We start from the raw sequence: 47,041 nt of genomic DNA on the forward strand, positions 1-47,041 counted from the left end.
GGTGTAGCCCGGTCGTGGGCTCGTCGAGTATATACAGGCTGTCGCCGCGCTGCGCGCGTTGTAGCTCTGTGGCGAGCTTGATGCGCTGTGCTTCGCCGCCGGAAAGCTCCGTGGCCGACTGGCCCAGGCGCAGGTAGCCCAGGCCCACCGCGCGGATCACGTCCAGCGCGCGATGAATGGCCGGCTCCTCGTCGAAAAAGGTCCAGGCTTCATCCACCGTCATCTGGAGCACTTCCGCTATATTTTTGTCGCGATACTTCACTTCCAGCGTCCGGGCATTGTAGCGGGCGCCGTGGCATACGGAGCACGGCGCATATACACTCGGCAGGAACAGCAATTCGACCATGACAAATCCTTCGCCCTCGCAGTTTTCGCACCGGCCTTTTGCGATATTGAACGAAAACCTGCCGGCGTCGTACTTGCGCGCGCGTGCCGTCTTTGTGGCCGCGAAGAGTTTGCGCACGTGGTCGAACAGCCCGGTATAGGTCGCCAGGTTCGAACGCGGCGTACGGCCGATCGGCTTTTGATCCACCACCACCAGGCGCCGGATCTGTTCCATGCCGCCGACGATCTCGCCTCCCAGCGTCTCCACCACGGCGTTCTCCAGCAACTCGCCGCCTTCTTCTTCCTCCTCCTCCGACAGCGCCTGTCCCAGGTTTTCCGAGACCAGCTCTACCAGCACCTGGCTTACCAGGCTTGACTTGCCGGAGCCCGAGATTCCGGTCACGCTGGTAAACACCCCCAGTGGAAATCTGACATGGACGTCCCGGAGATTATTGCGTGTAACACTCGTGAGTGTAAGCCATCCGGCGGGCTTTCGGACATCCTTTGCCGAATGCTCTTCTGCATGTCCGAAAAGATACTGCCGCGTCTGCGACGCCACTACATCTTTTAGTCCTGCCGGCGGACCGCTGTACAATACGTCGCCGCCCGCCGCCCCCGCGGCCGGCCCGACGTCAACGATCCAGTCCGCATGCCGGATCACTTCCAGCTCATGCTCGACGACAAAGATCGAATTACCTGCCTCTTTTAGCCGATCCAGCGCACGAAGCAGCGCCTCTGTATCGGCGGGGTGCAAGCCGGCACTCGGCTCGTCGAGCACATATACCACGCCGAACAGGTTGGAGTGTACCTGTGTGGCCAGGCGCAAGCGTTGCAGCTCTCCGGGCGACAATGTGGGGGTGGTGCGATCCAGGGTGAGGTAGCCCAGGCCGAGGTCGAGCAGCACCTGCAGCCGCGACACCAGGTCGTGGGCGATGCGCTGGGCAACAATTTCCTTCTCGGGATGGTCGCCGCCGGCGGTTGTCTTTCGCACAGCAAACGGCTGAAGGGTTGCGGCGAGCTGTTTCATCGGCAATGCCGACATCGCCGCAATGTCGAGGCCCGCAAACCGTACAGCAAGCGATTCCTTCCGCAGTCTTTTTCCGTGACATTCCGGGCAGATCTTACTTGTCATATACCGGGCGACGCGCCGTTTCATAAGCTGGCTCTGTGTCGTGGCGAACGTGGTCATCACATACTTGCGCGCGCCGGTAAAGGTACCCTTGTAGCTCGGCTCCATTTTGGCCTTCAGGGCCTGCTTCACTTCGCGCGGCGTCAGGCCGGCGTATACGGGTACCACCGGCTGCTCGTCGGTAAAGAGGATCCAGTCGCGGTCTTTCCGGGGCAGGTCCCGCCACGGCTTGTCTACGTCGTAGCCGAGGGTTGTGAGAATGTCGCGCAAGTTCTGACCCTGCCAGGCGGTCGGCCAGGCGGCAATGGCCCGCTCGCGGATCGTCAGCGAATCGTCGGGGACCATGGTCCTTTCTGTTACGTCATAGATCTTTCCCAATCCATGGCACGTGGGACAGGCGCCTTCCGGCGTGTTTGTCGAAAACGACTCGGCGTACAGGATCGGCTGGTTCCTGGGGTAGTCGCCGGCGCGGGAGTATAACATCCGGAGCAGGTTCGACAGCGTGGTCACACTGCCCACCGACGAGCGCGTGGACGGCGCCCCGCGCTGCTGCTGCAACGCCACGGCTGGCGGCAACCCTGTAATGTCTTCCACCTGGGGCACCGACATCTGGTGGAACAGCCGGCGCGCATAGGGCGAGACCGACTCCAGGTATCGTCGCTGTGCCTCGGCATACAGCGTTCCGAAGGCCAGCGACGATTTACCGGAACCCGAGACACCGGTGAAGACCACGAGCTTGTTGCGTGGGATCTTTACCGAAATGTGCTTGAGGTTATGCTCGCTCGCGCCGCGAACCTCTACATAGCCCACCGGTTCCTGACTTTTTTGTGAAGGATGTTCTGCCATGATGCAAATAAGCAATAAAAATGTATGCCTCCGGCAACGCTGCAAAACCGCCCCTTACTCCTCCGGCAGCGTGCCGCGAAACGTCTCTCCGCTGGTATACCCCATGTAAATGGGGTAACAAAATTACCAAACGCGATCAACCCTTTGCATGTGTTTTCGTTTTTGATGGTGACTAGATCTGACCCTCATGATGTATACACTTCAAACTTCACTCCCCGCCAGACTGCTTACCTTTGCCTGGCTTCTGATGCTCTCGTTCGTCGCGTGTCAAAACGACGATACCGATAATCCTGATAAACCCCTCGAACAGGAAGACCCGCTGAAACCCCGGCCGGCAATATCTACCCGCCTATCGGGAACTGTCGTCGACGAATCGGGCGAGCCGCTGGCCGGCGTCACGGTACGTGCACACGGCCAGACCGTGGTGACGGGCGCCGACGGCGCGTTTCTTTTTTCCGAGGTGGGAATGCCCGCCAACCGCGGTGTCGTGGCCGCAGAGAAAGACGGTTATTACCCGGCCATCCGCGGCGTGGTGCCCGTGAAAGATAACAGCACGCACGTGCGGCTCGTCCTGATGAGCGATGCTGCGACGCACAGCCTCGATGCCGCCGCAGGCGGTGACGCGGTGCTTGCCAACGGCTCGGGTGTAACCTTGCCGCCGCAGGGTATCGTGACTGCGGACGGCCAGGCGTATAGCGGCACCGTGAATCTGTCGGTCCGGTACCTCGATTCATCGTCGCCGGGTTTTGCCCGCGTGGTGCCGGGCGGCGACATGCTGGCGCGCCGCGCCGATGAAAGCACTGCCCTGCTGTATTCCTACGGCATCCTGCGCGTGCTGCTCACCACGTCAGCAGGCGAACCCCTGCAACTGGCTCCCGGCAAGCCCGCCACCCTGACGGTTACGATCCCCGAAAGCCAGCGCGCCACGGCGCCGGCCTCCATCCCGCTTTGGTATTTCGACGAAGATGCCGGGGTATGGGTGGAAGACGGATCGGCGGTAAAAACCGGCGACAAATACATCGGCACGGTACACCATTTTACCGACTGGAACTGCGACGATCCGAAAGACCGCGCGACCGTGATCGGCGAGGTGGTCGACTGCAGCGGCAACCCGATACAAATGGGCGAAGTGTTGGCCGGGCAGTCATCCAGCGACATCGGCAACTACGTTACGGTCGACAACACCGGCGGCAGCGGGCAAACCGAATTTGCCATTACGGTGCCGGCAGAGACGCCGTTGTTTGTCATGGTACCGAAGCCCTTCGGGTTGGGAACCGGCGAAGGTGGCGACCTGGTGATGGTACCCGTCCCTCCGCTGAGCCCCGGCCAGGTATATAACGTCGGTAAGATCCAGCCACACCCCTGCCCTTCTTCCGCCTCGGGCAGCTTTAAACTCGCGCCGGGCGAGCGCGTAACGTCCGTTGCCTTCCGCGTGACGGACGCGGGGCCGAACGAAGGACTGGGCAACGGCGTGCAGCGCATTTTCAACCCACCGACGGCGTTTTCATTCACACCCTTCCCGCCGGAGGCCACGCTGTCGATGGCGATCACGACATCTTCGGGCGCGGTCTTTACGAAGGTGTTCGAGACCCCGGCCGCAGGCCAAAACGCCGACCTGGGTGAGATCGATCTGACCGACGCGGCCGGTCTGGTCACGGCCCACGGCGTGGCCAGCTGTGGTGACACGCCCCTGAACGGTGCTGCGATCCGTGCATCCTGGCAGGGTGGCAACGCTACGGCCACCAGCAACTCGGTGGGTGTCTTCAGCTTTTCCGTACCGGCCAATACGCCCGTGGTCATGAGCGTTACGCACGAAGAGCATATGGAAACACGTTCGTTCCAGTCAACGGCCGGCGACACCTACGCCCTGGGCGTAGTCGATCTGTGCGCGCCAAAAGTATTCGAAAACGACTTTACCCTGAACGGCGACGGCTTCGTGAATGTGCTGCACACCATACCGGTGCAGGGTGACGAAGGCGTGGCCCTCGGCTTTTATTCTGAAAACGAAGATATCACGTCCATTGTCGTGCAGAATGCAGCGAATACACTGTCCATGACGCTGGAATTTGAAAACTTCGGTGTGGGCCAACGCCCGGCCAGTGTCGTCCGCCAGGCAGTGGTCGGCCGGAACGTCGATGATCAATGGACATTCTATGTTTCCGACCCGGCGACGGAGACCGGCAGCTATACGGTAAACGTGACGAAGTACGACGGCCCGGGCGGACGCATAGAGGGCACGTTCGAAGGAACGTTCTACCGCGACGACACGGTACCGGTGACCGTCCACGGAAATTTCAGAGTACACCGCGCGTTCTAGATCTGCGCGCCGATGTGCCGGCAACCGCAGACCGTGCTGCACCAAGTGTGTGTTCTGGTCATAGCATAGACAGACTGTGCTATGACCAGAATTATTTGCTACAATACCTTGCCGCGTTACAATGCCTAATGACGGTACCGGGGGGTCTGTACGGTCCGGTTCTTCCGGATCTGAACGGATTTGTTCCTGGGATACCTCACCTCAAATGCTATGCGGTACCGCACGGTCTCTCCCGGGGCAAGCGACCTGAGCCATTGCAACCTGCCCGAAGCCGCATCCAGGCTGGCGCCGGATAGCTCAGAGGCATCCACTACGATATCTTTTTCCTGCGAAATGGGAAGCTGGTCCTGCACCCTTAACGAAACAGCCACCTTCCGGTTATTTCGCACCTGGATCTCATAGACGAATGACTCGGAACGCTTTCCGGCCAGGGACGACGTGCTTCCCTTGTCTTCCATCTTTACCCGGTGCGCCACGATCTGATTGTCGCGGCCCAGCGACAGCTCCAACGTATCGCCCACGAGCCGGGTATCGATATTCGACTCGCCTACATAGCTGTTCCCATAATATATATTCGCCACGCCGTCGATCAGGTTGAGCTTTTCCCAACCGGTAACTTTGGCGAGCAGAAAGACATTGTTTTCGACCTTCGGAATGGTCAGGTATTCATACGATGCCTGCAGGGATTCGCCCTTCACGCCCACCACGTAGGGCGTACCGCCCGAGGCGAGGGAGTGGACGCCTTCTAACGCAAATAACGCGTTCAATTCCGACACGGCTCTGTCGACCACCGCGGTGGTGTCTGACGAGCTTTCAAAGGCCCGGTTCTGCGCGCGCTGGTTCAGATATCCTTCGTTGCCTGCAGACGTGTAATTGAGATTCCATACCGTTAAATACGGCCGGGTAGAATTCTGCGTCAGGTCCCCCGACGAGAGCCAAAGTTTTACATCGCTCCATTCGAGGCCGGTATCATTATACACCCGTGCCTTGTATTGCAACGTTACGGGCATATTGATCTCGGGAACAATGATATCGTACGAAGCTTCCCAGGAAGCGTTTTCCACGCCATAGCGCACCGTAAACGGAACGGTCTGATCGTTGCCGGAACGGACTGTGACCACCACGGTATATCGCCTGGCATTGTATGGGTCACGATCCTCCACTACTTTCTTCTCCGCCAACAGGGCCGTGACCGCGGCCAGCTTGCGCCGAAGCTCGGTTTGCGCCGTCTGGATAGACAAGCTGCGGTCGCGGAAAAAATCAGCGGTCTTCGCGAGCTCCGGCAACGATGTACCCGGCTGGACGCGTTGATTCTCCTTCAGCATTTGTTGCTCGGCATCGTAGGCGCTGATGCGGTTGTTGATATCGATGATCTGCGCCTGTAATTTATCGATGGAATCTTTCCGCACCCGGAAGCGAACGGGCATGGCACTCACCGGCAATGTTTCTTCTTCCACCGATACGGAAACCAGGTTCACACCGCTGGCGGCCGTTACGTGTACGCTGTTGTCTACGAGGGATCTTGAAATACCCCGGAAGCGCACCACCGATAGCCCCCGCTTTACGGCGACGTTTTCCGTAAACCGCAGCTCGGCGCCATTCAGATAGACCGTGGCTTCCTCTATTTTCGAATCGACAATGACCGGCGCCTGGCCTACTGACTGGGTGATACCCAGCACATAAAAAAGTGCGAACAGGAGTGTATGCTTTTTCATCGTATTAAAACACCAACTTTAAACAATTATTGCAGCGAATATAGATAAAATTGTTTAATCGTATTTTCCAGGTTCACATGGAATACTATCGCCGGTAAATTGGCGGCGGGGCCGATCTATACCGGGGATTCCAGAGGTTGAAACTTCAAGCCCTGTAAGGGCAAAATATAACAGCCCAGGCTGCAGGCCTGGGTAAATAGCGATACCGACTATGTCCAAGCCCTGTAAGGGCGTAACAATTTCGCGGATGTGTCTCGCCCTTACAGGGCTATCAATTCACTTGCCTGGTTGACCCAGGCCTTCAGCCTGGGCTGTTATGTTTTGCCCCTTCGGGGCTATTGTTCGCACGGCTCCGTTGACTATTGGCTCGTGTCTTAATACCTTAACAATTTCCCCAACGCTTTCTCTACTTCTCAGCATTCGGCAACAGCGCCTTTTTATCAACGCGCCGGCTATACCATCTCACACGATGGAAAGCCCAACACTGTCGACGCAACGCTCTCACGAAAGCCAATCGACCGGCTTCGCCGTCAGCGCATGGTCCCGTCTTTCCCGGGGAACCTCATTAGATCCGGGCATACAGGTTCAGGTTGACCTTACACTTCGGTAATGGCCGGCATACGGAATAATTATTCAGGAAAATTCCCCCCGGCCGGCATTGCACGGCTCGGAAGGTATTCTTAACTTCATTCTCATGAGCCCATCTTTTGCGCACCGGGCACGGTGCATAGAAGGTGGGCTTTCTGTTTCGTTCCACCAGGGAGTGCTGTAGGTTGTCCGGTTAACATTTATATCTATGACAAAGAATGTAAACTTCCGTAAGATCTTTATCGCGTTCGCCTCTATCGCCGGCGTATCGATCCTTGCTTATTATTACCTGGTGGTGGTGGCGCCCGCGCGGGAACGGGAGCTGAACCAGCGTGGGTTCCGCATACTGACACGCATCGAGCGCAATATCCACGACAAGAAAAACAACGTGCATGTCATTCTCGACGATGTTTATGGCAAAAAGTCGATGGCGGGCGAGCGGTATTCCGCCGACGATACGATCGGTTATTTTGATGGATTACGTGTGAAAGGCACCCTGCTGACGACCGTCTGGAAACACAAATTCCAGGGCCGGAAATTTGTACCGACGAACAATCGTCGCACCAATAAGTGGTTCATCCGGTTCTTCGGGTATCAGTACGTGCCTAAACCTGGCGGCGGGCCGTACGACTTCGTCCGTTCAGACAGCCTGCTGGAGTATCATTACGATGCGGAAAAATACCTGGCCGACGTCGTGGGGTATCGCCAGGATTTCTTCGAGGACTACGTGGTACTGTACGGAGATTCGGCTGTCTATCAAACCCGGCCGCTCGACCTTACCCCGGCCTTCCGGACGGTGAACAACAAACGGGTGCCGGTATCCAATGAGATCCGGCACGACACCCTGGGCGGCAAGCCTTATGTGATCTATTACCACGCCATCAACAAGGCGTCGGAGGTGCCGTTCGTACTGTGCGGTCTTATTTCGGAAGAGAAATATCAGCACGACCGGAATGTGATCGACACCGACAAGATCATCTGGATCTCGCTGCTCACGCTGCTGGCGTTGTGCTCCCTGCCCTATTTAAAAGTGTTCCTGATCGGCCCGCTGGAACGGGTATATCACCACGACGTGATCGGACTGGGCGTTGCCAGCCTGCTGGGCGCGGCGGTGATCGTGACCATGCTGGTGCTGTGGATGCACAACATGGCCGAACGCCAGCAGCAGGAATGCACGCTGCGGCATGTCAGCAGCGAGCTGAAACGACGTGTGCAGGGCGAGGTGGCCGATATCTTACTGGAAATAGATCAGCAGGAGATGTGCTATATGCCCGCGCCCACGTCGGGCGCATACCGCACCTGGCTGCGCGAGAACCTGCGTGGACCGTACTCGGAAAGAATGCGGACACTTGACCGCTATTTTAACAATGCGTCTTCGTGGCACCCGGTGATCTCGATGCTGTTCATCGATGAGAACGGGCAGAACTGGGGTACGTGGATGAACAAGGGAAACGGCCGTGCCGACATGGACCTGCGCGCGCGGGACTATGTCAACGCCCTGCCGGCGGCGCCCTTCAAGCTTGTGTCGCCGTGGGACAGCGTCGTGCGCACGTTTTACCTGCAACCGGTATACTCGTGGCACAGCCAGGAGAACACGGTGGTGGTCAGCAAGACGCCCAACAAAGCGGCCCAGGACCTGGTGGACAGCCTGGGCCTGAACCTGCGCGACGACCTGGCGCATAATCGCTGGCCGCGCGGCGATACCCGGGGACACCTGCGCGTGCTGGCGCTGGAGACGCTGCTGCTTTCGGCGATGCAGCCGGCCATGTCGGCGGAGGTACAGTTCTGCATTCTCGATGCCGGCGGCAATGTGCTCTTCCACTCCGACGGCCGGCGCAACCTGCGGGAGAACTTCCCCGAAGAATCCAGCAAGCCGGCGCTGGTCCGCGCGCTGATCGAAAGCCGCTCGAGCCGGTTTGAAAAGATCTTCTATTACGGGCAGTACCGGCTCATGCACTTCTCGCCGATGCAGGACCTGCCCTACACGGCGGTGGTGATGTACGATTCCGACGCGTATATCGGCACGCTCTCGAACGAGGTCATGTTCACCCTTTTTATGCTTTGTTACCTCACCCTGGGCATCGCGCTGCTGATCCTCGTGCCGGCGCTCCTGGGGCGCCGCCCGTCGCTGCTCAAACGTTCGAAGATCGATCTGAAGTGGTTGCGGCCGCACACCGGTCAACAGAACTTTACGCTGCTGCTGGTCGTGCTGCTAGTACCCACTGCGTTGGCCGCGGGCCAGTTCATCACCGAAAGCCTTTTATACCGGCTTTCGGGCGAAAGACTAAGTCTTTCCACGGGCACCCTGCTGTACCTGTCTTTCGCCTTTCCGGTGTTAACGGTATCCCTGACGGGCGCCGCGGCGAATGCGATCGCGCTGACGCGGCGCGCGGACCAGATCGTGCTGCGGCCGCTGGCACAGTGGCCGTTCCGCCTGTTGTTCTTTTTGTGCGGGCTCGCCGCACTGCTGTTCTGCGGCCTGTTGTGGCTGCTCGAAGGGCTCTATCTTCTGCACCCGGCCGTACTGTTCACCGCACTGCTGGTGGCCACCTCGGGGTGGCTGTTCTGGCGGCCTCACGCCCTGATGCCTGTGCTGGTGGCGCTGCGGGCGCCCTCAACACTGGACCGCATGCCGTGGCTGAAGAAGCCTGAGACCAGTCGCCGGGTTACGGCCGTGCTGATGCTGACGGTATTGAACCTGAGCATTCTGCCGACGTTCGGATTCTTCCGCACGGCCATCCGCGTGGAGAACAGCCTCCACGAAAAGCGCGGGGCGCTGGCGATCGCCGAGGGCATCGAGCAACGGCAGCGCTGGCTGGTGCGGAACTTTCCCGACATCACGCGCCGCTGGGAACAGCTCGCCACGGAAGGCCGCTTGCCGGCGGCACCTGCCACGGCATCGGCCACTGCGGCGGGTGCCACCACCCGGATCCGTCCGCGCGTTGCCGCGATGCTCGACGAGATCTGCGGCCGGCAGCGCCAGCTGCGGCAACTTGGCGAGCCCTTGCACCTGGTCCACGCGGGGATCTATAAATCCGGCAATCCCGATGACCGGGTGGAGCTTCTGAACGCGCAGGTACTGGACATCGCGGAAGACCGCTGGCGGTGGTCGGGGCCGCAGCTTGTCGACAGCGTTACGTCGTGGTATCTGCGGCTGATCAGCCTCCCCCGGATGGCGTTGGATACGTATGAGACCCGCAACCTCTGCCTGGACCGTACGGCCTTGCTCCAGAACCCGTACCGCTGGTGGTGGGGCCGCGGCCCCGGCAATGCGCACGATATCCTGTATTACCACTATGGCCGGCAATTTCCTTCGGAGGCCTATGCCGGTGTAGCCGTGGCGTTGCCGTCGCGCATCGAGTGGGAATTGCTGGAGTTTCCGGCACGCCTCAAGTTCCTGCTCGTCGTGGTGATGATCTGCATCGGCACGTACTGCACGCTTCACACCGCTTACAAGCGGCTGTTGCTGGTCGGATATTTCGAGCCCGAAACCTTGCGGATGGCGCGCCAGACCGACACCGACTACATCCGGTACAATGCCGTTCATGGTCCGACAAACCTGCTGGTGCTTGCGCCCATCGGCACGCGGGTGATCACAGTGATCCGGGAAACACTGAGCACCGCGGCGTATACGGAAGCCGATCCGGACCCCCTGCTTGTGAACAAGGTCGGGCATGTGAACTTCACGGGCGCCAGCCGGAAGGATATGCCCAACCAGATCGTGCTCCTGCCTTACTTCGACCTGCGGGAGATTGCCGGGGGGAAACGCATAGAATACCTCAAAACGCTCTCGCAGCTGTTCCAGCGCAGTCACACCAAGGTGATCTGGGTAACTTCCGGCGACCCGGGCGACGAGGCCCTGCGCCTGGCAAAAAAATACCTGGCACAGCGCACCGCATCGGCAGACGACTCGCCGCTGCAGCAGGAGCAGGAAAAGCTGTTGCAGGTGCTCGACGATTTCGATGAGGTGAACTATCCGTTGGACCAGAACGATCCCACCCTGTTCCGGGATTATAAAGGCCTGCGGATCGTGACGGACGAATTCCGGTTCGGCGCGTACTTCGCGCGACTATTTCATAATATCGTTTCGCATGGCTCCGGCCAGTATATACTTCACACCTATTTCAAAAAGGACAACAACGGTCACTGGACGGCCTGCGAGCCCCGGTCGGAAGAAATGTTCGTGCTCAAGATCCAGGAACTGGCGGGGAATTATTATCATTCCCTGTGGGCGTCGCTGACCAGCCAGGAAAAGTACGTGCTGTACGACCTGGCCCAGGACGAGCTCACGAACTATCTCAACTACCCCGTACTGAGCAGCCTGCAGCGCCGCGGGCTTTTGTATGTTTCGACCGAAGAAAAGGCACTGCATATCTTTAACCGCAGCTTCCGCAATTTCATCCTGTCGGTGGTCAATCCGGAGGACGCGTTACAACTCGAGCGGGAGATCAACGTCACGGGTACCTGGGATACGATCCGCATGGTGCTGATCATTTTCTTTGTATCCATGGGCGCATTCCTGCTGTATACACAGCAAACGGTCTTCAACCAGGTAACGGGGTTTGTGACGACGCTGACGGGCCTCGTTCCAACGCTCACAGGCTTCTTCTCGACCATGCGGAGCGTTAAAGGGAAACCTTGAGCTAGATACAAACACTGAACTATGTAGAAGTATTTCATGCGTTGCGATGATTCACAATTCGTGGACACCATCATTGACTACAGGATTAGCATGCGTACATACATAGTTCTCACCTTCCTTACAGAATGACGGCCGTAAACATACTTCCGATACAAAGATCTCTGGATCATCGTCTAAAACAGGAGGCACTTCAATAGACCAACGTGTCGTATAAGTAAACATCAGTGTCAAGCTTTTTCACGATGTTTTTGCCCGTAAAGCCAGGCTCAAAGGTCATCAAAATCCCACCTTCGAGCTCGGTTTTATTCGGGTGTTTAAGTGGCCGTCCAAGTGCTATGAAGACTCCTCCATGAGTAACTCGGATTGCATTTATTAAGCTTTTGAGCCGTGTAAAAGTCTTTCATGCATTGAGGTGATTCACAACTCATTAGCAAGATCATTGGCAACAAAATCGTCGCAATTATCATAGCACTTTATTCAACAAGTTAATAATTGCTTTGGGGATTTTCAATCATACCGTAAACTGACAAAAGCAAACTGCGCAGCTGTCAACTCAGCATATCAATAGACCGGCCTTAATAGACTATCGTGTCGTACAGAAAGACATCCGTGTCAATTGTTTCCACGATGTGTCTATCTGTGAAACCCGGCTCAAAGGTCATCAAAATTCCACCCTCTAATTCAGTCTTATTCGGGTGCTTTAGCGGCTGTCCAAGTGCTACGAAAAGGCCTCCGTGAACAATGCTGACCGCATTTGGTTGTGTGACTTTAAATAAGTTCAAATCTCCCGTAAACGGGTGTCCTGATACATTGTTCTGAACCTTTGCAAGACAGCCGGGCTACATTCTTCCACGGCGTATTCCGCAGCTAGACTTAAATCGGCTGCATTTAGGTACATTGTAACATTGTCGACCGGTCCTCCCTGAAACATTAACTCAATCTTCTCGCCTTTTTTCTGACCGTTACTTTTTCAAAAGAATAGTTGGTAGCCAAATCCTTACTTAAAGTTTGCATTTGGGACAAACTAGCCTTGTGCGCTATGTAAAAGTCTTTCATACATTGAGATGATTCACAACTCGTGAACAACATCATTGACAACAGGATCAGCATTCGTACATACATAGTTCTCGCCAGCCTTACAGAATGATGGCCGTAAACATACTTCCAATACAAGGATATTTAGACCTATCGTCTAAAACAGGATGCACATCAATAGACCAACGTGTCATATAAGTAAACATCAGTGTCAATCTTTTCTACGATGTTTCTATCCGTGAAGCCCGGCTCAAAGGTCATTAGAATGCCACCTTCGAGCTCGGTTTTATTCGGGTGCTTAAGTGGTCGCCCAAGTGCGATGAAAATACCTTTATGAGTAATTAGGATTGCGTTTGGATTAGTCTCATTAAACAATTCCAAAATCCCCCGCAACCTTGTGTCCTGATACATAGCCCTAAAATTTTGTAAGACCGCTGCGCTACATCCTTCGACAGGGTATTCGGCAGTTAAATCCAAATTCTCCGGATTGAGATACATAGTCACGTTATCCCGAGTCCCTCCTATAAACATTAACTCAAGTTCTCCATTTTTCTTTCGGACCGTTATGTTATCAAACGAGTAACCGGCAGATAAACTCTTACTGAGAGTCTGCATTTGAGATAAATTAGGCTTTTGCGCTGTGTAAAAGTCCTTCATACATTGAGATGATTCGCATCCCATTAGGAGTAGCATTGATAACAAGATTTCCGCAATTATCATGGCGTTTTTATTTGGCAAATTACTCATTAGTTCGGGGAATTTCAATCATACCATAAACTGAAAGTGCAAACTGCGTGGCGTCTAATCTAGCTTCTCTAACACGACCATAATCCCAATAAACAACCTTATATTGACCACCGCTCATCGGCTCAATTGAAAATACATGTATGAAGTGAGTTGCAGTGATATTCATTGCCTGATCATTCTTCTTAAATGCACCGGAGTTAATGAACAAAACGACGTCTTTTGTTTCTAAGGCTTCGTTTATCGCATTTATTTTATTTACCCCGGTATTCAACCATCCGATTACGTCTGACCCAGTTGCCTCAATGTCATAACCGAAGTCTTCCCAAACCCCGACTGCCTTGCCCAACGTTGCACCGGCCCAAAATGATGATTCCTCATCGTTTGGATCATAATCCCAATTTGCATTGGAATAGCCCCAATAGTGGTCAGCCAAAGTCATGAACAGCATTTGATCCAGTTCATTGATAGTGCGACCCTCTGCTAAGTTTTGATTATTGTCGAAAACCTCGGTGCCAATAGCATTTCTCGCACTCTGCGATGCTTCGGGTACCGTCAAGCCTCCGTTGTTATTGTCGTATTGAAGAATGCCAGTATTGTACAAACTAATCATTGCATCAGCCATACCCTTAGGATCATTTTCATAGACATGTTTGACAATGGCGGCAGCCCAGCAAAAGTTTGTGTCAAACCCTTGATTGGTTTTTTCATGTCCTCCTGGAGCTGTACGCTCTCTCAGCTGGCTCAAAAACATATCCGGAGGCACGTTGGGGAAATGTGTGCTTTGAGGAAGCGTGGAAGGTATCGCGGCCAGCGCTTCGGCAGGTGTAGATGTGTTCGGCGGCTGTAAACGCTGATCGAATATTTGATCTTCGCTTGTCGACGTATTGCCCATTGCGGCAATTACGTCTTTTACACGGTTGGAAGACTTTTGCGTTACTAACATTCGTGCATACAACCTAAGCGCTTCATTTACTGGGTGACGGCTGTAAAGCTTCCGCCTGTACAGTTCTTTATCAGTCGCTTGTTCAGCCTCGTAAGCAGATTCAACGACAGAGACCTCCGGAAACAAATCATCGTCTGATTGCTCAGGCGAATTAACAGAATTTACATATGCTAGAGGCACACTGCCTTGCGATGAACGATTACTAGGATCATCACTTATCCTAGAGTTTTTACTCTCCGAATTGTCACCTCCCGGGAAGCGTGGTCCGAAAAACGCCACGCTTTCATTCCCTTGCGGCGATTCATCACGGCCTTTTGACGGTTGACGATCGGCGGTTTTTCCTGTACGCTTACTAGCAGTTGCCGCCTGCTTATCTTTCTTCGAACTGCTGGGAGAAGTACCAGCATTTCTTTTCCCCTTTGCTAGCTGTGAATCAGTCGACTGACGCTGTCCCCCAGATCGTTTCCATGTGAATCGCTTCTTTTTGCTGCTGTACCCCCACGATTCCCGTCTGCGTTGTTCCCTTTTACGAGGGTTACGTTTGGCAGGTATATCCTTACCGGGCTGCTCATCTGCACTTTCATATTCCTCTAAGCCTAACAGATCCGTTTTACGAATTGGATCATTGCCTGCGTATTGATAAGTTGTTTGATCAAATTGTAATTCAGCGAGCGGATCTACCGCGTGAAACCTACCGATTGCTGGATCATATTGTCGAAACCCGAGGTCCTTTAAGCCAGTCCCGTCGGTGGTAATCATTCCAGCATAGTTGTCATTACCACGTTCGAAGGCCGTGCCTGCCATGGACAAACCAAACGGATAATAATCCTCAAATTGAACTATCGGGGATTGTATCAACGATATTTCAAAATCATCCATCCAGACACGCGATCCGGGACTTTCGTTACTCACGTATACGTATATGTATCCCACCCGATCAATGATCTTCCGCAATCGCAGTTCCTCGAAAGGTATTGTGCTTTCCGCTGCAATATCAAAACCGCCTGCTTCCGTTATTCGCACAAAGTCAAGGTCGACAACCTTAAAGTTCCTGTCAAATAAAATGTAATTCAAGTAAGCAGCTGGCAGTGCGGTATTGCTCCCCCTTGTCTGTAGAAACGGCATCAATCCATCAGAGAGCATCGAGGCACTGAGCCCTGTGCCTTCAAAAGGAATGGCAGCTGTTTGGATTGGGTTGAGCATCATGGACAGAACCGTTGCCAACGGTGCATTGCTATACCCGGACTGCTCCTCATACTTGCAAAACACACCCATATTTACCGTATCGCCGGGATAAACCTTCAACATGGTATAAGGACCAATCGTTTTGTCTTCTGATCCATCGAGGTAGATTGCGTTTCCAGATCCACCACCTGTATGATTCAGCCATTGATTTACGTTCCGTATCTCTGTTTCAAACAGATTTTCGAAATATTGCATCTCTTGGACACGCGGATTATTATAATCAGTCATGCCGTTATCTTCCATCGTAGCTACAAAAGTCAACTCATCGGCTTTTGTGGTGAAGGTTAACCGTGTATTTCCCAGATGATCTTGAATCTGGTATTGGTATTCCATTTGGTCACCTGTGTTTTTAGGCGCAATAACTTTTCCCTCCGGCTGAACTACAAAACGCAGAGTGTCATTTTGATAGACAAAAGGTCCAATGTAGTCTGTTCTTGTGCGGGGCGTTGTTTCTTGGTTCGCGTATATTTCCTCAGCCAACTTAATGCCGTTAGCGTCGTAGATATATCTTATTTTTCCGCCGCCTTCTTTTAGGATTTCGTTTGTTAAATTTAAATAGCTATTGTACCCTATTTCAAATGCCTTATTTCTATCGACTTTCAAGTTTCCATTAAAATCATACGCGAAATCTGTGTCCTGAATATTGCCATCCTTAAGACCCCTGGTTCCGCCATTGTCTGTAACGGACAGCAGCCGACTGCCACTTGCATTTCCAGTGCCGTAATCGTAAACTAGCCAATCAATACGACTACCGTTGCCATTCGTTCTTTGAAGGCTAGTCATATTACCACTGAAGTCATAGCTTGCGATCTCCTGATAGGCCGAAGAGGAGGACCAAACGTTTGAGACCTTGTTCAACGGATCGGCACGCAATAGGCGATTCATTCGATCATACGAAAATGTATATGAACGCTCGGTTGGTTCGTTCAGGTAATCCAATGCAAGTCCGAGGTTTGCACTCCATTTTAAGGCAGATATATTTCCGTTAAATTGGGGAGTATACGTTCCAATACCCAAGTCATTGTCATACCCTAGTTCCATTCCAAAATAGTCTTTTGGCCCACCGTCGGATGTGTTTAGATCAGCGTGATTGATTCTGGTCAGCCAACCTTGAATGTTATATCGGAAATCCTCGTGCTGCTTGAAACTGTTTCCATTATCGCTTGAATGCAACTTTTTGGTGATGAGTTGTCCAATTTCGTTGTATTTCTGCTCACTTAGCAGCACACGTGGCTCGGCGTCCATCTGGTGCCAGAGCTTCGTCAACCTGGCGTTGTGATCATATTCGAATTTAGAGAACATTGTGTGAGGTAGGGCAACACTGGTACTATGTGCAGCTTTTGTTGCTATCAGTTTCCCCGTGAAGTCATAAACATTTGTGACCTTTTCAGTCCCACCTTTATGGTTTGATGAAATTGCCTGGATTACTTGGTATTTGTCATCGTAATGATTGACAGACCAAAGCCACTCGCCGGTCTCAACGTTTTTAATTTTTGTGCCGGTAACTTCACCTATAACGTTAGCTAGAGACGATTGGTCCTGCGCGGGGTCGCTTTCAGAAGCAGGCAATTGATTGTTGTCATAATTGAATCGTTCCGGAGACGGTATTAGCGACTGAAAGGCATAGTTGTCGTAATACGTCACGGTCATACAGTCAGCTGCGGATGTTAAAGGAGGGAATGATTTATTGTCATATCCGTGCATACTGCCGGTTATGCTAAATTTTTCGTACCAAGATTTAGTGGACGGAAGTGTACCCGCATAATAGGTATCGACCGCTGCTTGCATTGCGTCCAAGGTCCTGCTATCGCGATAGATGCCTGTAAGTACCGGACGATTAAAGGCATCATACTTGGTGAATGTCCATTCAGGTGTAGTCTTTCTGCGTTGATTCCCGTCCTGTGTTAATACTATTCGATCCCGATCGTCATATACCATATAAACCCAGTCAGCGCCGGGTATTTTCTTTTTAGTAACCCGTCGCAGGCCGTCGTATCGGTATTGAAATGCCAGGCTGTCTTGCACGTCACCGAGAATGCTTTGGACGCTTATCGCGTCGCACATAATAGTAGTTCCCGACATTGTCGTATTGGTCATGCGCCAACGGTATATCCCGCGATCGCTGCCAGCAAAAGCATTTCGCTTAAACGTAGCGAAGGTTGCATCCTCGTTGAGGCTATTGACATTAACCCAAGTTCCATTGGATTGTTGTCTTTCCCAGGTAACCGTCGTCCCCGCCGGAAACGGCCTTGCAGGAACGATCAGTGGCGCATCGTTCTGCGCCTCTATGAAGGACACGTCGCGTATGTTATTTTGAGGTGTTAATTGGACCTCCTTAATACCACCATTTTTCAACCCGATAAGCGTCGAAAAGTCAAGTCTATTATACGATACAGTTAGTGTTAATCTCGCTTTATTAACATGCGCGCTGAAATTGGGTACTGTCGTCAGTTCGTTTGTGCTGAAGTGTGCGGCGGACAATACCGGCAAGGATAGAATAGCAGCGGATATTGAAGTGAATTTATTCTTATGTGCGCGCAAGCTTGTTAGAGCGGTGCAACTGCTAATAGACGCCGGGAAGTTTCCTGACAACAAATTGTTTGAAATGTCAATGGCAGTAATCTGCGTCAGTCCCGAGAATATGTTAACAGGTAAATCACCGGCTAGTTGGTTATTGTAGAGGTATAGCGTTTTGAGCCGATTGAGATTGGTGAGTTCCTGAGGCACCGATCCTGTTAGTTGATTGGAGTTTAACCACAGGTATTCCAGGTTAGAGAGATTGCCCAATGAACTAGGTATTCGTCCGGAAAATGAATTATTATGCAGATACAAAGATCTTAGCGTATTCATTTGTCCGAGAAATGACGGAATAGCACCTGATAAATTGTTGAAGCTCAGATTAATGATGTCTAAATTCGGGATATTCGCTATAGTTGCAGGAATGGCGCCGGTGAGTTTGTTCTCGTAGAGCGGTAGCCGTTCCAATTTGGTCAGATTACCAAGCGACTCTGGTATTGAACCAGTAAGCTGGTTGGTGAAAAGCTCTAACTGCAACAATTCAGTCAAGTTGCCCAGCATCGCGGGGATTGCACCAGTAAGTTGATTCTCGTAAAGCTTGAGATATTTTAGTTTAGAAAGATTACCAAGGGAACTTGGAATGGTACCAGAAAGCATATTAGTAGACAAGTATAACTGCTCCAGGTTATCCAATTCGCCTAACGACTCAGGAAGTTGTCCAGTCAGCTGGTTTCTGTGAAGATAAAGTATCTTGAGTTGCTTTAAGTTGGCCCAATTGCTTGGAAGAATCCCGGTAAGCTTATTGGTGCTAAGCTCGAGATCTTCCAAATCCAGAAAAAGTCCAATCGATGCTGGAATATTTCCTGTAAGTTGGTTGGTTTTCAAATTCAGGACTTTTAAATGAACCAGATTGTTGAGCGACTCGGGGATGTCGCCGGTTAAAAGGTTCTCTCCCATAGAGAGCACCTTCAGGGTCGCTGCAGCGTTTCCAACATTCGCCGGAATTAGCCCGGTTAAGTCGTTTATCGATACATCAAAAGAACGTAAGGCGGGCAGATTGAAGATGGCACCTGGAATGTTTCCCGAGAGATGACAGGTCGACAAGTTGATTTCCTCCAGTGTAGCAATCGTGCCAATGGAAGTAGGTATCCGGCCAGTGAGGCCGGGATTCCTATAAAAATTGAGCGTTATTAGCGACTGGAGATCACCAATATTGAGGGGTATCTTCCCTGTTAGCCGATTATTAGAAAGCTGGATTCTAGTTATATCCCCATTGGTAACGGTAACGCCATACCAGGTGCCAAACTGGACGCTGGTGGCAGTCGCTGGCCAGTTGCCAACCGTAGGCCAATTACTTTTAGTTGTCCAGCCGCTTCCATTGAGGCTATCGTACAACTTTTTCAAAAGTGCAAACTCGACGGCATCCGGAACGTTGTCGAACATGGGCTTACCGTGCGGAGTGGCCGTGGCCGACATAGCAGACAAGAATGTTAATAAGAATAAAATAAGTAGTCGTTGCATCGATATTATGGGCACGCCGCCTATTGTGTTATGAAACTGTCAATCAAGAATTCGAATATCTCCGGGTTATCGTCTGATCTTAGCAGCACGATCTGGATAGTAATGTTGTTTTCATGTCGGCTTATGCGAATCGTACCCTGTCGACCTTCGTTATCAACTTCAAATAGAATGTTGCCAGGCATTTCAATGTCTGTCCATTCTCCATTAACCTCGCGAATACTGAAAGTCTTTATAATGTTGCCTCGTCTATCCTTCCACTCAACGCGGTCGACTCGAAAAGACTCGATCTGATGGCTTTCACCTATTGATTTTCCGGAATTACCATCGATTACCTCATTTGCATTCCAGCGCACGTTGTGTTCAGCGATATTCTGTGAAAACAAAATCTGAGCGAAACATAACAATCCAATTGTCAAATATATTCTCATAATTTTTGCCTATTGTTGGCCGATCGACTTTTTGATTTTTAAAACTGCTTCAGGTGGGAACACCGTTACGAGGTTGTCAAAGTCGTCGTAGATAAAATATGTTTCAGCGTATTGTTTTACATTGTTTTCCAAGCTGTGTTCCACACGACGCAGGACAATCTTGTCGTCTATATCAGTGAACTCAATCGTCTCCCGTCCGTGCTCATCAAACGTCCTTGTGGCTAAAAGTTGGTTAGGTGCATAGTATGCCGCACCGCCGTTCCCTGCAAATGCGACATCTTCCCCGCGCAATTTGAACATAAAGACATCCGCGCTCTGATTGGTTTCATAACGGTATTCAATTTTTCTGCTTTGCCAAGCCTGTCCAGAAACTCCAATAAGCACAGGGCGATTCAGAGGGCTTTCTTCAAATACGGTTTCGGCGTACGGTACAGGATCGGTCGCAACGGCGTCAGTTCCTTGATAGAACTGTTGTTGTTCGCTCCCCACATACTGATTGCCCGCCGTTTTTGTGGCGAACGCGTGGTATGAATTTTCCATGGGAGGCACCGCATAAGGTAGAAACTTCCTGGTTTCGCGACCAAACGGATCATACTCGATTGGCTGAACGATATCTTTAAAAGTCGGACTCGATTTTAGCTGGACATTCTGCAAAGGCACTCCGAGTCCGTCGACGAATTGAACCGACTGCATCAGCGAATATGCGTCCAGCGATTTAAGCTGATTTTCGTCAGTAATGCCTTCCCGCCGAACATCGCTCGTGATGATATAATTTTGGTCGTCCTTAATGAATCCGTCGGAAACGAAAACACGCGGTGAAACGCCACTCCCAAGCACACCGTTTTTTGTCACGGTAACGTAATACCACCCCCTTGTTGTTGTAGATAAGGATGATGCAGTTCCAACCAACGCTCCGTTAGAGTCCCGCCATTCATAGCTATCAAACTGATGATCGACCTTTAGCGTTACGGGAACGCCTGAGGCGACCGACGTTTGTCCGTTTTCAGCCAGTATAACGGGCGGCTGCGTAACAAACACCGTAAAGGCAAGTTGAACGGAACTAATACAAGGACCGTTTTTCGTTGACGCTTTGAAACTTGTTGTTGAACTCAACTGCGCGGTACCCGGTCCGCCACTGAGCGCAACGCCGTCGGCACTATAATAAATTACCTGCGCCGGACTTTGCGTAACGACAGACGGCGATGCATGCGTACCTTTAAAGATATAGAGGTTACTTACCGAGGTAACAGGTGATGGCATTGAATAAACCGTAGCTATTGTGATTGACGGGCTGCTTCCGTTTGACCACTGGTACGGAGTTGTCTTTGTTCGCGACCTCAGATAGAACGTCTGGGGTTGATTAACCGTTATCGACGGTCCGGAGCCTAGTGCAGTGCTAGTGCCAGTAGGAGTTGTTTGCCACCACCATAGATAATTTGCATTTGCTGGAGGCGAACTTGTACGAGTGAGCGTTGTACTTCCACAACTGTATTCCGAACTGTAATTCGTCTCAGGTCTGGGAAGATCTGCTTCAGTCAGTCCGACTGTAACGATTAGCCAAGCGGTATACTGCTCGTCGGCTAGATACTCGTATGTTACAGACCGCGCCCCTTGCGTAGTAAACCTTATGACAGCGGAGGTGCCGTCAGCGCTCGGAGAAACTACATCGCCCGGACCTGCCGCCCAGAAAGCCGAATTTGAACTGCTCGGGGCTGTAACTATCTGACCCGATGAGTTTCGATACTCGACGGAATATGTGGCAGTTCCATCATATGCAACCGCCGTTGGGCCTTTAATTTCAACCGTGAAGTTTTGAGAATACAGTCGAACAGTTGCGGAAAGCAGCAATAAAAGGATAAGAAAAATGCGTGTCATAAGAAACATGCTAATGCGCAATGAATAATATAAAAACCATTCAAGTCGGTTCGGCTACTTAAAGCCGAGCTTATAGTTATAATAGTAATGTCGAATAATCTGATTATCGTTATCCAGAAACAATTTGAGCCGCCCTAGCCCGTCATACGTAAAAGATTTAGTGATGCCGTTTGGATCGGTAATGGATCGTACGCCGACCAAAGGGTCGTAAGTATATGTCGTAAGTAAAGATCCGGCCAAACTGGGATGGGTCCGCAGCATAGAGAGATTGTTTCCCACGGCTTGATAAGCCGCACTTAACGTAGCAGATGAAACGTACTCTGCCTTAGCTATTGGCAAACTATTATTGTAGCCCCACAAGTAGGACTCAACGGACTTGTTGGTAGCTCGGGAAGTCAACTTACCGGCAGAATTGTAGTCGTAAGCATATCGCTTGACGTACGGCAAGTGATTATAGTTCAACACACTGCCTGTAGTAGACGATTGTGCTAACGACTGTTTTTGCGTAGACTTCATAACATGCACTTCAGCGAGCTGAATATTCTTTGCGTCTCCAAAACTCTTGTACAAGAGCATTTTAGCTTCGACAATCAATTCAGTCGAGGCAACTTTCTCAAGAGATTGCATTTCTGAAACGGCCGAGTTTACGTTCAGTTCCTTCATTTTCTTCAGGCCATTGTAAAAAGGATCGGCTCCAAACGCTCCAGACGTGTTGTAATCCTGAGGATATTTCAAAAAATCAATTGTTGTGCTACCATCGGATTTGTTGTTTTCAATGCGTGTAGGGAAACGATGGGTCGGTGATGAGCCATAGTGAAAGTGCGTCGTCCTTGTCACAAGCGGTGCGCCTTCAATGCTATAGTCGGTTTCTTCCGTCATTTGAAGCGGATACCACATAGAAACTATAAAATACATGTGGTCGATTTCATAATCACTCATTAAATACGGGTAATCGGGGTCGTATTGAGCACCGTTCTCGCAAGGCGCGTGCGATCTTACGAAAACAGGCCTGAACGCCCAAAAGAAATGATCCTGAACAGCGCCATAGGTATTTGTAGTTGACTTCACTGTTGTTCCGGTCCTATTTCTTACAATTGTTTGCTTTAGCCGCAAGTCACGATCCATTTCATACCAGTTACTGGATTCATAAGTATATTCGGTACTACCAAGCTCCGCGTTTTCGCCAACCGATTCTATTACCTTTTTATAGGCTAAAGAGAAATCTGTTAAGCTGCCAAACAAGGAGCTATTTTCGCCGGTAACGACATAGATTACACATTGAGATGGATAGTCAACGCCAGTTTGTGCGCTACATGTTCCATAGCTTCCCGAGCGTGTATAGTTTGGTTGACCAAAAAATAGCGCTTGGTCGTATGAGTATTTTGTAACCCGCGTCCTGGTTCCGTCGAAGTCTTCCAAACGGCCAACCCGCAAACCTGGTCCCGGAACAAGAGCACCTACGTTCGACTGATACTGATTTTGCTCGTAGTGGAATGTAGTAGTCCCTTTAGTGGGATAGGTGATTTTCTGAAGCATCCCGGTGCGCGCTGCTAAGCTTGGTTCCCTATATGCGTTTCCATACGTCTGCCATTCATAGATATGAGGAACGAGGCCGGAGGCTGGATCGCCGGCGCCATTGCTGTATCCCCAGTGATCGATACCAAATCCAACCTTAGAGGGAAACGCAGAGTCTTCGTTGTAATACTGGAATTCATAAGGTTCTGCAAACTCGCTTCCCGATTTATATTGCTGAACACTGGTAAGTTTTAATCGAGATGTATTTATATCAGAAGTCCCGCTAAAGTAGCTTTGGGTTAGTTTGTATTTACGTACCGGCGTCGTTTCTCCTCGAAAGAAGACTTGTATTTCCGCTAACGCTTTGCTATTCCCACGAATGTCAAGCCGATTTGATGTTTGCGGGACTAGTCGGACTTCAGTAGTGCGTGAACGTATTGTTTCCAGTCGCCAGGACGTTACACTACTATAATTTGAGCCGGTGATGTTGAATATTTGGTCTCCGCACAGGTTGTTGTTGCCCCAGGGCGGTGCGCTGCTCATATATGAATGCTGAAGTGCAAAATTTGATGGAGATTCAATAATTTCAGGCGCATCAGTATACAAAAATTCGACGACATCATTTCCGTCCGGCGAGGTGATTGAAGTCAATAGCCATGAAGAGATGTGATTAGGTATCTGAAAAGTTCCACTCGAAGTCACGTACGACATTTCACGCTTTGTAAACGCATAGACGACCCCTTCCGGTGTTATGATGTTGAAATCATCACCGTTTTTTGTAATCTTTAAACCGTTATAAGGCAACGGAATGATTTGATTTTGGTATAAAATGAACTTCCCCGAGTACTGACCGCAATTGAATACAAACAAATCCGGTTCACCATCATAATATTGTTCTGCAATTCTATTAGCCGTAATGTCATCGATGAATGATAAGTGCCCAAGTTCATCCCAACGTTTTCCTCCTAGACTATTCATCGGATTTGAACCCTCTAGATCGGAAAATCCGCGAATAATGCGCGTTATGGAACCTCCGCCCTGTAAAGCCCAGCCAAGTCCAACCCAACTTGCGTCTTCAGCCGGTCTCAGACCATTGCTACCATAGGTTAATGATATTGGAACCGTAATAGGTCCTTCTTTCAACTCCCAAATCGGTATTGATACGTTTGCCATGCCTGTCGTATGGCTGACGGGGATGAGCCCAAATTTACCAAGCGAAGCCGCGTTGGGTGACGGGAACGAAATGCTCTTATTGAAATCCGGCTTATAGCCGGATGGTTGTGCGCGTAGCAGCAACGTTTGAGCCAGACAAACAAGCAAAATTAAATAGATCCTGTGCATATACACCACGTGTGAGTATTCGAGTGATATTCGTTTAAAACAGAAAGACAAAACGTTTCTGCTGAACGCAGATAAGGCTACATGTTATATGGATATTAGCTCGAACTCAGAGCAAGCATATAAGAAGAATCTTTTTTCCAACGCGCAGAGATACTGCGAAAAGAGCATACCAGTAGATGCTGAAGTACGCTGAAGCATATTCTAGACAGGTTAGATGAGAGAACCAGATTATAGCCAGTTAAATAAGCCTCCACGTTGGGGAGCAAGCTCCCATAGCGATGGAATGTTATTTGAACGTGCAAATATACAAACAAGCGACGAGTGTTTGTTCGATTGCCAAAAAAAACATCAAACGCATTAAACCCTTTAATTTCGCTTGTTTCAACGTTAATTCGTTCCAAGGCCTGAGTGTCTTGGTAGCCACTTTGTGGATCGTCTCTGCGACTTGGTCGATAAAGAAATAAGTTTTGAAAAGCACTGCCTATGGTGGATTCGCTGCCTTAGTCGTTTTGACCATTGTAGTGTTATGCGCAATCGACATCACCTTATTCCCTAATTATTACAATTTCTTCGCCTCTTCTGGGAAGGATAGTGATGCATATTTACAGACCAACACTTAAAAATCATAGTATATGAAATTATACAATCTTATCATCGTGTTGGCGGCATTTGCCATTGCTGTCACCGGCGCGATTGCGGGTCAGCGGAATAGCGCGCTTACGATCATCTACGGCAAAGATATCTCGACAAACCAATGCTTGCAGGGCGACCCCTCAACCATGCAGCCGGGCTGTTCCACGGCGGCGGCCAGTTTCAATGCACGATCATTATTTATGCGACGGGCCTACAGGGGCGTGCCTATAACAGCAAGATCGGGACAACGTACGTGCAACCCTTGTGGTATAACCAATACCCGTCATTTTGCGGTGCCAGATTGGGCTAGCTTCAATCTGACCTTACAGAAACTACCCGATATTTAACACAACTTTGCCCGTGGTGTTTCCACTCTGGAACAGGGCCAACGCCGCTGCCATGTTGGAGAACTCAAATCGGTGGCCGACCACGGGCGGTGGCAAGTGCAACGCCTGGATGTCACGCAGCATCCCGTGCATCAGCTCCTTTTCTTCGTAGATCCAGATGAGGTTGAACGCCATCACGGACTTGTTCGATTTGATCATGGTGAGCGGGTCAACACGCGGCCGGAATAAATACCGGAACAACAAACTGATATAATTGGGGCGATGCGACGCCGGCGTAAACTGCGCCGAGCCATAGGCCACCAGCCTGCCCATGGGCGCCAGCAGGTTGTAGCTATCGTAGAAATATTTTCCGCCGGTCGTTTCCAGGACCAGGTTCAGTGCCCGGTCGCCAAGCGCCTGCCGTAACGCCTGCCGAAAATGCTTTCCCCGTACCAGGGTTTTATCAAACCCTTCGCGCGTCAACAATTCCACCTTGCGCTCCGATCCCACGACGCCGATCGTGTAGGCGTCATACTTTTTTGCGATCCGGTGCGCTTGCAAGCCCACGCCGCCGGCGGCGCTGTGAATGAGTACCGTTTGCCCGGGCTTCAGATCTCCCAACGTTCTCAACGCATAGTATGCGGTGAACGTCTGCACGGGAAACGCCGCACCTTCCTCATACGACCATCCTTCCGGCAACGGGAACAAGTATGCCGGGTCGGCAACGATGTGGCTATCATAACCACCAAACCGGGTAACGCCCATGACCTGCTGCCCAACCTGAAACTGATCGGAATCCGACGCGAGTACGTCTCCGCTGAATTCGAGTCCGGGAATGAACGGCCCCTGGGGCGTGGCGCTGTAGAGGCCCATGATCGCGAAGAGATCCGCGTAGTTCAGGCCCACGCTCCGCACACCTACCAGCACCTTTCCCTTTTCGAGCACAGGGATCTCCGAACGTTGCGGCTTCAGGTTTCGCAACGAGCCCGTCTTTTCCACCCGATAAAATTCACGCATGCGCACAAGATACCACTCCGGGAGCTTCCGCGGTCAGCCCTTCGGAAATTTGTTTTTGACCTGGTAGCGTTTTTTCGAGTAGATTCGCAAAAAGAGAAGCCGTGGAGAATAACAGAACGCGTGGGATCCTGATCCTTATTTTTATCATGCTGGTCTGGGGCAGCTCCTATGCGATCACCAAATCCATCGTGGCAACCGTGCCGCCCATGTTCCTCGCCTTCATCCGCTTTTTTATTGCCTTGCTGTGCCTGCTCCCGGTCTACGTCCGGCATCGCCGTAAACAGAAAGATCTCCTTACGCTGCCGGATTATGTCAGACTGGTATTCATGGGACTGACGGGCGTCACGGGCTATTATATACTGTTCAATTATTCGCTCCTGTATACCGCTGCCGCCGTGGGCGCGCTGATCCAGGGATTTATTCCGATCGGCATAGCCTTGTTTGGCATTATCTTTTTAGGTGAAAAAGTAAGTCGACGGCAAATCGTCGGGATCATTATCTCTTTTGTCGGTGTTACCCTCGTGGGGCTGATCACAAACGACGCCGGACGTGAAACAAACACCATCCTCGGCAATCTTCTCATGCTGGCATCGGTCCTCTGCTGGATAGCGTATACGCTCCTGTCCCGGAAATCAAATCACCTCGATTCCATCACGACCACGTTCCTGGGCGGATGCGCCGGAACGCTCCTGTTGTTACCCGCCGCTGCCTACGAATATGCATATCTCGATGCGCCCATACGCATGGAAATTTACGATTGGATGGCCGTGGTATATTTCGGGGCCATCTCTTCCGCGCTCTGCTACCTGCTCTACAACCAGGCGCTGAAGACGCTGCCCGCGGCGATGGTGGGGAATTTCCTTAACCTGGATATACTGGTGGGTGTCATCATTGCCGTGCTGTTCCTGCACGAAACGATTACGACCTGGCAGGTCGTCGGTGGCGTACTGATCCTGTCCGGTCTGTTTTTGAGCTCCAAGGGTACGCACACTGCCTAGTGGCTTGAAACCGGCCGGTGTGAAGTTGTTCAAAAAGCTGATGAGCGTCGGCATGATCCATCATGCCGATTAAGATATCTTTTCCTTTTCAGCTTCTCACAACGTATTCCTTATCAGCGTCAGCATTTCTTCCGGGTGTACGCCGAGCCAGATCAGCATGAGCCCCAGCAAGGCCATGGTGAAGCTGCTGATGATATATACCAGCGGGTGGAGCTCTTCGGACGTGCGGACGTTTTCGCGCTGGTCGAACATCACGGCGATGACGCGGATATAATAATACAAGCCGATCACGCTGTTGATCACGAGGGCAAACACGAGCAGCCAGTGACTGGTGCGCACGCCGGCGGCGATCACATAGAATTTACCGATGAACCCGGCGGTTAACGGAATGCCCGCCAGCGAAAGCAGCATCGCACTGAAGACGATCGCCGTCAGGGGCCGGCGCCACAACAGTCCGCGGTAGTCTTCGATGAGCTCTGCATCGCGTTCTTTGTCCGACAGCGTGGCGATGATCCCAAAGGCGCCCAACGTCGTGATGAAGTATGCTACGAGATAAAAGGTAATGGCCTGGGTGCCGAGGTCTCCGCCCGCGAGGAACGCCACCAGCAGGTACCCGACGTGCGAGATCGAAGAATAGGCCAGCAGCCGTTTGACATTGCTTTGCCGTAACGCCAGGAAGTTGCCCACGAACATGGATGCTACCGCCAGGACGGTAAAGACGGTTACGAGCAACGTGAGCTGATGCCCCTGCACGGTGGTGAAGAAACGCACCAGCAACGCGATCATGCCCCCCTTTGACACGGTCGCGATAAACGCCGTGACCGGCGCGGGCGCGCCTTCATAGACATCGGGTGTCCACATGTGAAAGGGTACCACGCCGAGCTTGAACCCTACTCCTACGGTGAGCATGCCGAAGCCGCACCATACCAGCGGCGACACCTCGCGGTGGGCGGCAAGCCAGTCTGCCAGGCCCTGGAAGCTCATGGTACCGGTGGCGGCATACAACAGCGCCATGCCAAAGAGCAGAAAGGCCGAAGAGAAGGCCGCCAGGATGAGATACTTGATACCCGCTTCGTCGGAACGCTCGCGCTTGCGCAGGTAGGCGATCAGCGCATACAGCGATACGCTCAGGATCTCGAGCCCCAGGAAAAGCGATGCAAAGTGTTTGCTGATGACCAGAATAGCGCTGCCCAACGCGGCCAGGATGATCAGGATATAGTATTCTTCCTTCCGTTCCTCGCGCTGCTCGAAATATGCGTACGACATCATCACGACCATGAGGGTGGTCAGTACGATGAGGCCGATGTTGAAGATGCCAAAGCCATCGATGACCAGCAACGGTTCGACCGACTGTTGATGGCGGATGCTATAGGACGTCAGGAATATAAAATCAACCAGCAGCGAGACCAGCGTGATGATAAAGATCACTTTGTGGTTCCGCCGGATGGAGATCGAGAAGAAGTTCAGGATCGCCGCGCTGGACAGGATCCAGAGAGGTATGAGGCTTAGTAAATCAACCTTATTCATGGTTCCCTCCTTTCTCCGACAGCATGCCGCGCACGGGCACCGGTGTCGTGTTCTGTTGTTTATCGCTTATTTCCACGGTGGCGCGCGCCGTGTCGATCACACGCTGTGGGAACAATCCTAACATAATGATGACGACGGCCAGGGGTACGAGGATCAGCTTTTCGCGTAACGACAGGTCGGGTAATACGTGCGTGTGCGAATCCTTTCCGAGGAAGATCTTTTGCATGATGCGAAGCGAGTAGGCAGTCGCCGCCACCAGCCCCGCCGTGGCGATGGCCGTGAGTACCGGGCTGGCGGGCCATGCCCCGAGCAGCGTCAGGAACTCGGCGATGAAGTTGCCCAGGCCCGGCAGCCCGAGCGACGCCATGACAAAGACCAGGCTGACGGTTGCCATAAACGGCGTACGTTTCCAGAACCCGCCCATCTGCAGGATGTCGCGGGTATGCATGCGCTCGTAGAGCGCACCGGCCAGCACAAACAGCGCCCCCGTGCTGATCGCGTGAGTGATCATCTGCATGACCACGCCTTGCAGGGCGATCTCGGTGAAGGCAAACACGCCCAGCATGACAAACCCCATGTGGCTTACGCTGGTGTAGGCCACCAGGCGCTTCAGGTCTGTTTGCGAAAAGGCTTGTACCGCGCCGTACACAATCCCGACGGTACCCAGCAGCATGCCCCACGGCGCAAACTCAACGGCCGGGCCAGGGAACAACGGCAATGCGAAGCGGATGAGTCCATAGGCCCCGGTCTTCAACATCAGCCCGGCCAGGATAAAGCTGCCCGCGGTAGGTGCTTCCGAGTGTGCATCGGGCAGCCACGTGTGGAACGGCACCACGGGGAGTTTTACCAGGAATGCCGCGAGAAATCCGAGCATCAGCCAACGCGCCAGATCCGCCGACATGGGTGTGTTCAGCAGATCGGAATACTCAAATGTATAGACAGACGTTTGGTTGCCGTGAACAAAATACAACCCCAGGATCGCCAGCAGCATCAGCAGGCCGCTGGCCTGGGTGAATATAAAAAACTTGTAGGCGGCGTACTGCCGGTTGGCGTGCCCCCAGATGCCGATCAGGAAATACATCGGTATCAGCATTACCTCCCAGAAGAAATAGAGCAGGAAAAGGTCCAGCGTCACGAATACTCCGGCGATGCCGGCCAGCACCCACAACAAATTAAAATGGAAGAAGCCGGTGCGGTATTGGATCTCGTTCCACGACAGCAGCACGGCAAAGATGCCGAGGAAGAATGTAAGCGCCAGCATGAGCAGGCTGAGGCCGTCGAGGGCGAGGTGGAACGAAATGCCAAAGCTCGGGATCCAGGGCAGGTTGACCTCGGCGATCCATGTGGCGCCGGGCTGCAGCGACACCTCCTGACCGGCCCAGATCCAGCCGATCAGCAGCGTGTCGAGTATAACACTGGTCAGCGCGATGATCCTGCACCACACGGTGCTCCACGTCGCGACGATACCGGCCAGCACACCGCCGGCCATCAGAATAACGATCATCCATAGCAGTATCATGGCATCAGGGGTTTATGACAAGACTTAACGCGAGAATGAGCACTGCTCCGGCCGTAATGCCCATGATATACCATCGCAGGACGCCGGTCTGTGTACGGGCGAAGGTCCGGCCGAAGTACTCGGTGCCCGCAACCAGCCCTGCATAGAACCGGTCTATGACGTCGTGCTTGTTTATCTGCGACAGCCAGACAAAGGGCCGCACGATCAGCACATTGTACAAGTCATCGAACCGCCAGCCGGCATACCACAAGCGATGTACCTCGTAGCAGCTGCTTTTGATATCGTCCGCCACGGCGGGCTTCACGATATACAGTATATACGCCAGGAGGACGCCGCTCAGGGCCACCGTGGCCGCGATGAGCTGGATCACGATCTCCGAGCTTTCCGCGCCGGCGCGCAATACCGTCGACGGCAGGACCGGGCCCAGCAGGTCGCTCATCAGCGTTACATGACCGAGTGTATGCGGCAATTCTATCAAGCCGCCCGCCAGCGATAACACCGCCAGAACGATCAGCGGCACGTTCATCAGCCTGCCGGGGTGATGCCCTACATGCGTCTTCTCTTCTCCGAAAAATGTCACGAACACCATCCTGAAGGTATAGACCGACGTGATGAACGCCCCGGTGAGCGCCGCAACAAAGAACCAGAGATTTCCCTGTGCGCCGCCCCAGGCGAGCCAGAGGATCTGATCCTTGCTGTAAAAACCGGCCGTCACGAGCGGTATCGCCGCCAGTGATCCGGCACCGGTGAGGAACGTCCAATACACCACGGGCATTCGCTTTCGCAGTCCGCCCATGTTGAACATGTCGTGCTCGTGGTGCAGCGCCCAGATGACCGTGCCCGCGGCCAGGAAGAGCAGCGCTTTAAAGAATGCATGGATCATAAAATGAAAGACCGCGGCCGACCAGGCGCCGATGCCGAGGGCCAGGAACATATATCCGATCTGGCTGATGGTGGAATATGCCAGCACACGTTTCAGATCGTTTTGCGTCAGCGCGCTGCATCCGGCGATGAGCAGGGTAATGGCGCCGATGATCCCCACCCACAGCTGCGCGAGCGGAGCCAGCTCATAGATGCCATGCATGCGGGCGATGAGGTATACACCGGCGGTGACCATGGTCGCGGCGTGGATCAGGGCACTGACCGGCGAGGGGCCGGCCATGGCGTCGGGCAGCCAGCTTTGTAATGGCAACTGTGCCGACTTTCCCACGGCGCCGCCCAGCAACAGGAAGGCGATGAGCGTTGCCGTCTGCGAGCCGGGCGACCAAAGCTGCGGCGCCTTTGTCAGGATCTCCTGTATATCGAGCGTATGGAATACGCCGAACAGCATAAAGAGGCCGATCGCCAGCGCGGTATCTCCCACGCGGGTCATGATAAAGGCTTTCCGGGCGGCGTAGCCGTTCTTCTCCTCGTCGTACCAAAACCCGATCAGCAGGTAGCTGCAAAGGCCCACGCCTTCCCAGCCGAGGTATAGCAGTACGAGGTTGTCGGCCAGTACCAGCAGCAACATGGCGCAGACAAACAAATTGAGGTAGGCGAAGAACCGGGTGAAGCCTTCGTCGTCGTGCATAAACCCGACCGAATACAGGTGGATCAAAAAGCCGACAAAGGTAATGACGAAGAGGAACACCAGCGACAGCGCATCGAGGTGGAACGAGAACCCCACGGACAGATCGGCCACGGCAAACCAGCTCCAGGCCACGTCATGGTATGCCCGGGTGTGGGTGGTCAGGAACTCGTATCCGATCAGCAGGGTGATCAGGGCGGCGAGCCCGATACTGCCGCAGCCGATGATCGCTGCGATGCGCCGGGGCAGCGACGAACCGGCGAGCACGAGCGTCAGTGCTCCGAGAAAAGGTAAGGTGGGTATAAGCCAAAGGAGATGTATCATAACCTGAACGTTTTAGCCTTTCATTTTATCTGCGGCATCGCTGTCGAGGGTCTTCAGCTGGTGGTAGATCTGCAGGATCAGCGCCAGCCCTACCGACACTTCCGCGGCGGCCATGGTGACGATGAAGATGAACATCACCTGTCCATCGGCCTGGCCCCACCGGGCGCCCGCCACGATGAACGCCAGCCCGGCGGCATTCAACATGATTTCTACCGAAATGAGCATAAAGATGACGTTGCGCCGGACCAGCACACTGATGAGTCCCAGCGCGAACAACGTTCCCGCGAGCACAAGTCCATATTCCACCGCGATAGTTTCCATTATTCTGTTTTTTCGAGAAAACGATGAACGACCTTCTTTTTCTGACGCCCCAGGTGGTAGGCGCCGACGATGCCCGACATCAGCAGCAATCCGCACAGCTCCACGCCGATGATATAGGGGCCGTACAACGACCGGCCCACATCCTTTGCATCGATCACCTGATGCGATACCTCGGGCGTTGCCGACGTCACCAGTATATACACCAGCTCGCCCAGCAGGATGACCGACAGCACCCCCGGGCCGATCCAGGTGTTTCCCGAAAACCAGATCCGTTCCTGCTCCACGGCCTCTTCCTTCAGGTTGAGCATCATGATCACAAAGATGATGAGCACGACGATCGCCCCGGCATAGATGATCACTTCCAGCGCCGCGATAAACGGTGCGCCGAGTATAAAGAATACGATGGCCACCGCGAGGAACGAGATGACCAGGTAGAGCAACGCGTGGATCATGTTATAGCGTGTGATCACCATGATGGTGGCCAGGACGGCAACGGCAGAGGCTATATAAAAGGTGGCTTGCATGGCGTTTGCGTTTAGGGTACGAGGCTTCGGATATCGACCGGCACGTCTTCGTTCTCGGCCTGGCCTTTGTCTTTTCCACCGATGGCAAGGCCGGCGACTTTGTAATAGTTATACCCGGGATACTTGCCCTGGCTGTCGATGAGCAGGTCTTTCTTTTCGTAGACCAGGTTCTGCCGGTTATACTCTGCCATCTCAAAATCGGGGATCAGCTGGATGGCATAGGTGGGGCATGCTTCTTCGCAAAAGCCACAGAAGATGCAACGCGAGAAGTTTATGCGAAAGAACTCCGGGTAACGCCGGCCGTTTTCGTCTTCGGTGGCCTGCAGCGAGATACAGTCCACCGGGCACGCCGCGGCGCAGAGGTAACAGCCCACGCAGCGCTCGCCCATGTCGGGGTCGCGCGTGAGCACGATGCGCCCGCGCCACCGCGGCGGCAGCTTGGCTTTTTCTTCGGGGTATTGAATGGTGACCCGCTTCCGGAACATATGCAGGAAGGTGAGCCACATCGTTCTGATAATACTAAGCATTGCTCTATATAGTTTTAGTTGCCGAAGCCATTTTGTTCATGATACAGGATCCACCCGGCGGTGATCACCAGGTTGACCAACGTAAGCGGCAGCAGGATCTTCCAGCCGAACTCCATCAGCTGATCGTACCGCGGCCGGGGCAGCGATGCGCGCAGCAGGATGAACAGGAAGATAAAGGCGAACATCTTGACGATGAACCACACCACGGGTGGAAGAAAGCCAGGGCCCAGCCAGCCGCCGAAGAAAAGACAGGTGACCATGCACGAGATGAGCATGATGCCCAGGTATTCGCCCACGAAGAACATACCGAACTTCATCCCGGAGTATTCCGAGTGGAAGCCGGCGATCAGCTCGCTCTCGGCTTCCGGAATATCGAACGGAAGCCTGTGCGTCTCGGCGATGCCGGCGATGAGGAAGATCACAAAGCCCAGGAATTGCGGCACGACAAACCACATGCCTTGCTGCGCCTCGACGATCTTGTGCAGGCTGAAGGAGCCTGTCATCAGCACGACGCCCATCAGCGAAAGTCCCATAAATACTTCATACGAGATCAGCTGCGCGGCCCCGCGCATCGCGCCCAGCAACGCGTACTTGTTGTTGGAGGCCCATCCGCCGAGAATAATACTATAGGCGCCCATCGACGACATGGCGAGAAAGAACAGCAGGCCGATGTTCAGGTCGGCCACGATCAGTCCCGGCGCAAACGGGATCACGACAAAGCTCAGCAGCGCCGTGATCACGACGATGGCCGGTGCGATGATAAACACCTTGCGGTCGGCGAAGGGTGGCACCCAGTCTTCTTTGAAGAACAGCTTCAGCGTATCCGCCAGCACCACCAGCACGCCAAAAGGTCCCGCCCGGTTGGGGCCGTAGCGATCCTGCCAGAGCGCCAGCAGCCGTCGTTCAAGCCAGATGAGGCCCGGGGCCACGATCAGCAAGCCTGCCAATACCCCGACCGTAATGAGAATATGATTAAGCGTGTCGTTTTGCATAGCTGAGATCATTCAGGTTTTGACGTTGGTTGCCGCGCGGCACGATGGCCCACTCCGGCAGGTCCGCATACGGCACACCGTCGATGCCGTACGGCATGCCCGCGATACCCACCGGCAGGACGTCACTGAGCTTCACCGGCAGCCGATACGATTGCGACTCGATGGTAAATACGAGGGGGTGCCCCGTTTCCACCCCCAGCGCCGCCGCATCCGACGGATGGAGCAGGATGTACGGTTGGGGTACGCGCTGGGCGACGGAAGGCGCATGCGCGCTGAGCTCTTCCGAGCCAAAGATGTGGTGCAGCGATACGATCCACAGGTGATCGTCGAGGGGCCGGAACCGTTCGGGCACGCCGACGAAGTACGGAAGCGTTCCCTCGGTGCGGGGTTCGAGCAGGCGCACGCCGGGATCGTCGTCCCGCAACGAGCCGCCTACTTCTGCCTGGTATTTGTTGACGGACTGCACGGAGTTCCAGCCCGGCGCCCAGAAGTAGGGTATCAGGGATGACGGCGGCTGCCCGTGAAATCCTTCCATGGTATACGACAGCGGCGAGTCGGGATCTTCCGGCGGCTTCGGCTCGCTTACGTTTATATTGGCCTGCTGCGACGTGCGGCCGCTATAGCGATGCGTCTCGCGGGCGATACGCTGCCCCGCGATGCGGAACGCCGACGGCGGTGTGACCCCTGCCACGCCCCGGAGCAACGGCTCCTCGCGGTCCATGGCCAGGGTAACGTCTTCAAAGTTCTGCCAGGGGGCCATGCGGCTGTTCCCGATGCGATGCCCGAGGGTCAGCAGCCAGCGCCAGCTTTCGCGGATGATGTCGGTCGGCTCGTAGGCCTGGAAAAACCGCTGTGCCCGCCCTTCGTTGTTGACCAGTGTGCCGTCGGACTCGGCAAACGTTCCGGCGGGTATAATAACACTCGCTTTGGACACCGTCTTGTGCAGCAGGTGGTCGAGCACGATGACCCGCTGGCATTTGCTCAGGAACGCGTCGACCTCGTCGGCTTTTCCATGGCGGTATAGATCGTTCTCCATGACGATCACCGTGTCGGCGTGGCCGTTCATGACAGCGTTGAAGGCGGCGTGCAGCCGGTGCCCGCCCATCATGGCCAACCCGAGCGAATTACACTCCAGCATCGTCAGCACCAGGCCCGTCTGTTGTTTCTTCTTTTGCAGCGCCCACGCCACGTTGGCCGCGGCCTTCATCACACATCCCGACTCGCAGCAGGCGCCCGAGATGATCACCGGTCGCTCGGCGGCCAGCAGTGCCTGTGCGATGCGGTCGGCCAGTTGCGCCACGGCTTCGGGTAAATCCGTGGCATCGGGCACCTGCGGGTCCAGGCGATGCGCGACGGCAAATCCCAACCGGGCGATGTCGTCCGGCGCGGCGCGGTATACATCGCGTGCGAGCTCGTCGAGCTTGGTGGTATGCACGCTGGTTACGAACAGCGGCCCTTTGCTTTGTTGCGCCATCTCGCGGCGAGCGGCATCGTGCCACCCGGGAATGTGCACGGCGTCGGCGGCTTTGCCCGGCTCGTGCCTGACCGCCTGGCGCACCGCCAGCGCCAGGATGGGCGCGGTGTTGGTGATATCTTCGCCGAGAATGAAGACGGCATCGGCTTTCTCTACTTCGCGTGTCGACGGTGTGCGAACGGAGCCTTCGCGGAAGATGCGGATCGCCAGGTCGGCCAGGTCGTGCTCGTTGTCCGAAACGCCGTGATAAAAATTATCCGCGCCGACCAATGCCTTCAGCGCAAAATTCGATTGCAGGGATGCGCGTGGAGACCCGATGCCGATCACCTTCTTCGATTGGTTCCATGCGGGGGCCATGTGGTTGAGCAGCTGTTCCGGCGACACGACGGACTCTCCGGTCCACGCCTGGCGGATGCGTTTGTCCGCATTGACAAACTCGTAGCCAAACCGGCCCCGGTCACAGAGGAAATAGCCATTCACCTGGCCGTGAAAGCGGTTGGCGATCATGCGCAAAGTACCATAGCGTTCGCCGGCCACGGTGTTGCAGCCGATGCTGCAGTGCTGGCAAACGGACGGCGACATCGTCAGGTCCCACTTGCGTGTATAATGTTCTTTCAATGTCTTATCGGTGAACACGCCGGTGGGGCATACTTCGGCGAGGTTGCCGCTGAACTCGCTTTCGAGGATCCCGTCTTCCTCCCGGCCGAAATACACATTGCTTTTCGAGGCGTATACATCGAGGTCCTTGCCGCCGGCATAGTCCTTATAGAACCTCACGCAACGGTAGCACTGAATGCAACGGTTCATCTCGTGATTGATGAACGGCCCCAGGTACTGGTTGCGGTGCGTTCTCTTTTTGAACCGGAACCGGCGGTAGTCGTGCCCGGTCATTACGGTCATATCCTGCAGGTGGCAGGAGCCGCCTTCGTCGCACACGGCGCAGTCGTGCGGGTGGTTGGTCATCAGCCATTCGATGACCTGCTCGCGAAAGGCTTTGGCTTCCGGGTCGCTGATGCTGATCCGCTGGTTGGGCGTGACGGCCTCCATGCACGACATGACCAGCCGCCCGCGTGTATCGTTCTCATCTTTGTATACTTTTACCGCGCACTGGCGGCAGGCCCCCACCGAGCCGAGGGCGGGGTGCCAGCAGAAATACGGCAGATCGAACCCGAGCGTAAGACAAGTCTCCAGCAGGTTCTTACCCGTGGGAATTTCATATGTTTTGCCATCGATCACTATAGTTGCCATCGTTCTTTCGTTTGTTCCCACGGTTATACTGTTATAGGTTCCCGGGAGGCGTGCTCCCGGATATAGACTTCAAAATCTTCCCGGAAATATTTGAGTGCGCTTTGCAACGGTTCCATGGCGCCCGGCGCCAAGGCACAGAATGTGTTGCCGGGACCGAGTAAACGGGTGTGAAGCTCGAGCAGGGGTATATCGTCTTTCCGCCCGTCGCCGCTTTGCAGGGCGTGTAATATTTTTTCGATCCAGGGCAGTCCCTCGCGACACGGTGTACAGAACCCGCACGACTCCTGCGCAAAGAAGTGAATGAGGTTTTTGACAAACCCGACGACGGATGTTTTGTCGTCGAGCACGATCACGGTGCCGGTGCCCAGGCGGCTGCCGGCCGCGGCCACGGAAGGGTAATCCATGCGTACGTCCAGGTGGTCGCGCACCAGAAAATCGGTGGACGCCCCGCCGGGCAACGCGCCCCTGAACGACAGGCCGTCGTGCATGCCGCCGGCGTGCTCTTCGATCAGCTCGCGCAACGTCGTGCCCATGGGCAATTCCCACAGGCCCGGCCGGCGCACCTTTCCGCTCACGCCGTAGATCTTGGTGCCGGCATCGCCGGTCAGGCTCAGTTTTTGAAACCACTCCGCCCCGTGCGTGATAATGTGCGGAATGCAGCACAACGTTTCCACGTTGTTGACGATCGTCGGCTTGCCAAACAATCCACTCACCTGCGGAAACGGCGGCTTCGCCCGCGGGGTGGCACGCTTGCCTTCCAGCGAATTGAGCAACGCCGTCTCCTCACCGCACATATAGCGGCCGGCACCGGTGTGCAGGTGCATTTCCAGATTAAAGCCTGTGCCGAGTATATTTTGCCCGAGGTATCCGGCCTCGTAGGCTTCTGCGATGGCCGTGGTAATGGCTTTGGCTGCCGTGTGATACGCCCACCGCAGAAATACAAACGCGGTATCGGCCTGCAGTGCCCAGGCGGACACGATCATGCCTTCGATGAGCTGGTGCGGCGCGCGCTCCAGCAGCAGCCTGTCCTTGAACGTGCCCGGCTCCATTTCATCGGCGTTTGCAATCAGGTATTTGGGCTTCGGTGCATCCAGGGGTACAAAGCTCCACTTCAACCCGGTATTAAAACCGGCTCCCCCCCGCCCCCGCAGATTCGAGCTCTTGACTTCAGCCTGTACGGCCTGTGGCGTCATCGCCAATGCCTTTCGTACGGACTGGTATCCACCCTTCAATTCATATTCCCGAAGGGTAAGCGGCACGCCGTCCGCGCGGATGTGGGAGGTCAATGGTTTTTCAGACATAGCGGTCCAGGATTTCGTCCAGTTGTTCGGGGGTCACGTTGCGATACAGGTCATGATCGATCATCAGCGCCGGGGCGCAATCGCAGGTACCCAGGCACGGGTTGGGCAGCATGGTGAACCGGTCGTCGCCCGTCGTCTCGCCATACCGAATGCCCAGTTTCGACTGCAGGTACGCGTGCAGCTTCTCATAGCCCATTACCCAGCAGGTGATGCTGTCGCACACGAGAATGATATGCCGCCCCACGGGCTTTCTGAAGATGAGGTTATAGAAGGTGGCTACCGAGTCGAGCTCCGCGGGCGACATCTCCAGAAAGGAGGCAATATCTTTCAGGGAATCATCCGAGATCCACCGGCGTCTGCTCTGAACGATCTTGAGCGCTTCGATACAGGCCGCCTGCCGGTGCGGCACGACGTGTATCGCTTTTTCAATTTCAAGGATCTCTTCTCCGGTTAACATATCGTTGTCGTTAAAGTATAGATCGTGATCACTACCGGTCGATATCGGCCAGCACGTAGTCCATCGCGCCCAGGATGCTCAGCAGGTCGGCCACTGTATACCCTTTGCTGATATACGGGATCATTTGCATGTGCGGGAACGAGGGCGTGCGCACGCGCAGCCGGTACGGCGACGTGTTGCCGTCGCTGATCGCATAATAGCTGTTGGCGCCCTTGGTCGCTTCGATGCAGCTCATGGCTTCGCCGGCCGGGATCACCGGTCCCCAGCTCACGCCGAGAAAATGGGTGATCAATGTTTCGATGTCTTTCATGGTACGTTGCTTCACGGGCGGCGTCGCCAGGGGGTGCGTTGACTTGTAGTTCCCTTCGGGCATATGCTTCAGGCACTGCTCGATGATGCGCAGGCTTTGGCGCATCTCTTCCACGCGCACCACGGCGCGGTCGTAGCAGTCGCCGTTGTAGGCGACGGGGATCTCGAAATCGAATTTCTCGTAGCCGGAATAGGGTTGTTTCTTGCGGAAGTCCCAGTCCATGCCGCAGGCACGAAGCCCCGGACCGGTAACGCCCCATTCGATGGCTTCTTCTTTTGTAAAGATGCCGATGCCGACCGTTCTGGCTTTGAAGATGCTGTTGCGCATCACCATCGCATCGTACTCACGCAACCGCTTTGGGAAGTAGTCGACGAAGCTCCGCACCAGTGTTTCCCAGCCCCTGGGAAGATCCTGGGCCACGCCGCCGATGCGAAACCAGTTGGGGTGCATGCGGCCGCCGCAAACAGCCTCTACGATATCGAAGATCTTCTCGCGGTCGCTGAACATATAGAACACCGGCGAAAGCTGCCCGAGGTCCTGCGCGAAGGTGCCATACCACACCAGGTGGCTGGCAATGCGGAAGAGCTCACACATCATGACGCGGATCACCTGGGCACGTTCGGGCACCTCGATGCCCGCGAGCTTTTCGACCGCCAGCAGGTAGGCCAGGTTGTTGTTCACGCCGCCGAGGTAATCGATCCGGTCGGTATAGGGAATATAGGTGTGCCACGACTGGCGTTCGGCCATCTTCTCGGCGCCACGGTGGTGGAACCCGATGTCGGGTACGGCATCTACGATATCTTCACCATCCAGCTGCAAAATGATGCGCAGTACGCCGTGGGTGCCCGGGTGCTGCGGGCCGATGTTGAGGAACATAAAGTCCGCATCATCGTGCTGGGTAAGCATGCCCCACTCTTCCGGTTTGAATTGCAGCGCCGCTTGCTCGCGGTCCTGCTTCTCGTCAAAGAGCCGGAAAGGGCCCATCTCGGTGGCGCGCGCCGGATGTTCCTTCCGCAGCGGGTTGCCCTGCCAGCTTTCGGGCATGAGCAGGCGGCGCAAGAAGGGATGGCCGGAAAAGCGGATGCCGAACATGTCGAACACTTCGCGTTCATACCAGTTGGCATTCGACCATAATTTTGTGATGCTGGGGACCGTGGGGAATTCTCCGTTCAGGGCGACTTTCAGGCGAATAAACGCATTGCGATCGAACGAGAAGAGGTGGTATACAAGCGTGAAGTCGCTGGAGGGATGATGATTCTGGTGGGGATTTCGCTGGCGGGTCCGCTCGTCGATGGCGGTCATGTCGAACAGGAGCGGATACGGATGCTCGATACCGGTCTTGAGGTACGCTAACACCTCCCGCAATCTGTCCAACGGCAGCCACACGGTGGCCATGCCATCGCGGGTGGACTGCTCGGTGAATGTAGATTCACCGAATTTTAGCTTTAACAGCTCCGTTGTTTGGGGTATTGTTTTCATTACACTGCGGCGCACGACTGGTGCCCCGGGACAGGTGTAGGTTTCAAAAATCAGTCGGTCATCGTTTCGTGTTTTCGTTACACATAGTTTTGTTCACCGGTGTCTTGCACCGGACGGTTTGCATGCGGATGCCGGTCGGGGACCGGAATCATATTTCATCGGGCGAACGAAAGCTTACCATTTGCCTGCGTTGCTCCTGTTTTTTTTCTTTCATCGAGATCTTCTCGGGCCGGATCACGCCTTGTTCACCGATCACCCAGCTCAGCGGACGTTTTTCCTGCTTTACGCCCGACGCCAGCAGCATGAGCCCTTCCATAAAGGCATCGGGGCGCGGCGGGCATCCGGGCACATATACATCTACGGGCATGAATTTATCCACGCCCTGCACGACACTATATATATCATACATTCCGCCGGAGTTCGCACACGATCCCATGGAGATCACCCACCGCGGTTCCATCATCTGTTCGTACAGGCGTTTGATGATGGGTGCCATTTTAATAAAGACGGTACCGGCAATGATCATGACATCCGCTTCGCGCGGCGTACCGCGGATCACCTCGGCGCCAAAGCGGGCCACGTCGTATTTCGGCGTCATGCTCGTGGCCATTTCCACAAAACAACACGACAGGCCAAAGTGAAAGGGCCACATCGAATTGCTTCGTCCCCACGCCAGCAGGCTTTGTACCGATGTGAGCATTACGCTTTGGCGAACAGCTTCTTCCATGGAGCTGTTGCCTTTCACGGCGTCGGTCGATCCGTTGGTATGGTTGAGCCACCAGTTCATGTTTTCTTTCCGGTTAATTGTTTGTATGCCTTCAGTATCTTCTTGCCGTCGGGACCGAAGTCGAGGGCGCCTGCACGCCACTCGTAAATGAGTACGACCAACAGCAGGATCAGGAACACGATCACGCCGGCATAACCGTACCATCCCAGTTCCCGAAAAGCGATCGCCCACGAGAAAATAAAGATGGTCTCTACGTCAAAAATGACAAAGAGCATGGCTACCAGGTAAAATTGCGAGGAGAAACGTATACGCGCAGAACCTGCGCTCAGAATACCACCTTCGTAGGGATCGTGGGTGGCACGTTCTTTATGATGCTGGCCCAGTACGTACGATACGCCCAGCATCGCGCCGACGAGGCTTAAAACGATCAGGCCATAGAGGAACAGCGGCCAGAGTGGAGCACTATGTTCTGCAGGATCCAAGGGTTGGATGGTTAGCGTACCATGACATCAAAGTTTTAGTTCAACATACAAACTAGATCGTCCGCCGTAGCGGTCCCGCGAAGGAGGGGCACTTACCCGTTGTAAATGCCGGCTGGCCTGCCTGTCGGCAGGCGGATTATTATTGGTGATGACCCGTTATATACTGCTCGAGGTCTTCGATGATGGCGCGCTGCTCGTCTATAATAAAGCGCACAACATCACCGATCGAGATCATGCCTGTGAGTTTTCCGCCGTCACATACCGGCAAATGCCGGATGCGGCGGTTGGTCATCAGTTTCATACAACTTTCGATACTGTCGTCGGGCGATACGGTGATCGGATTTTCGGTCATGATCTCTCCTATTGCAGTATCTTTGGACGACTTGCCTTTCAGTATCAGTCTCCGGGCATAATCACGTTCGGTAAAAATGCCCAGCAATTTCTCACTACGCTGATCGGTTATGATCAACCCGCCAATGTTCTTTTGCGACATGAGTTCGATCGCATCGTACACGGTAACGGCGGGCTCTACAGAAAAGACTCCATGTCCTTTTGCTTGAAGAATGTTTCTTACTGTTCCCATACGCCGGAAGGGGTTATGATTACGAAGTAGTTTGAATATACAACAATTTCAAACAGAAATGCAAACGTTTACGGACACAAAGTTTGTAAGCGGTATATACTTGATGCAGAGGCCCTCGTTTCCTTAAAATTATCAAGGCCGGACCTTAAAAATCGTGTCCGCCGTCAACGCGGGTACTGGATAATTATTCCTTATATTATAGAGCGACGGCACGACTTCTATCGGATGCCCCGGCGGCTGTAACGATACCGCCAGTCAACCACAACACGATCCCGGCTTTACCGATACCGTATAGGCTATACATTTACACCCTGCTATATCCATAAAATTCTGGGGAAACACTCTCATGAAGATCGATCCAATCGAGATGGTATAAAATATTCTCGTCTTCGTTATTTTTAAAGATGAGTAGCTTGATAGAAGATAAAAAAAAAGAGTACCTTCGGATATTGATGTGGAAATATTGCCCGTTGGCACGCAACTTCATTCATACGATACATGAGCACCTTCCCAGACACCCAGTCACTTGAACATTATAGCGATAAAGACCTGATACTCGCGATTAAACAAGGAGACAAGGCAGCACAAGATTATGCCGTAAAAAAGTACGGGCATAAAATCCTTCCCATCCTCCAGACTTTAACAACCCGGAGCAGGAGTTTGGAGTCCCTGCTCAAAGAATTATTCTCGCTTTCCAGGAAATTAATTACCGGAATAAACAATTCGCACCACCTAAAACCCATCACCATTCTGTTAAAGGCCGCCGATATCATGATCACTACAAGAAAACAAAATTCCTACCCAGCCCCCGTGCCCGCCGCCATCAGCCTGTACTTTGACGCATCCCAGTTTGACAGCACCGAAATTGCCGATATTATCCATCTTCTCTCCGATACCTATCGGATCATCGGGGGTGACGCGTTAGTCATCAAGAAGATGGATTATCTAGACTTGTCACCCGTTAGCCGGTCATGATCGATATAGACGAAGAAGAACCGAAATTTGTACGGATCGAGATCGAAGGCCTTAACGCTGAAAAGTGGTATCAGTTGCGGACAAAATTTATTCGGGCGATACACAAGACGTTGGACACTGTGATCGATCATGAGCATAGCAGTACCCTGCGCGATGAAGCAAAAAAGTTCACGACGGAATTATTAAACTACGGGAAAGCCAAATTGCAACGGGCCGGGTTAGAAAACGAAGAATTAATGGCACAAGTAGATCTGCTATACAGTCAAAAAGAAAAGGAGTTAGCCGAGGCGCGGAAACTGCATGCCGAGGCGGAGGCGTTGGAGATCAGGAATAACATCCGAAAGCTAAAGCTCGGCATCGGAGGCATGAAGGCACTTATGATTGGTGAAACCGGCAAAGAGGAAATATTATTCCTCAAACAGATGGACCACTTTCTGGAGATCCTCCGGGATTTTGAAGGGGATAATAATGTGAGGCTGCAGGGGTAGTAGTGAACAATGCCTGCAGACATAGAGGCACGCATGAGGGGAAAAAACCCTTTTCGCAGTTTGTCGAAATATAGTTACTTGACAAACAAAACCCCCTATCTGTCATGAACCCCAACAAACAACTCTGGGAAAAAGGAGACTTTACCCGTATCGCCGCAAGCATGCGCGAAAGCGGCGCAGCGCTGGTCGACAAGCTGAGCATTGCACCGGGCATGCGTGTGCTTGACCTTGGCTGCGGCGACGGCACCACGGCCATCCCGGCGGCGAAAGCAGGCGCTACCGTATTGGGCGTAGATATCGCCAGCAACCTGGTGCAAGCCGGTAACGCCCGGGCCAAGGCCGAAGGCCTTACTCACTGTACCTTCCAGGAAGGCGATGCCACGAACCTGCAAGCGTTATCCGACCATTCGTTTGACCTTACGATCAGCATCTTCGGCGCCATGTTCGCCCCCAGGCCACACGACGTGGCGCGTGAGATGGTACGCGTTACACGCCCCGGTGGCCGGATCGTTATGGGCAACTGGATTCCCGGAGACCCTACCCTTGTCGCGCAAATATTAAGAGTCAGCTCAGCCTATACGCCGCCGCCACCGGAAGGGTTTATCAGCCCGATGCTGTGGGGCGTAGAGGACCAGGTGATCGAACGCTTTGGCAGCGCGGGTGTGGCGAAAGAGAAAATAACGTTTATTCGCGACACCTATACGTTCCTTGCGCCGTTCCCTCCTGTTCAATTCCTGGCGCTGTTTAAAGATTATTACGGGCCTACCATGAATGCTTTTGAAGCGGCGGCCAGGAACGGTAAAGCAGAGGACCTGCAGCGTGAGCTGGAAGCGCTCTTTACCAGTCAGAACAAGAACGGTGCGAGTGGTTCGACCCATATCCCGGCTACGTTCCTTCGCGTTACGGTGGCATTGTGAAAATAGCCAGGCCCGTGTATACTTTTGAAATGTACGGCCACAAAAAAAGATCGGCTTCCGGCCGATCTTTTCAATAGTATATTAAAAAGAGCTCTTAATCCACTATTCTTGTCACATTGACGGCATTCATGCCTTTCTTACCACGCTCCACTTCATAGGTAACTTCGTCGTTCTCACGGATCTCATCGATAAGACCTGAAACGTGAACGAAAATGTCGGCGGATGAATCTGACGGCTTAATGAATCCAAATCCTTTGGCCTCATTAAAAAACTTTACTGTTCCTTGCATTTGTATTGAAATTATAAATAAAAAACCTCGTTCCATCGGGTTGCCCCGAGGCTGGTAATAATAATCTGGATTGCTACGGAGAAATCTTAGAGAAAATTATTATTGAAGAAGGGTGAAGACAACAAACTGTTTTTTGGGAACTTCTTGCTGAAAAGCACTATTTCTTAACGATGCCCAAAGGTAAGATGATTATTCGGATTTTCCTAATCCAGCCTACACGGGACGTGCCCGCGCGTCATCCATCCATTTTTAACGTCTGCACGGGGTTACTGCGGGAAGCCCGGAAAGTTTGCGTGCCGATCGTCACCAGGCCCAGTACGAGCAACGTTATGGCGCCGGTCAGCACGGTTCCCAGACCGAAACCGACCCGGTTCGGAAGCGACTGCAGCCACAGGTTGTTGACATAGTAGCTCAACGGACCACCCAGGCAGATGGCGGTTCCCAATACTTTTAAAAAAGACATGGAGAGCAACAGGGCAATGCTCGAATCGTCGGCTCCCAGGATCTTGCGGATTCCTACCTCCTTCCGTCTTCTTTCGGTGGTATACATCGCCATGCCGAGCAACCCCAGGCATGCGATCACGACCGCGAGGAAGGCGATGAAGCCCAGAATGGATACCACATCAAAAAAGCCGCGGTACATCGCATCCAGTTGGTCTTCATAGAAATCATACCGGAAGGCATTCACGGGATCGATCGTTTTCCATCGGCTTTGCAGCCGCGCCAGCGTGCCGGGTATATTGCCGGGAGCGATCCTGACACTTACGTAGCCAAAACTTCCAGGCTGGTAACGCAACACGACGGGGTGGATCCCGTCTTCGTTCACCAACGCCGTATGTTGAAAATCTTTCGTTACCCCGACAACGACAAACTCCTCCGCATCTCCCTGGGGTTGAAGCACCTCCCCCACGATGTCAGACGCCTGGACGTACCCCAAGGCGCGCACGGCGGCCTCGTTCACCAGGACGAACCTGCTGGCCGAATCACCGGACACCTTCCTATTTTCACCTGCCACCAGGCTGAGCCCCAGGTTGCCGAGAAAGTTACCATCCGTCTGTAATACGCTGAACCGCGTATACTCCGCGTCACTGCCCGCCACCCGCAAGCTCATGCCATTCTGCACATTCGTCGCGGGAATAATGTCAGAAGCCGAGACCGATGCAACGCCCGACACCGTCAGAAACTCATTCGTTACCCGCTTGTAGTCATTCCCCTGTAAGGATACATTGACCACGTTCTTCGCATTGAATCCATACTGTCTCATATACACCTCTGACGCTGCCGACGAAGTTGGCTGTGTAGCACTCG

30 protein-coding genes are annotated in these 47,041 nt (G+C 53.5%); 7 read left to right on the plus strand and 23 right to left on the minus strand.

What is annotated here, in order from left to right; genetic code table 11:
* A partial coding sequence (locus tag KK078_RS26050) for an excinuclease ABC subunit UvrA (RefSeq protein WP_254093274.1) occupies positions 1-2,299 on the minus strand: 2,299 nt, incomplete at its 3' end.
* A gap of 187 nt (positions 2,300-2,486) precedes the next feature.
* On the opposite strand from KK078_RS26050, the gene KK078_RS26055 reads away from it, so the two are divergent.
* Positions 2,487-4,616, plus strand: a complete 2,130-nt coding sequence (locus KK078_RS26055) for a carboxypeptidase-like regulatory domain-containing protein (protein ID WP_254093275.1) — start codon at positions 2,487-2,489, stop codon at positions 4,614-4,616.
* Between the two features lie 125 nt (positions 4,617-4,741).
* On the opposite strand, the gene KK078_RS26060 is transcribed toward KK078_RS26055, so the two are convergent.
* On the minus strand, positions 4,742-6,331 hold the full coding sequence (locus KK078_RS26060; RefSeq protein ID WP_254093276.1) for a DUF4139 domain-containing protein: 1,590 nt from the start codon (positions 6,329-6,331) through the stop codon (positions 4,742-4,744).
* 796 nt (positions 6,332-7,127) lie between these two features.
* On the opposite strand from KK078_RS26060, the gene KK078_RS26065 reads away from it, so the two are divergent.
* A complete protein-coding gene (locus KK078_RS26065; protein ID WP_254093277.1) occupies positions 7,128-11,561 on the plus strand; it encodes a PDC sensor domain-containing protein in 4,434 nt (1,477 codons plus the stop codon).
* Between the two features lie 1,209 nt (positions 11,562-12,770).
* On the opposite strand, the gene KK078_RS26070 is transcribed toward KK078_RS26065, so the two are convergent.
* The 4 genes from KK078_RS26070 to KK078_RS26085 all read right to left on the minus strand — a co-directional run bounded on the left by KK078_RS26070 (position 12,771) and on the right by KK078_RS26085 (position 24,728).
* Entirely contained in the window at positions 12,771-13,253 is a 483-nt protein-coding gene (locus tag KK078_RS26070; RefSeq protein WP_254093278.1) for a hypothetical protein, read from the minus strand.
* A gap of 82 nt (positions 13,254-13,335) precedes the next feature.
* Positions 13,336-19,569: a leucine-rich repeat domain-containing protein gene (locus KK078_RS26075; protein ID WP_254093279.1), complete on the minus strand. Its 6,234-nt coding sequence runs from the start codon at positions 19,567-19,569 to the stop codon at positions 13,336-13,338.
* Between the two features lie 437 nt (positions 19,570-20,006).
* Complete coding sequence (locus KK078_RS26080) at positions 20,007-21,257, minus strand: DUF6443 domain-containing protein (RefSeq protein WP_254093280.1); 1,251 nt, start codon at positions 21,255-21,257, stop codon at positions 20,007-20,009.
* 669 nt (positions 21,258-21,926) lie between these two features.
* Positions 21,927-24,728 carry an RHS repeat domain-containing protein gene (locus tag KK078_RS26085; RefSeq protein WP_254093281.1) on the minus strand — a complete coding sequence of 934 codons (2,802 nt, stop codon included), beginning with the start codon at positions 24,726-24,728 and terminating at the stop codon, positions 21,927-21,929.
* Between the two features lie 632 nt (positions 24,729-25,360).
* Here KK078_RS26085 and KK078_RS26090 point away from each other — a divergent pair.
* A complete protein-coding gene (locus KK078_RS26090; RefSeq protein WP_254093282.1) occupies positions 25,361-25,708 on the plus strand; it encodes a hypothetical protein in 348 nt (115 codons plus the stop codon).
* Here KK078_RS26090 and KK078_RS26095 read toward each other — a convergent pair.
* A complete protein-coding gene (locus KK078_RS26095; protein ID WP_254093283.1) occupies positions 25,694-26,704 on the minus strand; it encodes a zinc-binding dehydrogenase in 1,011 nt (336 codons plus the stop codon). The two genes, KK078_RS26090 and KK078_RS26095, sit on opposite strands and share 15 nt — an antisense overlap.
* A 101-nt stretch (positions 26,705-26,805) precedes the next feature.
* On the opposite strand from KK078_RS26095, the gene KK078_RS26100 reads away from it, so the two are divergent.
* Positions 26,806-27,702, plus strand: coding sequence for a DMT family transporter (locus KK078_RS26100; protein WP_254093284.1), 897 nt, complete (start codon positions 26,806-26,808; stop codon positions 27,700-27,702).
* A 96-nt stretch (positions 27,703-27,798) separates the two neighbouring features.
* Here KK078_RS26100 and KK078_RS26105 read toward each other — a convergent pair whose 3' ends face one another.
* The 14 genes from KK078_RS26105 to KK078_RS26170 all read right to left on the minus strand — a co-directional run bounded on the left by KK078_RS26105 (position 27,799) and on the right by KK078_RS26170 (position 43,064).
* A complete protein-coding gene (locus tag KK078_RS26105; RefSeq protein ID WP_254093285.1) occupies positions 27,799-29,229 on the minus strand; it encodes an NADH-quinone oxidoreductase subunit N in 1,431 nt (476 codons plus the stop codon).
* Complete coding sequence (locus KK078_RS26110; protein WP_254093286.1) at positions 29,222-30,748, minus strand: complex I subunit 4 family protein; 1,527 nt, start codon at positions 30,746-30,748, stop codon at positions 29,222-29,224. The genes KK078_RS26105 and KK078_RS26110 overlap by 8 nt, the downstream gene beginning before the upstream one ends.
* 4 nt (positions 30,749-30,752) lie before the next feature.
* The gene (nuoL, locus tag KK078_RS26115; protein ID WP_254093287.1) at positions 30,753-32,639 is read right to left on the minus strand and encodes an NADH-quinone oxidoreductase subunit L; all 1,887 of its coding nucleotides are present in this window, start codon (positions 32,637-32,639) and stop codon (positions 30,753-30,755) included.
* A 12-nt stretch (positions 32,640-32,651) separates the two neighbouring features.
* The gene (nuoK, locus tag KK078_RS26120; protein WP_254093288.1) at positions 32,652-32,960 is read right to left on the minus strand and encodes an NADH-quinone oxidoreductase subunit NuoK; all 309 of its coding nucleotides are present in this window, start codon (positions 32,958-32,960) and stop codon (positions 32,652-32,654) included.
* Positions 32,960-33,484, minus strand: coding sequence for an NADH-quinone oxidoreductase subunit J (gene nuoJ, locus KK078_RS26125; RefSeq protein WP_254093289.1), 525 nt, complete (start codon positions 33,482-33,484; stop codon positions 32,960-32,962). Before nuoJ ends, nuoK begins: the two co-directional genes overlap by 1 nt.
* 11 nt (positions 33,485-33,495) lie before the next feature.
* Positions 33,496-34,011: an NADH-quinone oxidoreductase subunit NuoI gene (gene nuoI, locus KK078_RS26130; protein WP_254093290.1), complete on the minus strand. Its 516-nt coding sequence runs from the start codon at positions 34,009-34,011 to the stop codon at positions 33,496-33,498.
* Between the two features lie 14 nt (positions 34,012-34,025).
* Positions 34,026-35,003, minus strand: coding sequence for an NADH-quinone oxidoreductase subunit NuoH (gene nuoH / locus KK078_RS26135; RefSeq protein WP_254093291.1), 978 nt, complete (start codon positions 35,001-35,003; stop codon positions 34,026-34,028).
* The gene (gene nuoG, locus KK078_RS26140; protein ID WP_254093292.1) at positions 34,984-37,725 is read right to left on the minus strand and encodes an NADH-quinone oxidoreductase subunit NuoG; all 2,742 of its coding nucleotides are present in this window, start codon (positions 37,723-37,725) and stop codon (positions 34,984-34,986) included. The genes nuoH and nuoG overlap by 20 nt, the downstream gene beginning before the upstream one ends.
* Positions 37,726-37,748: 23 nt before the next feature.
* A complete protein-coding gene (gene nuoF, locus KK078_RS26145; RefSeq protein ID WP_254093293.1) occupies positions 37,749-39,026 on the minus strand; it encodes an NADH-quinone oxidoreductase subunit NuoF in 1,278 nt (425 codons plus the stop codon).
* Complete coding sequence (nuoE, locus tag KK078_RS26150) at positions 39,019-39,483, minus strand: NADH-quinone oxidoreductase subunit NuoE (protein WP_254093294.1); 465 nt, start codon at positions 39,481-39,483, stop codon at positions 39,019-39,021. The genes nuoF and nuoE overlap by 8 nt, the downstream gene beginning before the upstream one ends.
* A gap of 31 nt (positions 39,484-39,514) precedes the next feature.
* A complete protein-coding gene (nuoC, locus tag KK078_RS26155) occupies positions 39,515-41,272 on the minus strand; it encodes an NADH-quinone oxidoreductase subunit C/D (RefSeq protein WP_254093295.1) in 1,758 nt (585 codons plus the stop codon).
* A gap of 148 nt (positions 41,273-41,420) precedes the next feature.
* Positions 41,421-42,059, minus strand: coding sequence for an NADH-quinone oxidoreductase subunit B (locus KK078_RS26160; RefSeq protein ID WP_317195996.1), 639 nt, complete (start codon positions 42,057-42,059; stop codon positions 41,421-41,423).
* The gene (locus KK078_RS26165) at positions 42,056-42,481 is read right to left on the minus strand and encodes an NADH-quinone oxidoreductase subunit A (RefSeq protein ID WP_254093296.1); all 426 of its coding nucleotides are present in this window, start codon (positions 42,479-42,481) and stop codon (positions 42,056-42,058) included. The genes KK078_RS26160 and KK078_RS26165 overlap by 4 nt, the downstream gene beginning before the upstream one ends.
* Before the next feature lie 139 nt (positions 42,482-42,620).
* Complete coding sequence (locus KK078_RS26170) at positions 42,621-43,064, minus strand: CBS domain-containing protein (RefSeq protein WP_254093297.1); 444 nt, start codon at positions 43,062-43,064, stop codon at positions 42,621-42,623.
* A gap of 498 nt (positions 43,065-43,562) precedes the next feature.
* Between KK078_RS26170 and KK078_RS26175 the strand changes: the two genes are divergently transcribed.
* The 3 genes from KK078_RS26175 (at position 43,563) to KK078_RS26185 (ending at position 45,444) form a co-directional block, all read left to right on the plus strand.
* Positions 43,563-44,039 (plus strand): hypothetical protein, encoded by a 477-nt coding sequence (locus KK078_RS26175; RefSeq protein WP_254093298.1) that lies wholly within the window; start codon positions 43,563-43,565, stop codon positions 44,037-44,039.
* On the plus strand, positions 44,036-44,527 hold the full coding sequence (locus KK078_RS26180; protein ID WP_254093299.1) for a hypothetical protein: 492 nt from the start codon (positions 44,036-44,038) through the stop codon (positions 44,525-44,527). The genes KK078_RS26175 and KK078_RS26180 overlap by 4 nt, the downstream gene beginning before the upstream one ends.
* 104 nt (positions 44,528-44,631) lie before the next feature.
* Positions 44,632-45,444: a class I SAM-dependent methyltransferase gene (locus KK078_RS26185; protein WP_254093300.1), complete on the plus strand. Its 813-nt coding sequence runs from the start codon at positions 44,632-44,634 to the stop codon at positions 45,442-45,444.
* 94 nt (positions 45,445-45,538) lie between these two features.
* Here KK078_RS26185 and KK078_RS26190 read toward each other — a convergent pair whose 3' ends face one another.
* Together KK078_RS26190 and KK078_RS26195 are read right to left on the minus strand one after the other, a co-directional pair.
* Positions 45,539-45,733 (minus strand): cold-shock protein, encoded by a 195-nt coding sequence (locus KK078_RS26190; RefSeq protein WP_254093301.1) that lies wholly within the window; start codon positions 45,731-45,733, stop codon positions 45,539-45,541.
* 235 nt (positions 45,734-45,968) lie between these two features.
* On the minus strand, positions 45,969-47,041 hold a 1,073-nt coding region (locus tag KK078_RS26195), incomplete at its 5' end, for an ABC transporter permease (RefSeq protein ID WP_317195997.1).

It is taken from the genome of Dawidia soli, assembly GCF_018598185.1.
Classification (GTDB): Bacteria; Bacteroidota; Bacteroidia; order Cytophagales; family Cyclobacteriaceae; genus Ohtaekwangia; species Ohtaekwangia soli.

Coding starts and splice junctions, on each gene's coding strand:
- nuoL (WP_254093287.1), bottom strand. CDS start 32,639: ATGATACATCTCCTTTGGCTTATACCCACCTTACCTTTTCTCGGAGCA.
- KK078_RS26085 (WP_254093281.1), bottom strand. CDS start 24,728: ATGCACAGGATCTATTTAATTTTGCTTGTTTGTCTGGCTCAAACGTTG.
- KK078_RS26110 (WP_254093286.1), bottom strand. CDS start 30,748: ATGATACTGCTATGGATGATCGTTATTCTGATGGCCGGCGGTGTGCTG.
- nuoF (WP_254093293.1), bottom strand. CDS start 39,026: ATGTCTGAAAAACCATTGACCTCCCACATCCGCGCGGACGGCGTGCCG.
- KK078_RS26185 (WP_254093300.1), top strand. CDS start 44,632: ATGAACCCCAACAAACAACTCTGGGAAAAAGGAGACTTTACCCGTATC.
- nuoJ (WP_254093289.1), bottom strand. CDS start 33,484: ATGCAAGCCACCTTTTATATAGCCTCTGCCGTTGCCGTCCTGGCCACC.
- KK078_RS26065 (WP_254093277.1), top strand. CDS start 7,128: ATGACAAAGAATGTAAACTTCCGTAAGATCTTTATCGCGTTCGCCTCT.
- KK078_RS26180 (WP_254093299.1), top strand. CDS start 44,036: ATGATCGATATAGACGAAGAAGAACCGAAATTTGTACGGATCGAGATC.
- KK078_RS26175 (WP_254093298.1), top strand. CDS start 43,563: ATGAGCACCTTCCCAGACACCCAGTCACTTGAACATTATAGCGATAAA.
- nuoG (WP_254093292.1), bottom strand. CDS start 37,725: ATGGCAACTATAGTGATCGATGGCAAAACATATGAAATTCCCACGGGT.
- nuoI (WP_254093290.1), bottom strand. CDS start 34,011: ATGCTTAGTATTATCAGAACGATGTGGCTCACCTTCCTGCATATGTTC.
- nuoC (WP_254093295.1), bottom strand. CDS start 41,272: ATGAAAACAATACCCCAAACAACGGAGCTGTTAAAGCTAAAATTCGGT.
- nuoK (WP_254093288.1), bottom strand. CDS start 32,960: ATGGAAACTATCGCGGTGGAATATGGACTTGTGCTCGCGGGAACGTTG.
- KK078_RS26095 (WP_254093283.1), bottom strand. CDS start 26,704: ATGCGTGAATTTTATCGGGTGGAAAAGACGGGCTCGTTGCGAAACCTG.
- KK078_RS26075 (WP_254093279.1), bottom strand. CDS start 19,569: ATGCAACGACTACTTATTTTATTCTTATTAACATTCTTGTCTGCTATG.
- nuoH (WP_254093291.1), bottom strand. CDS start 35,003: ATGCAAAACGACACGCTTAATCATATTCTCATTACGGTCGGGGTATTG.
- KK078_RS26170 (WP_254093297.1), bottom strand. CDS start 43,064: ATGGGAACAGTAAGAAACATTCTTCAAGCAAAAGGACATGGAGTCTTT.
- KK078_RS26160 (WP_317195996.1), bottom strand. CDS start 42,059: ATGAACTGGTGGCTCAACCATACCAACGGATCGACCGACGCCGTGAAA.
- KK078_RS26060 (WP_254093276.1), bottom strand. CDS start 6,331: ATGAAAAAGCATACACTCCTGTTCGCACTTTTTTATGTGCTGGGTATC.
- KK078_RS26105 (WP_254093285.1), bottom strand. CDS start 29,229: ATGAATAAGGTTGATTTACTAAGCCTCATACCTCTCTGGATCCTGTCC.
- KK078_RS26190 (WP_254093301.1), bottom strand. CDS start 45,733: ATGCAAGGAACAGTAAAGTTTTTTAATGAGGCCAAAGGATTTGGATTC.
- KK078_RS26055 (WP_254093275.1), top strand. CDS start 2,487: ATGATGTATACACTTCAAACTTCACTCCCCGCCAGACTGCTTACCTTT.
- KK078_RS26090 (WP_254093282.1), top strand. CDS start 25,361: ATGAAATTATACAATCTTATCATCGTGTTGGCGGCATTTGCCATTGCT.
- KK078_RS26070 (WP_254093278.1), bottom strand. CDS start 13,253: ATGAAGGACTTTTACACAGCGCAAAAGCCTAATTTATCTCAAATGCAG.
- KK078_RS26080 (WP_254093280.1), bottom strand. CDS start 21,257: ATGCCATCACCTGTTACCTCGGTAAGTAACCTCTATATCTTTAAAGGT.
- nuoE (WP_254093294.1), bottom strand. CDS start 39,483: ATGTTAACCGGAGAAGAGATCCTTGAAATTGAAAAAGCGATACACGTC.